This window comes from Pseudomonas sp. PDM04, from assembly GCF_014851765.1.
Lineage (GTDB): Bacteria > Pseudomonadota > Gammaproteobacteria > Pseudomonadales > Pseudomonadaceae > Aquipseudomonas.
Genome location: NZ_JACVAI010000002.1, coordinates 739,120 through 796,395 on the forward strand (window position 1 = coordinate 739,120; position 57,276 = coordinate 796,395).

The 57,276-nt window shown below is 61.4% G+C and carries 51 protein-coding genes (2 of these 51 cut by a window edge); 29 read left to right on the forward strand and 22 right to left on the reverse strand.

Annotated features, from left to right (window positions below; translation table 11 throughout):
* The 23 genes from IB249_RS10295 to IB249_RS10405 form a co-directional block, all read left to right on the forward strand.
* A protein-coding gene (locus IB249_RS10295) for a cupin domain-containing protein (RefSeq protein ID WP_192304191.1) crosses the window boundary here: on the forward strand, positions 1-36 show its 3' end. Its footprint begins 1,134 nt before the window's first position; 36 of the gene's 1,170 nt are visible here — the last part of the coding sequence; its start codon lies off the left edge, out of view; it ends in the stop codon at positions 34-36.
* Positions 29-454 (forward strand): GNAT family N-acetyltransferase, encoded by a 426-nt coding sequence (locus tag IB249_RS10300; RefSeq protein ID WP_192304193.1) that lies wholly within the window; start codon positions 29-31, stop codon positions 452-454. Before IB249_RS10295 ends, IB249_RS10300 begins: the two co-directional genes overlap by 8 nt.
* A 292-nt stretch (positions 455-746) precedes the next feature.
* A complete protein-coding gene (locus tag IB249_RS10305; protein WP_192304194.1) occupies positions 747-1,508 on the forward strand; it encodes a secretin N-terminal domain-containing protein in 762 nt (253 codons plus the stop codon).
* A 470-nt stretch (positions 1,509-1,978) separates the two neighbouring features.
* Complete coding sequence (gene aceA, locus IB249_RS10310) at positions 1,979-3,304, forward strand: isocitrate lyase (protein WP_020799541.1); 1,326 nt, start codon at positions 1,979-1,981, stop codon at positions 3,302-3,304.
* Between the two features lie 535 nt (positions 3,305-3,839).
* Entirely contained in the window at positions 3,840-4,253 is a 414-nt protein-coding gene (locus IB249_RS10315) for an NADH-quinone oxidoreductase subunit A (RefSeq protein WP_077045930.1), read from the forward strand.
* 10 nt (positions 4,254-4,263) lie between these two features.
* Positions 4,264-4,938: a NuoB/complex I 20 kDa subunit family protein gene (locus IB249_RS10320; RefSeq protein ID WP_007970441.1), complete on the forward strand. Its 675-nt coding sequence runs from the start codon at positions 4,264-4,266 to the stop codon at positions 4,936-4,938.
* Positions 4,939-5,010: 72 nt separating this feature from the next.
* The gene (gene nuoC, locus IB249_RS10325) at positions 5,011-6,795 is read left to right on the forward strand and encodes an NADH-quinone oxidoreductase subunit C/D (protein ID WP_192304196.1); all 1,785 of its coding nucleotides are present in this window, start codon (positions 5,011-5,013) and stop codon (positions 6,793-6,795) included.
* A 2-nt stretch (positions 6,796-6,797) separates the two neighbouring features.
* Positions 6,798-7,295: an NADH-quinone oxidoreductase subunit NuoE gene (gene nuoE, locus IB249_RS10330; protein ID WP_192304198.1), complete on the forward strand. Its 498-nt coding sequence runs from the start codon at positions 6,798-6,800 to the stop codon at positions 7,293-7,295.
* Positions 7,292-8,647, forward strand: coding sequence for an NADH-quinone oxidoreductase subunit NuoF (gene nuoF, locus IB249_RS10335; protein ID WP_192304200.1), 1,356 nt, complete (start codon positions 7,292-7,294; stop codon positions 8,645-8,647). Before nuoE ends, nuoF begins: the two co-directional genes overlap by 4 nt.
* A gap of 135 nt (positions 8,648-8,782) precedes the next feature.
* On the forward strand, positions 8,783-11,497 hold the full coding sequence (gene nuoG / locus IB249_RS10340; protein ID WP_192304202.1) for an NADH-quinone oxidoreductase subunit NuoG: 2,715 nt from the start codon (positions 8,783-8,785) through the stop codon (positions 11,495-11,497).
* The gene (gene nuoH / locus IB249_RS10345; RefSeq protein WP_192304205.1) at positions 11,494-12,501 is read left to right on the forward strand and encodes an NADH-quinone oxidoreductase subunit NuoH; all 1,008 of its coding nucleotides are present in this window, start codon (positions 11,494-11,496) and stop codon (positions 12,499-12,501) included. The genes nuoG and nuoH overlap by 4 nt, the downstream gene beginning before the upstream one ends.
* A gap of 12 nt (positions 12,502-12,513) precedes the next feature.
* Entirely contained in the window at positions 12,514-13,059 is a 546-nt protein-coding gene (gene nuoI, locus IB249_RS10350) for an NADH-quinone oxidoreductase subunit NuoI (protein ID WP_201190678.1), read from the forward strand.
* A 9-nt stretch (positions 13,060-13,068) separates the two neighbouring features.
* A complete protein-coding gene (nuoJ, locus tag IB249_RS10355; RefSeq protein ID WP_192304207.1) occupies positions 13,069-13,572 on the forward strand; it encodes an NADH-quinone oxidoreductase subunit J in 504 nt (167 codons plus the stop codon).
* Positions 13,573-13,574: 2 nt separating this feature from the next.
* Positions 13,575-13,883: an NADH-quinone oxidoreductase subunit NuoK gene (gene nuoK, locus IB249_RS10360; protein WP_007940879.1), complete on the forward strand. Its 309-nt coding sequence runs from the start codon at positions 13,575-13,577 to the stop codon at positions 13,881-13,883.
* A complete protein-coding gene (nuoL, locus tag IB249_RS10365) occupies positions 13,880-15,733 on the forward strand; it encodes an NADH-quinone oxidoreductase subunit L (RefSeq protein ID WP_192304209.1) in 1,854 nt (617 codons plus the stop codon). Before nuoK ends, nuoL begins: the two co-directional genes overlap by 4 nt.
* Positions 15,734-15,773: 40 nt before the next feature.
* Entirely contained in the window at positions 15,774-17,306 is a 1,533-nt protein-coding gene (gene nuoM, locus IB249_RS10370; protein WP_192304211.1) for an NADH-quinone oxidoreductase subunit M, read from the forward strand.
* Positions 17,307-17,313: 7 nt separating this feature from the next.
* Positions 17,314-18,777 (forward strand): NADH-quinone oxidoreductase subunit NuoN, encoded by a 1,464-nt coding sequence (gene nuoN / locus IB249_RS10375; RefSeq protein WP_192304213.1) that lies wholly within the window; start codon positions 17,314-17,316, stop codon positions 18,775-18,777.
* 248 nt (positions 18,778-19,025) lie between these two features.
* Positions 19,026-19,412 carry a type II toxin-antitoxin system Phd/YefM family antitoxin gene (locus IB249_RS29745; protein ID WP_412547997.1) on the forward strand — a complete coding sequence of 129 codons (387 nt, stop codon included), beginning with the start codon at positions 19,026-19,028 and terminating at the stop codon, positions 19,410-19,412.
* Entirely contained in the window at positions 19,409-19,786 is a 378-nt protein-coding gene (locus IB249_RS10385) for a type II toxin-antitoxin system VapC family toxin (RefSeq protein ID WP_192304215.1), read from the forward strand. The genes IB249_RS29745 and IB249_RS10385 overlap by 4 nt, the downstream gene beginning before the upstream one ends.
* A 396-nt stretch (positions 19,787-20,182) precedes the next feature.
* Entirely contained in the window at positions 20,183-20,413 is a 231-nt protein-coding gene (locus tag IB249_RS10390; RefSeq protein ID WP_192304892.1) for a hypothetical protein, read from the forward strand.
* 145 nt (positions 20,414-20,558) lie between these two features.
* Positions 20,559-21,794 (forward strand): YcaO-like family protein, encoded by a 1,236-nt coding sequence (locus IB249_RS10395; protein WP_192304217.1) that lies wholly within the window; start codon positions 20,559-20,561, stop codon positions 21,792-21,794.
* Complete coding sequence (locus IB249_RS10400; RefSeq protein WP_192304219.1) at positions 21,791-22,741, forward strand: class I SAM-dependent methyltransferase; 951 nt, start codon at positions 21,791-21,793, stop codon at positions 22,739-22,741. Before IB249_RS10395 ends, IB249_RS10400 begins: the two co-directional genes overlap by 4 nt.
* Positions 22,735-23,601, forward strand: coding sequence for an alpha/beta fold hydrolase (locus IB249_RS10405; RefSeq protein ID WP_192304221.1), 867 nt, complete (start codon positions 22,735-22,737; stop codon positions 23,599-23,601). The genes IB249_RS10400 and IB249_RS10405 overlap by 7 nt, the downstream gene beginning before the upstream one ends.
* A gap of 48 nt (positions 23,602-23,649) precedes the next feature.
* Here IB249_RS10405 and IB249_RS10410 read toward each other — a convergent pair whose 3' ends face one another.
* Genes IB249_RS10410 through IB249_RS10435 form a run of 6 tightly spaced genes read right to left on the reverse strand, consistent with a single transcriptional unit; the run spans position 23,650 to position 29,606 of the window.
* Positions 23,650-25,392, reverse strand: a complete 1,743-nt coding sequence (locus IB249_RS10410) for an ABC transporter substrate-binding protein (protein ID WP_192304223.1) — start codon at positions 25,390-25,392, stop codon at positions 23,650-23,652.
* A gap of 47 nt (positions 25,393-25,439) precedes the next feature.
* Complete coding sequence (locus IB249_RS10415) at positions 25,440-25,712, reverse strand: DUF2160 domain-containing protein (RefSeq protein ID WP_192304225.1); 273 nt, start codon at positions 25,710-25,712, stop codon at positions 25,440-25,442.
* Positions 25,713-25,722: 10 nt separating this feature from the next.
* The gene (locus tag IB249_RS10420) at positions 25,723-26,523 is read right to left on the reverse strand and encodes a carbohydrate ABC transporter permease (protein ID WP_192304227.1); all 801 of its coding nucleotides are present in this window, start codon (positions 26,521-26,523) and stop codon (positions 25,723-25,725) included.
* Between the two features lie 10 nt (positions 26,524-26,533).
* The gene (locus tag IB249_RS10425) at positions 26,534-27,400 is read right to left on the reverse strand and encodes a carbohydrate ABC transporter permease (RefSeq protein ID WP_192304229.1); all 867 of its coding nucleotides are present in this window, start codon (positions 27,398-27,400) and stop codon (positions 26,534-26,536) included.
* On the reverse strand, positions 27,397-28,512 hold the full coding sequence (locus IB249_RS10430) for an ABC transporter ATP-binding protein (protein WP_192304231.1): 1,116 nt from the start codon (positions 28,510-28,512) through the stop codon (positions 27,397-27,399). Before IB249_RS10430 ends, IB249_RS10425 begins: the two co-directional genes overlap by 4 nt.
* On the reverse strand, positions 28,512-29,606 hold the full coding sequence (locus IB249_RS10435) for an ABC transporter ATP-binding protein (RefSeq protein WP_192304234.1): 1,095 nt from the start codon (positions 29,604-29,606) through the stop codon (positions 28,512-28,514). Before IB249_RS10435 ends, IB249_RS10430 begins: the two co-directional genes overlap by 1 nt.
* A gap of 312 nt (positions 29,607-29,918) precedes the next feature.
* On the opposite strand from IB249_RS10435, the gene IB249_RS10440 reads away from it, so the two are divergent.
* Positions 29,919-31,766 (forward strand): sigma-54-dependent Fis family transcriptional regulator, encoded by a 1,848-nt coding sequence (locus IB249_RS10440; protein ID WP_192304236.1) that lies wholly within the window; start codon positions 29,919-29,921, stop codon positions 31,764-31,766.
* 93 nt (positions 31,767-31,859) lie between these two features.
* Here IB249_RS10440 and cysS read toward each other — a convergent pair whose 3' ends face one another.
* Positions 31,860-33,242 (reverse strand): cysteine--tRNA ligase, encoded by a 1,383-nt coding sequence (gene cysS, locus IB249_RS10445; protein WP_192304238.1) that lies wholly within the window; start codon positions 33,240-33,242, stop codon positions 31,860-31,862.
* A gap of 20 nt (positions 33,243-33,262) precedes the next feature.
* Complete coding sequence (locus IB249_RS10450) at positions 33,263-34,960, reverse strand: glutamine--tRNA ligase/YqeY domain fusion protein (protein WP_192304240.1); 1,698 nt, start codon at positions 34,958-34,960, stop codon at positions 33,263-33,265.
* 251 nt (positions 34,961-35,211) lie between these two features.
* Here IB249_RS10450 and IB249_RS10455 point away from each other — a divergent pair, with 251 nt between their 5' ends.
* Both IB249_RS10455 and lpxH read left to right on the forward strand, forming a co-directional pair.
* On the forward strand, positions 35,212-35,715 hold the full coding sequence (locus tag IB249_RS10455) for a peptidylprolyl isomerase (protein WP_192304242.1): 504 nt from the start codon (positions 35,212-35,214) through the stop codon (positions 35,713-35,715).
* Positions 35,712-36,464 carry a UDP-2,3-diacylglucosamine diphosphatase gene (lpxH, locus tag IB249_RS10460; protein ID WP_192304244.1) on the forward strand — a complete coding sequence of 251 codons (753 nt, stop codon included), beginning with the start codon at positions 35,712-35,714 and terminating at the stop codon, positions 36,462-36,464. The genes IB249_RS10455 and lpxH overlap by 4 nt, the downstream gene beginning before the upstream one ends.
* A 126-nt stretch (positions 36,465-36,590) precedes the next feature.
* Here the strand turns inward: lpxH and IB249_RS10465 are convergent, their stop codons facing one another.
* The 7 genes from IB249_RS10465 to IB249_RS10495 form a co-directional block, all read right to left on the reverse strand.
* Entirely contained in the window at positions 36,591-38,120 is a 1,530-nt protein-coding gene (locus IB249_RS10465; RefSeq protein ID WP_192304246.1) for a DHA2 family efflux MFS transporter permease subunit, read from the reverse strand.
* Positions 38,121-38,269: 149 nt separating this feature from the next.
* Positions 38,270-39,466 (reverse strand): efflux RND transporter periplasmic adaptor subunit, encoded by a 1,197-nt coding sequence (locus IB249_RS10470; RefSeq protein ID WP_192304249.1) that lies wholly within the window; start codon positions 39,464-39,466, stop codon positions 38,270-38,272.
* Positions 39,467-39,481: 15 nt separating this feature from the next.
* Positions 39,482-40,951, reverse strand: a complete 1,470-nt coding sequence (locus IB249_RS10475; protein WP_192304251.1) for an efflux transporter outer membrane subunit — start codon at positions 40,949-40,951, stop codon at positions 39,482-39,484.
* On the reverse strand, positions 40,948-41,421 hold the full coding sequence (locus IB249_RS10480; protein WP_192304253.1) for a MarR family winged helix-turn-helix transcriptional regulator: 474 nt from the start codon (positions 41,419-41,421) through the stop codon (positions 40,948-40,950). Before IB249_RS10480 ends, IB249_RS10475 begins: the two co-directional genes overlap by 4 nt.
* Before the next feature lie 193 nt (positions 41,422-41,614).
* Positions 41,615-45,283 carry a translocation/assembly module TamB domain-containing protein gene (locus tag IB249_RS10485; RefSeq protein WP_192304255.1) on the reverse strand — a complete coding sequence of 1,223 codons (3,669 nt, stop codon included), beginning with the start codon at positions 45,281-45,283 and terminating at the stop codon, positions 41,615-41,617.
* Positions 45,280-47,007: an autotransporter assembly complex protein TamA gene (locus IB249_RS10490; RefSeq protein ID WP_192304257.1), complete on the reverse strand. Its 1,728-nt coding sequence runs from the start codon at positions 47,005-47,007 to the stop codon at positions 45,280-45,282. The genes IB249_RS10485 and IB249_RS10490 overlap by 4 nt, the downstream gene beginning before the upstream one ends.
* A 66-nt stretch (positions 47,008-47,073) precedes the next feature.
* Positions 47,074-47,724 (reverse strand): GNAT family N-acetyltransferase, encoded by a 651-nt coding sequence (locus IB249_RS10495; protein ID WP_192304259.1) that lies wholly within the window; start codon positions 47,722-47,724, stop codon positions 47,074-47,076.
* A gap of 282 nt (positions 47,725-48,006) precedes the next feature.
* Between IB249_RS10495 and xthA the strand changes: the two genes are divergently transcribed.
* Positions 48,007-48,819 (forward strand): exodeoxyribonuclease III, encoded by an 813-nt coding sequence (gene xthA, locus IB249_RS10500; protein WP_192304261.1) that lies wholly within the window; start codon positions 48,007-48,009, stop codon positions 48,817-48,819.
* An 88-nt stretch (positions 48,820-48,907) separates the two neighbouring features.
* Positions 48,908-50,248 (forward strand): substrate-binding domain-containing protein, encoded by a 1,341-nt coding sequence (locus IB249_RS10505; protein ID WP_192304263.1) that lies wholly within the window; start codon positions 48,908-48,910, stop codon positions 50,246-50,248.
* A gap of 140 nt (positions 50,249-50,388) precedes the next feature.
* Here IB249_RS10505 and IB249_RS10510 read toward each other — a convergent pair whose 3' ends face one another.
* A complete protein-coding gene (locus IB249_RS10510) occupies positions 50,389-50,907 on the reverse strand; it encodes an ankyrin repeat domain-containing protein (RefSeq protein ID WP_192304265.1) in 519 nt (172 codons plus the stop codon).
* A gap of 96 nt (positions 50,908-51,003) precedes the next feature.
* Entirely contained in the window at positions 51,004-52,842 is a 1,839-nt protein-coding gene (locus IB249_RS10515; protein ID WP_192304267.1) for a long-chain-acyl-CoA synthetase, read from the reverse strand.
* 343 nt (positions 52,843-53,185) lie between these two features.
* Between IB249_RS10515 and IB249_RS10520 the strand changes: the two genes are divergently transcribed.
* Positions 53,186-53,464, forward strand: a complete 279-nt coding sequence (locus IB249_RS10520) for a DUF3509 domain-containing protein (RefSeq protein ID WP_192304269.1) — start codon at positions 53,186-53,188, stop codon at positions 53,462-53,464.
* 79 nt (positions 53,465-53,543) lie between these two features.
* Here the strand turns inward: IB249_RS10520 and mtnC are convergent, their stop codons facing one another.
* The 5 genes in view from mtnC to aroC are tightly spaced (at most 28 nt apart) and all read right to left on the reverse strand, a layout consistent with a single transcriptional unit that may run on beyond the window.
* Complete coding sequence (gene mtnC / locus IB249_RS10525) at positions 53,544-54,227, reverse strand: acireductone synthase (protein ID WP_192304271.1); 684 nt, start codon at positions 54,225-54,227, stop codon at positions 53,544-53,546.
* A 4-nt stretch (positions 54,228-54,231) separates the two neighbouring features.
* Positions 54,232-54,777, reverse strand: a complete 546-nt coding sequence (locus IB249_RS10530) for a 1,2-dihydroxy-3-keto-5-methylthiopentene dioxygenase (protein WP_192304273.1) — start codon at positions 54,775-54,777, stop codon at positions 54,232-54,234.
* Between the two features lie 20 nt (positions 54,778-54,797).
* Positions 54,798-55,421: a methylthioribulose 1-phosphate dehydratase gene (locus IB249_RS10535; protein ID WP_192304276.1), complete on the reverse strand. Its 624-nt coding sequence runs from the start codon at positions 55,419-55,421 to the stop codon at positions 54,798-54,800.
* The gene (locus IB249_RS10540) at positions 55,418-56,569 is read right to left on the reverse strand and encodes an MFS transporter (RefSeq protein WP_192304278.1); all 1,152 of its coding nucleotides are present in this window, start codon (positions 56,567-56,569) and stop codon (positions 55,418-55,420) included. Before IB249_RS10540 ends, IB249_RS10535 begins: the two co-directional genes overlap by 4 nt.
* A 28-nt stretch (positions 56,570-56,597) precedes the next feature.
* Positions 56,598-57,276 carry the 3' portion of a chorismate synthase gene (aroC, locus tag IB249_RS10545; RefSeq protein ID WP_192304280.1) on the reverse strand. The gene runs 413 nt beyond the window's last position, so the window shows 679 of its 1,092 coding nt (coding positions 414-1,092); the start codon falls outside the window, past its right edge — the gene reads right to left on this strand; it ends in the stop codon at positions 56,598-56,600.

Below are 57,276 nucleotides of genomic sequence, written 5' to 3' on the forward strand. Positions count from 1 at the left end.
ATCAAGCAAGGAAGCCTGGGATTTGCCGATGAATAAAATTCACGTTCGTGTCGCAGACTGGCAAAAGGACAACGCCGAGATCCGGCGCATTCGTGAGACGGTGTTCATCGCCGAGCAATCCGTTCCGCCTGAACTGGAATGGGATGCCGACGATGCGACAGCGGTGCATTTCCTGGCCTTCGAAGGCGACTTCCCGATTGGCACCGCCCGCCTGCTGCCCGATGGGCACATCGGTCGGGTGTCGGTCCTCAAGGACTGGCGCGGCCTGAAAGTCGGCGATGCGCTGATGCAGGCGCTGATTGGTGAAGCCGAGAAGCGCGGGCTGAAGCAGCAGATGCTCAGCGCGCAAGTGCAGGCCACCGCGTTCTATGAGCGCCTGGGCTTCTGCATGGTCAGCGAGGAATTCCTCGAGGCCGGGATTCCGCACGTCGATATGGTTCGTCATTCGAGCTGATATCGCACCGCAATTGTGATGAACGCCACAAAACGCCCCGCCATCCATCGATGCCGGGGCGTTTTGCTATGCAGGATTCAACTTGCACCACGGCGAGCCGACAAACTGGCAATATCAACACAATGCTCATTACCCAATCACGTATCGACCCGCTCAACTACTGTAGGAGAGAGCACGCTCGCGAAGAACCCACAGGCACCTCGGACACCCAGGCAGCCAACGTCTTCGTCGACAACCATCGCGAGCAAGCTCGCTCCTGCAGTTCAGATAACAGAAGTCGGAGATAACGCAAATGTCCCTACGCACCCTGCTCACCCCGCTGCTGCTGGCGATCAGTTTTTCAGTCAGTGCCGCGACCGAGATCGTGCCGCTCAACTACCACACCAGCGCCGACATGCTGCCCATGGCACAGGACTTCATCGGCCAGGACGGCAAGGTCAGCGCCTATGGTAATCAATTGATCGTCAATGCCGATCAGCGCAAGATCGACGAACTTAAAGCACTAATCGCCCAGCTGGACACGCAACCCAAGCGTTTGCTGATCACCGTCGACACCAACGAAAACAACCTCCAGGGCGATCAGGGTTTTTCGGTGAACGGCGCCAAGCCGAGCCAGACCCGGATCATCAACCGCAGCACTGACAGTCGTGACGGCGGCATCCAGCAAATCCAGGCCAGCGAAGGCGCCCCGGCGCTGATTCAGGTCGGCCAGAGCGTTCCGCTGACCAGCACCCAGAGCGACTCCTACGGCGACCTGCGCAGCCAGACCGAATACCGCAACGTCACCCAGGGTTTCTATGTCACCGCCAGCGTCACCGGCGATATCGTCCACCTGTCGATCAGCACCAATCGTGACCGCATGAGCCAGGAACGTCCCGATGTAGTGAACGTGCAAAGCACCGACACAACCGTCACCGGCCGCCTTGGCGAATGGATCACCCTGGCCGGCGTGAATCGCCAGACGCAGGCCGACAAACAGGGCCTGACCCGCAGCTACTCGACTCAAGGCCGGGATGACATGACCCTGCGGGTGAAAGTCGATACTTTGGACTAAAGCACCGAAAACTGACTGATTAGTCGTATTAGACCAAAGATGTAGTGCTTAAAAAAAAGCACTACAAAACGTTTGACGGGCCCAAAAAGCGAAGGCATGATGGCCTCGCTCCCGCTAATCAGGGGCCCTGGCAAGGGCCTTCGAGGCGCAGTTCGCACCTACCCCGCGAACCGCTTCGTGTCTGTACCGCCCACAAGGTGTGTTTGACGAGGTTGTCGACTGGAACGAAGTTGTCCCGAGGGACGGAAGCGTATTTAGGTAACCCGGCACCACACTGAAAGCTCGCCTGAAGGCCCACGACGCCCCAATGCGCCCGCCAGTTCGCCCTTACCTGCTCACTTCCCCTCGAGCCCATCGTTCATCCGTCTTCAACCCCGCCGAACCCGACCTGACCCAGCTTCTGGTCAGCGAGCGCATGAATATTCCACCGCAGAACAACTTTTCATAAAGACGCGACGAGGTTTATCTCCATGGCACTGACACGCGAACAGCAAATTGCAGCCCTTGAAAAAGACTGGGCTGAAAACCCGCGCTGGAAAGGCGTGACACGCACTTACTCCGCTGCTGACGTCGTCCGCCTGCGTGGCTCGGTTCAACCGGAGCACACCTTTGCAAAAATGGGCGCCGAGAAGCTGTGGAACCTGGTCACCCAGGGTGCCAAGCCAGCCTTCCGTCCCGAGAAAGATTTCGTCAACTGCATGGGCGCCCTGACCGGCGGCCAGGCCGTACAGCAAGTCAAGGCCGGCATCCAGGCGATCTACCTGTCCGGCTGGCAGGTTGCTGCGGACAACAACTCCGCCGAATCGATGTACCCGGACCAGTCGCTGTACCCGGTGGACTCGGTGCCAACCGTGGTCAAGCGCATCAACAACTCGTTCCGTCGTGCCGACCAGATTCAATGGAAAGCCGGCAAGAACCCAGGCGACGAAGGCTACATCGACTACTTCGCACCGATCGTGGCTGACGCTGAAGCCGGTTTCGGCGGCGTACTGAACGCCTACGAACTGATGAAGAGCATGATCGAGGCAGGCGCCGCCGGCGTTCACTTCGAAGATCAACTGGCTTCCGTGAAAAAATGCGGCCACATGGGCGGCAAGGTACTGGTTCCAACCCAGGAAGCCGTACAGAAGCTGACCGCTGCCCGCCTGGCCGCTGACGTTGCCGGCACGCCAACCATCATCCTGGCGCGTACCGATGCCAACGCGGCTGACCTGCTGACTTCCGACTGCGACCCGTACGACCAGCCGTTCGTCACCGGCGAACGCACCCAGGAAGGCTTCTACAAAGTACGTGCCGGCCTCGACCAGGCCATCGCTCGCGGCCTGGCCTACGCGCCTTACGCCGACCTGATCTGGTGCGAAACCGCCAAGCCGGACCTGGAAGAAGCCCGTCGCTTCGCCGAAGCGATCAAGAAGGAATACCCGGACCAACTGCTGTCGTACAACTGCTCGCCTTCCTTCAACTGGAAGAAAAACCTGGACGACGCGACCATCGCCAAGTTCCAGCGCGAACTGTCCGCCATGGGCTACAAGCACCAGTTCATCACCCTGGCCGGCATCCACAACATGTGGCACAGCATGTTCAACCTGGCGCACGACTACGCCCGCAACGACATGACCGCCTACGTGAAGCTGCAGGAGCAGGAGTTCGCCGACGCTGCCAAAGGCTACACCTTCGTGGCTCACCAGCAGGAAGTGGGCACCGGGTACTTCGACGACATGACCACCGTGATCCAGGGTGGCTCGTCTTCGGTGACCGCGCTGACCGGCTCGACTGAAGAAGAACAGTTCCACTGATCGACTTCACCTGAACAAACGGCCGTTGCGCACCAAGCCACACCCTGACCGCAACGCCGTACCGCTGACGCCCCGACTGGTTCGGGGCGTTTTTTTTTGCTCGTAATCCGGAAAAAACACCACAACCGCCAGGACCGCACATTGATCCGGATCAGTGCCGCTGGCAAAAAAACAAGGTAAAACGTGCCCGCCTGCTACTTGCAGTAACGTGCATATAAGAAAGCCTCTGAAACCCAATCCCGATAAACAGTTTGAAAATTGCCGCAAACAATATTGATTATCATTTAGCGGCAACTATGTTCGTTACATTCCGCACAAAACATAATTGATGAAAAGCTGGCTAATGCCCGCAACCACTGGGCTGCGGGGCTCTGGAGGTGCGCTATGTCCTTATTCCTATAAATAATTTCGCTATAGGAATTTTACTTGCACGGTGTTTAGCCATAAAATCAGCAGGATTGATTGCTGCGACATATCGTCACTGCTTTGTTCTTTCAAGCTCAGAGACCTTTGCTCTCTGTTAAGGATTACCAGCATGCCCGAAGCGACAGGACTCATGGCCCACAACTGGGGCTTTGCCATTTTCCTTCTAGGCGTCATCGGCCTCTGTGCCTTCATGCTGGGCGTTTCCAGCCTCCTCGGGTCAAAAGCCTGGGGCCGCAGCAAAAACGAACCGTTCGAGTCCGGCATGCTACCTACAGGTGGCGCCCGCTTGCGGCTCTCAGCCAAATTCTATCTGGTCGCGATGCTCTTCGTGATCTTCGATATCGAAGCCCTCTTTCTCTTTGCATGGTCTGTGTCCGTCCGCGAAAGCGGCTGGACCGGATTCGTCGAAGCTCTCGTTTTCATAGCAATTCTGTTGGCAGGTCTTGTCTACCTGTTCCGAGTGGGCGCCCTTGACTGGGCTCCGGAAGCTCGTCGCAAGCGGCAGGCGAAGCTGAAACAATGAGGCTTTGGCAATGCAATACAATCTCACCAGGATCGACCCCGATGCTCCTAACGAGCAGTACCCGATCGGCCAACGGGAAACCGTTTCCGATCCGTTAGAGGATCAAGTCCACAAAAACATTTTCATGGGCAAGCTCGAAGACGTGCTTAACGGCACGATCAACTGGGGGCGCAAGAACTCCCTGTGGCCGTACAACTTCGGTCTTTCGTGCTGCTACGTGGAAATGACCACCGCCTTCACGGCGCCCCACGACATTGCGCGCTTTGGCGCCGAAGTGATCCGGGCATCACCGCGCCAGGCAGATTTCATGGTTATCGCCGGCACCTGCTTCATCAAGATGGCGCCGATCATCCAGCGTCTGTACGAGCAGATGCTCGAACCGAAATGGGTGATCTCCATGGGTTCGTGCGCCAACTCGGGTGGCATGTACGACATCTACTCCGTGGTCCAGGGGGTGGACAAGTTCCTGCCCGTGGATGTCTACGTGCCTGGCTGCCCGCCCCGCCCTGAAGCTTTTCTGCAAGGCTTGATGCTCTTGCAGGAGTCGATTGGCCAGGAGCGTCGCCCCCTTTCCTGGGTCGTTGGCGATCAAGGCGTGTATCGCGCCGAGATGCCATCGGAAAAGGAAAAGCGCCGCGAACAGCGTATTCAGGTCACCAACCTGCGCAGCCCCGACGAAGTCTGATCCAGTTCTGCTGTTTCAAAGAAACGAAAAACTGGCTTCATTCTTTACGTTGACCGAAAGCGATAAATAACCATGACTACAGGCAGTGCTCTGTACATCCCGCCTTACAAGGCAGACGACCAGGATGTGGTCGTCGAACTGAACAACCGTTTTGGCCCCGAGGCGTTCACCGCCCAGCCCACCCGCACCGGCATGCCGGTGCTTTGGGTTGCCCGTGCCAAACTCGTCGAAGTCCTGACCTTCCTGCGCAACCTGCCCAAGCCGTACGTCATGCTCTATGACCTGCACGGCGTGGACGAGCGTCTGCGCACCAAGCGTCAGGGGCTGCCCGCCGGCGCCGACTTCACCGTGTTCTATCACCTGATGTCGATCGAACGTAACAGCGACGTGATGATCAAGGTCGCGTTGTCCGAAAGCGATCTCAGCATGCCGAGCGTCACCAGCATCTGGCCGAACGCCAACTGGTACGAGCGTGAAGTCTGGGACATGTACGGCATCGACTTCAAAGGCCACCCGCACCTGTCGCGCATCATGATGCCGCCGACCTGGGAAGGTCACCCGCTGCGCAAGGACTTCCCGGCCCGTGCCACCGAGTTCGATCCGTTCACCCTGAACCTGGCCAAGCAGCAGCTCGAGGAAGAGTCCGCGCGCTTCAAGCCCGAAGACTGGGGCATGAAACGTTCCGGCCCGAACGAGGACTACATGTTCCTCAACCTGGGTCCCAACCACCCTTCGGCGCACGGTGCGTTCCGCATCATCCTGCAGCTGGACGGCGAAGAGATCGTCGACTGCGTTCCGGACATCGGCTACCACCACCGGGGTGCCGAGAAGATGGCCGAGCGCCAGTCCTGGCACAGCTTCATTCCATACACCGACCGCATCGACTACCTCGGCGGCGTGATGAACAACCTGCCGTACGTGCTTTCGGTCGAGAAGCTGGCCGGCATCAAGGTGCCCGAGAAGGTCGACGTCATCCGCATCATGATGGCCGAATTCTTCCGGATCACCAGCCACCTGCTGTTCCTAGGGACCTACATCCAGGACGTCGGCGCCATGACCCCGGTGTTCTTCACCTTCACCGACCGCCAGCGCGCGTACACGGTGATCGAAGCCATCACCGGTTTCCGCCTGCACCCGGCCTGGTACCGCATCGGTGGCGTCGCCCACGACCTGCCACGCGGCTGGGAAAAACTGGTGAAAGACTTCGTCGAGTGGATGCCAAAGCGTCTGGACGAGTACCAGAAAGCCGCCCTGGACAACAGCATCCTGCGCGGCCGCACCATCGGCGTCGCCGACTACAACACCAAGCAAGCCCTGGAATGGGGCGTCACCGGCGCCGGTCTGCGTTCCACCGGTTGCGACTTCGACCTGCGCAAGGCACGTCCGTACTCGGGCTACGAGAACTTCGAATTCGAAGTGCCGCTGGCCGCCAATGGCGATGCCTATGACCGTTGCATCGTGCGCGTCGAAGAAATGCGCCAGAGCATCCGGATCATCGACCAGTGCCTGCGCAACATGCCGGAAGGCCCGTACAAGGCGGATCACCCGCTGACCACGCCGCCGCCCAAGGAGCGCACGCTGCAGCACATCGAAACCTTGATCACGCACTTCCTGCAAGTTTCGTGGGGCCCGGTGATGCCGGCCAACGAATCCTTCCAGATGATCGAAGCGACCAAGGGCATCAACAGTTATTACCTGACGAGCGATGGCGGCACCATGAGCTACCGCACCCGGATTCGCACCCCAAGCTTCCCTCACCTGCAGCAGATCCCTTCGGTGATCAAAGGCAGCATGGTCGCGGACTTGATCGCGTACCTGGGTAGTATCGATTTCGTTATGGCCGACGTGGACCGCTAAGCATGAACAGCACGCTTATCCAGACAGACCGTTTCACCTTGAGTGAAACCGAGCGCTCGGCCATCGAGCACGAGCTGCATCACTACGAAGACCCGCGCGCGGCGTCGATCGAAGCCCTGAAGATCGTCCAGAAGGAACGTGGCTGGGTGCCGGACGGCGCCTTGTACGCCATCGGCGAAATCCTCGGCATCCCGGCCAGCGACGTTGAAGGCGTGGCAACGTTCTATAGTCAGATCTTCCGTCAACCGGTCGGCCGCCACATCATCCGTGTCTGCGACAGCATGGTCTGCTACATCGGCGGCCACGAGTCCGTGGTCAGCCAGATCCAGAGCGAGCTGGGCATCGGCCTGGGCCAGACCACCACCGACGGTCGCTTCACCCTGCTGCCCGTCTGCTGCCTCGGCAACTGCGACAAGGCGCCGGCGCTGATGATCGACGACGATACGTTCGGTGATGTGCAACCTGCCGGCGTTGCCAAATTGCTCGAGGGCTACGTATGACCCTGACATCCTTCGGTCCCGCCAACCGCATCAAGCGTTCGGCCGAGACACACCCGCTCACCTGGCGTCTGCGTGACGACGGTGAAGCGGTCTGGCTTGACGAGTACCAGGCCAAGAACGGTTACGCCGCTGCGCGCAAGGCTTTCGCCGACATGGCCCAGGACGACATCGTCCAGACCGTGAAGGACGCCGGTCTCAAGGGTCGTGGCGGTGCAGGCTTCCCCACTGGCGTGAAGTGGGGCCTGATGCCCAAGGACGAATCCATCGACATCCGCTACCTGCTGTGCAACGCGGATGAAATGGAGCCCAACACCTGGAAAGACCGCATGCTGATGGAGCAACTGCCCCATCTTCTGATCGAAGGCATGCTGATCAGTGCCCGCGCACTGAAAACCTACCGGGGCTACATCTTCCTGCGCGGCGAGTACACCACCGCTGCCAGGCACCTGAACCGTGCGGTGGAAGAAGCCAAGGCTGCGGGCCTGCTGGGCAAGAACATTCTGGGCAGCGGCTTCGATTTCGAGCTGTTCGTCCACACCGGCGCCGGGCGTTACATCTGCGGTGAAGAAACCGCACTGATCAACTCCCTCGAAGGTCGCCGCGCCAACCCGCGCTCCAAGCCGCCCTTCCCTGCCGCCGTTGGCGTCTGGGGCAAGCCGACCTGCGTGAACAACGTCGAAACCCTGTGCAACGTGCCGGCAATCATTGCCGACGGCGTGGACTGGTACAAATCGTTGGCCCGGGTCGGCAGTGAGGATATGGGCACCAAGCTCATGGGCTTCTCCGGCAAGGTCAAGAACCCGGGCCTGTGGGAGCTGCCATTCGGCGTCACCGGTCGCGAGCTGTTCGAAGACTACGCCGGCGGCATGCGCGACGGTTACAAGCTCAAGGCCTGGCAACCCGGCGGTGCCGGTACCGGTTTCCTGTTGCCGGAACACCTGGATGCACAAATGTATGCCGGCGGCATCGCCAAAGTGGGCACCCGGATGGGTACCGGCCTGGCCATGGCGGTGGACGACAGCGTCAACATGGTGTCCCTGCTGCGCAACATGGAGCAGTTCTTCGCTCGCGAATCCTGCGGTTTCTGCACCCCGTGCCGCGATGGCTTGCCATGGAGCGTCAAGCTGCTGATGGCGATCGAGAACGGTCAAGGGCAAGCCGGTGACATCGAGACCCTGCTGGGTCTGGTGAACTTCCTCGGCCCAGGCAAGACCTTCTGTGCTCACGCACCGGGTGCCGTGGAACCGTTGGGCAGCGCTATCAAATACTTCCGCCACGAGTTCGAGGCCGGTATCGCGCCTTCCAGCGCCGCCGTCCCGCCTCTGGCAAAGCCGATCGTAGTCGGCGCGTAAACGCTTAAAGAGCGAAGGGTCCGTGCCCTTCGCTTTTCGTGCGATGACGCCTTTAAAGGCTGTGTTGATTCGCGCGCAAAACAAGATTCCATTAGCCACGCCCGCTGACACCGGGCCAACGAAGAACTTTGAACCATGGCCACTATCCACGTAGACGGCAAAGCGCTCGAAGTCGACGGGGCAGACAACCTGTTACAGGCATGTCTGTCGCTAGGCCTCGATATTCCTTATTTCTGCTGGCACCCTGCCCTGGGCAGCGTTGGCGCTTGCCGCCAGTGCGCGGTCAAGCAGTACACCGACGAAAACGACACCCGCGGTCGTATCGTCATGTCCTGCATGACCCCTGCCACCGACAACACCTGGATCTCCATCGACGATGAGGAGTCCAAGGCCTTCCGCGCCAGTGTCGTTGAATGGCTGATGACCAACCACCCTCACGACTGCCCGGTCTGTGAGGAAGGCGGTCACTGCCACCTGCAAGACATGACCGTGATGACCGGCCACAACGAGCGCCGCTATCGCTTCAAGAAGCGCACCCACCAGAACCAGCAACTGGGCCCGTTCATCTCCCACGAGATGAACCGCTGCATCGCCTGCTACCGCTGCGTGCGTTTCTACAAGGACTACGCCGGCGGCACCGACCTGGGTGTATTCGGCGCCCACGACAACGTGTACTTCGGTCGCGTTGAAGACGGCACCCTGGAAAGCGAGTTTTCCGGCAACCTCACCGAGGTCTGCCCGACCGGTGTGTTCACCGACAAGACTCACTCCGAGCGCTACAACCGTAAATGGGACATGCAGTTCGCCCCGAGCATCTGCCATGGCTGCTCCAGCGGTTGCAACATCTCCCCGGGCGAGCGTTACGGTGAACTGCGTCGCATCGAAAACCGCTTCAACGGTTCGGTCAACCAGTACTTCCTGTGCGACCGTGGCCGCTTCGGCTACGGCTACGTCAACCGCACCGACCGTCCACGTCAACCGCTGCTGGCCAACGGCGCCAAGCTGGGCCTGGACGAAGCACTGGATAAAGCCGCCGACCTGCTGCGCGGTCGCAACATCGTCGGCATCGGTTCGCCGCGTGCCAGCCTGGAAAGCAACTACGCGTTGCGCGAGCTGGTCGGCGCCGAGCACTTCTATTCGGGTATCGAAGCCGGGGAACTGGAACGCATCCGCCTGGTGCTGCAGGTCCTCAAGGACAGCCCGCTGCCTGTGCCGAACATGCGCGACATCGAAGACCACGATGCCGTGTTCGTCCTCGGTGAAGACCTGACCCAGACCGCCGCCCGCATGGCCCTGGCCCTGCGCCAGTCGGTCAAGGGCAAGGCCGAAGACATGGCCGACGCCATGCGCGTCCAGCCGTGGCTCGACGCCGCCGTGAAGAACATCGGTCAGCACGAGCTGAACCCGCTGTTCATCGCCAGCCTGGCTGAAACCAAGCTCGACGACATCGCCGAAGAGTGCGTTCACGCTGCTCCCGACGACCTGGCACGCATCGGTTTCGCCGTGGCCCACGCCCTCGACGCCAGCGCTCCAGCAGTCGAAGGCCTGGACAGCGAAGCCCTCGACCTGGTCAAGCGCATCGCCGACGCCCTGCTGGCGGCCAAGCGTCCATTGATCATCGCCGGCACCTCGCTGGGTTCCAGGGCACTGATCGAAGCGGCGGCCAACATCGCCAAGGCGCTCAAGCTGCGCGAGAAGAACGGTTCCATCAGCCTGATCGTGCCGGAGGCCAACAGCCTCGGCCTGGCCATGCTCGGTGGCGAATCGGTGGATGCCGCCCTGCAAGCGGTGATCGACGGCCAGGCCGACGCCATCGTCGTGCTGGAAAACGATCTGTACACCCGTACCGACAAGGCCAAGGTCGATGCCGCCCTGACCGCGGCAAAAGTCGTGATCGTCGCCGACCACCAGAAAACCGCCACCGGCGATCGCGCGCACCTGGTCCTGCCAGCCGCCAGCTTCGCCGAAGGCGACGGTACGTTGGTCAGCCAGGAAGGTCGCGCCCAGCGCTTCTTCCAGGTTTTCGATCCGCAATACATGGACGCGAGCATCCTGGTTCACGAAGGCTGGCGCTGGCTGCATGCCCTGCGCGCAACCCTGTTGAACCAGCCGATCGACTGGACCCAACTGGACCACGTCACCGCTGCCGTCGCTGACAGCACGCCGCAACTGGCGCGAATCGTCGACGCCGCACCGTCCGCCGCGTTCCGCATCAAGGGTTTGAAACTGGCGCGTGAACCACTGCGTTATTCCGGTCGCACCGCCATGCGCGCCGATATCAGCGTGCACGAACCGCGTACCCCGCAAGACAACGACACCGCGTTCTCCTTCTCGATGGAAGGTTACTCGGGTTCGGCCGAACCGCGTCAGCAAGTGCCGTTCGCCTGGTCGCCGGGCTGGAACTCGCCGCAAGCCTGGAACAAGTTCCAGGACGAAGTCGGTGGTCACCTCCGCGCTGGCGACCCGGGCACCCGCCTGATCGAAACCAGCGGTGACTCGCTGAACTGGTTCTCAAGCGTGCCGCGCGCCTTCAACCCGGCCCAGGGCACCTGGCAGGCCGTGCCGTTCTTCCACCTGTTCGGCAGCGAAGAGAACTCTTCGAAAGCCGCGCCGGTGCAGGAACGCATTCCAAGCGCCTACGTCGCACTGGCCAAGTCCGAAGCCGATCGCCTGGGTGTCAACGACGGTGCCCTGCTGAGCTTGAACGTGGCCGGCCAGACCCTGCGTCTGCCGCTGCGCATCAACGAAGAGCTGGGTGCTGGCCTGGTGGCACTGCCGGTCGGTATCGCGGGCATTCCGCCAGCGATTTTCGGCCTTTCCGTTGACGGTCTGCAGGAGGCAGCTCAATGACCTGGTTCACGCCTGAAGTGATTGACGTGATCATCGCGGTCCTCAAGGCCATCGTGATTCTGCTCGCCGTGGTGATTTGCGGCGCGCTGCTCAGCTGGGTCGAGCGTCGTCTGCTCGCCCTCTGGCAGGACCGTTACGGTCCGAACCGCGTCGGCCCGTTCGGCGCGTTCCAGATCGCGGCCGACATGATCAAGATGTTCTTCAAGGAAGACTGGACGCCACCGTTCGCCGACAAGATGATCTTCACCCTGGCACCGGTCGTGGCCATGAGCGCCCTGCTGATTGCCTTCGCGATCATTCCGGTCACCCCGACCTGGGGTGTGGCGGACCTGAACATCGGCATCCTGTTCTTCTTCGCGATGGCGGGCCTGTCGGTGTACGCGGTGTTGTTCGCCGGCTGGTCGAGCAACAACAAGTTCGCCCTGCTGGGCAGCTTGCGGGCCTCGGCGCAGACCGTGTCGTACGAAGTGTTCATGGGCCTGTCGCTGATGGGCATCGTGATCCAGGTCGGCTCGTTCAACATGCGCGACATCGTTGACTATCAAGCGCAGAACCTGTGGTTCATCATCCCGCAGATCTTCGGTTTCCTGACCTTCTTCATCGCTGGCGTCGCCGTGACTCACCGTCACCCGTTCGACCAGCCGGAAGCGGAGCAGGAACTGGCCGACGGTTACCACATTGAATACGCCGGCATGAAATGGGGCATGTTCTTCGTCGGCGAGTACATCGGCATCGTGCTGATCTCGGCGCTGCTGGTGACCCTGTTCTTCGGTGGCTGGCACGGTCCGTTCAACATTCTGCCGCAGATCCCGTTCATCTGGTTCGCACTGAAAACCGCGTTTTTCATCATGATCTTCATCCTGTTGCGCGCTTCGATTCCGCGCCCACGGTATGACCAAGTGATGGATTTCAGCTGGAAGTTCTGCCTGCCGCTGACCCTCGTCAACATGCTGGTGACCGCTGCGATCGTGTTGCTCAACACGCCCGCCGTCGCGGCTCAGTGAGGATAGAGAATCATGAAGTACATTTTTGACATCGTGCATGGCCTCTACACCCAGCTTCGCAGCCTGGTGATGATTTTCGGCCACGCCTTCCGCAAGCGCGACACGTTGCAGTACCCGGAAGAACCGGTCTACCTGCCGCCGCGCTACCGTGGCCGTATCGTCCTGACCCGTGACCCCGATGGCGAGGAGCGTTGCGTAGCCTGCAACCTGTGCGCCGTGGCCTGTCCGGTCGGGTGCATCTCGCTGCAGAAAGCTGAAACCGAAGACGGTCGCTGGTACCCGGACTTCTTCCGCATCAACTTCTCGCGCTGCATTTTCTGCGGCCTCTGCGAGGAAGCCTGCCCGACCACCGCGATCCAGCTGACACCGGATTTCGAGATGGCCGAGTTCAAACGTCAGGACCTGGTTTACGAGAAAGAAGATCTGCTGATCTCCGGCCCCGGCAAAAACCCTGATTACAACTTCTATCGTGTTGCAGGTATGGCCATTGCCGGCAAGCCAAAAGGCGCCGCGCAGAATGAAGCCGAACCGATCAACGTGAAGAGCTTGCTGCCTTAAGGAAGAAAGATGGAATTCGCTTTCTATTTCGCATCGGGTATCGCTGTGGTGTCCACGCTTCGCGTGATCACCCACACCAACCCCGTGCACGCCCTGCTCTACCTGATCATTTCGCTGATCGCCGTGGCCATGACGTTCTTCGCCCTCGGCGCACCGTTTGCCGGTGTTCTGGAAGTGATCGCCTACGCTGGCGCCATCATGGTGCTGTTCGTGTTCGTGGTGATGATGCTGAACCTCGGCCCGGCCTCGGTGCAGCAAGAGCGCGTCTGGCTCAAGCCCGGTATCTGGGGCGGGCCGGTCGTGCTCGCCACGCTGCTGCTGGTGGAACTGCTGTACGTGCTGTTCTCCCACCAGAGTGGCCAGGCCATCGGCCACACCACCGTAGACGCCAAGGCCGTGGGCATCAGCCTGTTCGGCCCTTACCTGCTGGTGGTCGAACTCGCCTCGATGCTGCTGCTCGCTGCAGCCGTCACGGCGTTCCACCTGGGCCGCAACGAAGCCAAGGAGCAATGACGATGCCTGCTATCCCTTTGGAGCATGGTCTGGCGGTCGCCGGCATCCTGTTCTGCCTCGGTCTGGTCGGCCTGATGGTCCGCCGCAACATTCTTTTCGTGCTGATGAGCCTGGAGGTCATGATGAATGCCTCCGCCCTGGCGTTCATCGTTGCCGGTAGCCGCTGGGCTCAGCCGGATGGACAGATCATGTTCATCCTGGTGATCAGCCTGGCAGCCGCCGAGGCCAGTATCGGCCTGGCGATCCTGTTGCAGCTGTATCGCCGCTTCCACACGCTCGATATCGACGCTGCCAGTGAGATGCGCGGATGAACCTACTCTTTCTGACTTTCGTATTCCCTCTCATTGGTTTCCTGCTGCTGTCGTTCTCCCGTGGACGCCTCTCGGAAAACCTGGCCGCCCTGATCGGCGTCGGCTCGGTCGGCCTGTCGGCCATTGTCGCCGCCTACGTGATCTGGCAATTCAACGTCGCCCCGCCTGAAGGCGGCCACTACACCCAGGTGTTGTGGCAGTGGATGGCGGTGGAAGGCTTCACGCCCAACTTCGCCCTGTACCTGGATGGCCTGTCCGTGACCATGCTCGGTGTGGTCGTGGGCGTCGGCTTCCTGATCCACCTGTTCGCGTCCTGGTACATGCGCGGTGAAGACGGTTACTCGCGTTTCTTCGCCTACACCAACCTGTTCATCGCCAGCATGCTGTTCCTGATCCTCGGCGATAACCTGTTGTTCCTGTACTTCGGCTGGGAAGGCGTGGGCCTGTGCTCGTACCTGTTGATCGGTTTCTACTACAGCAACCGCAACAACGGTAACGCGGCACTCAAGGCCTTCATCGTCACCCGCATCGGCGACGTGTTCATGGCCATCGGCCTGTTCATCCTGTTCGTGCAACTGGGTACGCTCAACGTCCAGGAGCTGCTGGTCCTGGCACCGCAGAAATTCCAGGCCGGCGACTTCTGGATGGTCCTGGCGACCCTGATGCTGCTGGGTGGCGCTGTCGGTAAATCCGCACAACTGCCGCTGCAGACCTGGCTGGCGGATGCGATGGCCGGTCCTACCCCGGTTTCGGCACTGATCCACGCCGCGACCATGGTGACCGCGGGCGTCTACCTGATCGCCCGTACTCACGGCCTGTTCAGCCTCGCACCGGACATCCTGCACCTGGTGGGCATCGTCGGTGGCGTGACCCTGGTCCTGGCCGGCTTTGCCGCGCTGGTGCAGACCGACATCAAGCGGATCCTCGCCTACTCGACCATGAGCCAGATCGGCTACATGTTCCTGGCGTTGGGCGTCGGTGCATGGGATGGCGCGATTTTCCACCTGATGACCCACGCCTTCTTCAAGGCCCTGCTGTTCCTTGCGTCCGGTGCGGTGATCGTTGCCTGCCACCACGAGCAGAACATCTTCAAGATGGGCGGCCTGTGGAAGAAACTGCCACTGGCCTACGCCAGCTTCATCGTCGGCGGCGCGGCCCTCGCGGCCCTGCCACTGGTCACCGCAGGCTTCTACTCCAAGGACGAAATCCTTTGGGAAGCGTTCGCCAGCGGCAACCAGGGTCTGCTCTATGCAGGTCTGGTCGGCGCATTCATGACCTCGCTGTACACCTTCCGCCTGATCTTCATCGCGTTCCACGGTGAAGCCAAGACCGAAGCCCATGCCGGCCACGGCATTGCCCACTGGTTGCCGCTGTCGGTGCTGATCGTGCTGTCGACCTTCGTCGGCGCCATGATCGTTCCGCCGCTGCACGGTGTGCTGCCGCAAAGCGTCGGCCATGCCGGCGGCGAAGCCAAGCACAGCCTGGAAATCGCCTCGGGCGCCATCGCCCTGGCCGGTATCCTGCTGGCTGCGCTGCTGTTCCTCGGCAAGCGTCGCTTTGTCACGGCCATCGCCAACAGCGGCATCGGCCGTTTCCTGTCGGCCTGGTGGTTCGCTGCCTGGGGCTTCGACTGGATCTACGACAAACTGTTCGTCAAGCCATACCTGGCGATCAGCCACATCCTGCGCAAAGACCCGCTCGACCAGACCATCGGTCTGATCCCGCGCATGGCCAAAGGCGGCCACACCGCCCTGAGCCGTACCGAAACCGGTCAACTGCGTTGGTACGCGGCCTCGATGGCAGCCGGCTCCGTGCTGGTCATCGGCGCCATTGTGCTGGTAGCGGTCTGAATATGAACCTTGCGAACTTGCGAAAGGAATTGAGCCCGTCATGATTCTGCCTTGGCTAATCCTGATCCCCTTCATCGGCGGCCTGCTGTGCTGGATGGGTGAACGCTTCGGCGCCACCCTCCCCCGCTGGATTGCGCTGTTGACCATGACCCTGGAACTCGCCCTCGGCCTCTGGCTGTGGGCCCACGGTGATTATTCATTTGCACCGGCACCGGGTGCCGATCCGACCTGGGTGATTGAGTTCAAACACGTCTGGATCCAGCGCTTCGGCATCAACGTGCATCTGGCCCTCGACGGCCTGTCGCTGTTGATGATCCTGCTGACCGGCCTGCTGGGTATCCTCTCGGTACTCTGCTCGTGGAAAGAGATCCAGCGTCACGTCGGTTTCTTCCACCTGAACCTGATGTGGATCCTGGGCGGTGTCGTCGGCGTGTTCCTCGCCCTCGACCTGTTCATGTTCTTCTTCTTCTGGGAAATGATGCTGGTGCCGATGTACTTCCTCATCGCGCTCTGGGGTCACAGTTCTTCGGACGGCAAGAAAACCCGGATCTACGCCGCGACCAAGTTCTTCATCTTCACCCAGGCTTCCGGCCTGATCATGCTGGTGGCGATCCTCGGTCTGGTGCTGGTCAACTTCAACGACACCGGCGTGATTACCTTCAACTACGCCGACCTGTTGAAGACCAAGATGTCGACGACCACCGAGTACATCCTGATGCTCGGTTTCTTCATCGCCTTCGCGGTGAAGCTGCCGGTCGTGCCGTTCCACTCCTGGCTGCCTGACGCTCACGCCCAGGCGCCGACTGCAGGTTCCGTCGATCTCGCCGGTATCCTGCTGAAAACCGCGGCCTACGGTCTGCTGCGCTTCGCCCTGCCACTGTTCCCGAATGCCTCGGCCGAATTCGCGCCGATTGCCATGACCCTCGGTCTGATCGGGATTTTCTACGGCGCGTTCCTGGCATTCGCACAAACCGACATCAAGCGCCTGATCGCCTTCTCGTCCGTTTCCCACATGGGCTTCGTACTGATCGGCATCTACTCCGGCAGCCAACTGGCGCTGCAGGGCGCCGTGATCCAGATGCTGGCGCACGGCGTATCCGCCGCGGCACTGTTTATCCTCAGTGGTCAGCTGTACGAACGCACCCATACCCGCGACATGCGTGAAATGGGTGGCCTGTGGTCGAAGATCGCCTACCTGCCGGCCATCAGCCTGTTCTTCGCCGCCGCATCCCTGGGCTTGCCGGGCACCGGTAACTTCGTCGGTGAGTTCCTGATCCTGATCGGCACCTTCGCCGCCTCGCCGTGGATCACCGCGATCGCGACGTCCGGCCTGGTGTTCGGCTCGGTGTACTCGCTGATCATGATCCACCGTGCCTACTTCGGCCCGTCGAAATCGGACGCGGTGATGCACGGCATGGATGCTCGCGAACTTATCATGGTGGTCGGTCTGGCGGTCCTGCTGATCTACATCGGCGTCTACCCGCAACCGTTCCTCGACACCTCTGCTGCGACGATGCATGGCGTGCAGCAATGGCTCGGCACCGCCTTCACTCAACTCGCTTCGGCCCGGTAAGAGCGCTATGGAATTCACGATTCAACACTTTATTGCGCTAGCGCCACTGTTGATCACCAGCCTCACCATTATCGTGGTGATGCTGGCGATCGCCTGGCGTCGCAACCACTCGCAGACCTTCCTGATTTCCGTGGCGGGTCTGAACCTGGCGTTGCTGTCGATCCTGCCGGCACTGAAAGTCGCGCCCCTGGCCGTGACCCCCTTGCTGCAGATCGACACCTTTGCCTGCCTGTACATGGCGTTGATCCTGGTCGCCACCCTTGCCTGCGTCACCCTCGCCCACGCCTACCTCGGCGATGGCGGTTCGGGTTACCCGGGCAACCGCGAAGAACTGTACCTGCTGATCCTGATGGCCGCCGCCGGTGGCCTGGTCCTGGTCAGCGCGCAGCACCTGGCCGGGTTGTTCATTGGCCTGGAACTGCTGTCGGTGCCGGTCTACGGTCTGGTGGCCTATGCCTTCTTCAACAAGCGTTCTCTGGAAGCCGGCATCAAGTACATGGTGCTGTCGGCTGCCGGTTCCGCGTTCCTGTTGTTCGGTATGGCCCTGCTCTACGCTGACGCCGGCTCCCTGAGCTTCGTCGGTATCGGCCAGGCCCTGGCGGCCACCGGGCTGCCGAGTGCACTGGCGCAACTGGGCCTGGGCATGATGCTGATCGGCCTGGCGTTCAAGCTGTCGCTGGTACCGTTCCACCTGTGGACACCGGACGTGTACGAAGGTGCTCCGGCACCGGTCGCCGCGTTCCTGGCAACCGCCTCGAAAGTCGCCGTGTTCGCGGTGATGGTGCGTCTGTTCCAGCTCTCGCCTGCTGCCAGCAGCGGTGTCCTGAGCGACGTGCTGACCGTCATCGCCATTGCCTCGATCCTGTTCGGTAACCTGCTGGCCCTGACCCAGAGCAACCTCAAGCGTCTGCTCGGTTACTCGTCCATCGCCCACTTCGGTTACCTGCTGATCGCTCTGGTGGCGAGCAAGGGTCTGGCGGTGGAAGCCATCGGCGTGTACCTGGTCACCTACGTGATCACCAGCCTGGGCGCTTTCGGTGTGATTACCCTGATGTCGTCACCGTACAACGGCCGCGATGCGGATGCCCTGTACGAATACCGCGGCCTGTTCTGGCGCCGTCCGTACCTGACCGCCGTACTCACCGTGATGATGCTGTCCCTGGCCGGCATTCCGCTGACCGCTGGCTTCATCGGCAAGTTCTACATCATCGCCACCGGTGTCGAGTCGCACCAATGGTGGCTGGTCGGTTCCCTGGTGATGGGCAGCGCCATCGGCGTGTTCTACTACCTGCGCGTGATGGTCACCCTGTACCTGATCGAACCGAACCTGCGTCGCCACGACGCCCAACTGCACTGGGAACAGAAGGCAGGTGGCGTCATGCTGCTGGCTATCGCCGTCCTGGCCTTCTTCCTCGGCTTGTACCCACAGCCATTGCTGACACTGGTTCAGCAGGCGGTACTGGCGGGTTGATCGCCTGACGACACCCGGTAGCAAACGCAAACGGCACCTTCGGGTGCCGTTTGCGTTTGTGGGATTTGTTACTGATGCGGTCCCCTTCCGCTCTGCCTCCGAAAAATCATGCGCAATTATCCGGTGCGTCCGACGGGTAAAATTCAATCGCGGGATTTAGCTTGATTGCTCACTTGATGCAGCAGTCGAGGCGAAAGAAAACGATGAAACGCGACACCTTGCATAAATTGATGGGCGGCCTTGATGCCATGGCCACTGTGCGTCGGAAGCCGACAGCGCCACAACGCTACAACGATGAAAACAACCGCTTGTCATTCCAGTGTGCCGAGAACGTCTGCAGCTTTGCAGCCCCAAAAAATTCTGGCTATATTTGTCCAGAATCTGGGAGACATCACATGATCATCGTTCCGCTGGCTGAAGCCAAAAACAATTTATCCAAACTCGTCGACGACGCAGCGGCCGGGCAGGTCATCACGATCGCTAAACACGGTCGACCACTCGCTCGCCTGGTTCCCGTCGAGCGACCACGCGGACGACGAATCGGAGCGATGAAAGGTAAGCTCATCCTGAGCGAAGATCTCGATGCGCCTCTACCTGACGACCTGCTGGATGCGTTCGAAGGACGGCAACCGTGAGGGTGCTGCTCGACACTCATGTTCTTTTGTGGGCACTCGCCGATGATCCGAAGCTATCTGGCAAAGCCCGGACACTCATCGACAACGCCGCAGAAATTTATGTCAGTGCCGCGACGTTCTGGGAAATGGCGATAAAGGTCGGTCTGGGAAAGCTCAGCGTTGATCTGGAGGAAATCCGACAGTACTGCATCGAAAGCGGGTTCATTGAGTTACCCGTTTCAGCGGAACATGCCATCGCCGTGAAAGACCTTGAACCTCATCATCGCGATCCTTTTGATCGAATCATCGTCGCAACCGCCATGTCCGAACCGATGAAGCTCATGACTGCAGATCCGATCATGGCGAGGTACACATCCTTGGCCATTTTGATTTAGCACCTGTGACAAAGGTTATGCAGCGCATTTGTTCAGGCATTGCGCAACAGGAAAACGGCACCTTCGGGTGCCGTTTTGCATGTGTGGCAGCGTACAGGCAGCCACTGCCTTTTTTCGTAGTGTCCGAATGGCAATCCGTGTAGTGCTTAAATCCGGCGCGCATGCATGAGGGGCCTTCAAATATCGAAGGAAAAATCTCAACACTTACCCAGCGAAAAATCGCAAACAGCCCAGTCATTGCTAATGGGCCACGCCATTGGCTGAAACCTCCCACACTCAACTCTACGAAATCGCGGCCTCCATCGGACATCAACTCGTCAAATGCCCTGATTCACGAATCGCCCTCGTCAATCACCGATTGGTGTGTACGTTTTTCCGCCTATCCAAACCCGCACAATGAAACTTCCTGCAACTTTTGACCGGCCAATGCCCAGCTCATACAGTCATTCCGTGCTCGTTGCAGCACACCCCACCTCAAACAAAAAAGGGATTTTAAACATGGGTTACATCGGGAAACTGAATGCCAACAAAGTTGTTGAACTTGAACAACAGGACGCGCCTACGGAAGAACAAATCGAAGAGCTGCAATTGACCGAAACTGAACAGGCCGAACTGGACGCCGAATAAATACAACCTGCCATTACAGCAGGAGCGGGCCGGCTCGCGATGGACGGCAACGACAACGCTGGATAGCTGATACCCAGCGGCGTATTGCCAGCAAGCTCGCTCCTGAAGAAGGCGGAGCAAGTCGCTGTTTTCGAGGGAATGAACAATGGACAGCTTCATCTGTGCGGAGCGAGAACTCACCCTGGGCCAGGCTGAACAGCGAATCAACGCCGAACTGCATGACCTGGAACTGCATGCCGAATCTCGCCAACTGGGCCAGCGCGTGGTCGCAGTACAGGTGTCGTTCAATTGCGCCAGTCAATGCGGCATCGCACGGGGGGCGGGCAAAGGTTACTTGCCGCAGGCTCGTGTGGGGGCGCTCTACGAGGCCCTGGAACATCATCTGAGCGATCACATCAGCACGGACGATATTCGCTGCATTCCTTCACGTTATTTTTCCAACCTGCCACTCTTTAACGACGACACCGTGCTGACGCCCCTGATCGAACAACCCGAAGCCCTGATTGCCTGCCGTACTTATACGGATCTACTGAAAAAAATCTCGTTTTATTATCCGGTCGCCTTGTGTTCGCCTGACTACGCGAACAAAACATTGCAACACGACACCACCGACTACGGCACATTAAGGCGTTACGCGTCCAACAGTGGAACGGCGATTGGTGCCAGTTACAACGAAGCGGTATTGCACGCGGCCAATGAATGCATCGAGCGCGATGCCGTCTCGTTGTTTCTGCTGAAGCATTTCTACTACGAACAGCGCCCTGCCCTGCGCCGGGTCGCCCGAATGGCGGCAGACGATGAACTGGGCCGGTTATGGCGGGACGCCGAAGCGGAGATCGGCGAGCAAATCGTCCTGATCGACATCAGCAGCGAATTTTTGCCCAGAACCTTCCTGGCCTTCTCGACGGGACCCACCGATCATCCGCGCGTGTTCGGCAGCGGCTGCTCGCTCAGCCCGCGCCATGCCGCCTGGCGGGCATTGACCGAACTGGTCCAGATGCATCACACGGCCTCGGAGCCGGAATTGCGCCATGACCTGAACAACGCACAACGCCACTTGAAGCCGTTCCCGCGCCTGCTCCGCTGCCTGCAATTGGATCTGCAGCCGCTGCTGGACCTGTGCGGGCAGATCACGGTCGAGCTGCCCGATGCTTGCCCCGAGCGCCCTCTGTCCGAACAAATCAATCTGCTGGTCATGGACCTGCACCGCCATGGGCGCACGCTGGGGGTCACCCGACTGCATCAGAGCCGGCTGGGCACCACGCTGGTCAACGTGGTCATTCCAGGGCTGGAACGGTTTTTCGTGGTATCGAGCGGCAATGTGGTCATTCCCCAGGCACGGGGTCGGCGCCTGCAACCCTGTGACGAGGTGCCGGCATGAACCCTGCCCTGCATCGCGAACACCAACTCGCTCGATCCTTCATTCAATGCCAGGCCGCATCGGCCGAGTTCGACTGCTACATCGAACCCCGGGGTCCGGGCCTGCATCATCTGTTCGTCCTGCGGGTGAACGGCAACGCCTGGGTAGGTCGCAAGATCCTGCAGCACAGCGATCCCCGGGGCTGGTATGTCAGCAGCGTACTCAAGCCCTGGATGCTGCTCGGCCCGCTGGTGCAATGGCAGTGGGGCAATCAAGGCGCCGTGATCAGTTTTCGCACGGTGTCCGCACAGGAAAAGGAAGCCGCGTTTGCCAACGCCCTGACGCAATCGAACAGCGCACTCAGTTTCCCGTTTCCCGCCCTGGACGACGGAGGCCGGGAATTTGTCTGCCCCCCGGATTTCTGGCAGTACAACCCCGCACTCGCAGCCTTGCTGGATACCGACGAGGCGCATTTCCGTCAGTACTGCAGCGCCCTGCTCAAGACCCTGTCGGCTCCAGGCTCGGTGATACTCGACCCGGCCTGTTCCACCGGGGAGTTGATCACGCACCTGGCCGCACAATTGCCGGATCGCCAGTGCCTGGGATCCGATCGCTCGGCCTCGATGATCGAACATGCGCTGGAACGGCACGGCACCTCGGCCGTGCGCTTTTTCCTGGCCGATGCCCGCCACATAGCGAAGTCCGATGTTCGATGCGATGTCCTGATCCTGCGGTTCCTCAATGCCGAGGTCATGACACGCAAAGATGCGCAGCGCGCGTTCCAGGACATGCTGGGCTGCGTCAATCCCGGCGGCACGATCTTGCTGTTCGGCCATACGCCTGTCCTGCTCGCAGTGCCGCACATGGCCCATTCCCTGGGGCTCGAACTGGTCTCCAGCGTTGCGGCCCGACCTGGCCACGCGGAACTGTTCGAGTTCTACAGACTGAGGGTGCCCGTGCCATGCTGACTCACGGCTACTACCCGACCGAGGACGGCCATCAGCTCTATTGGGAACGGTGCGGCACACCGGGCGGCGAACCGATTTTTTTCCTGCACGGCGGACCGGCGGGCTACTGCCATCGCCAGCACCTTGAGTTCTTCGATGAGCGCCGTTTCGACATCATTCTGCTCGACCAGCGCGGCTGCGGTCGCTCGCTTCCTCACGGCGAGCGCGAGCACAACGACACCGGGCATTGTGTCGAAGACATCGATGGCCTGCGCCGGCACCTGGGCTTCGAAAAAATCAGCCTGCTGGGCGTTTCATGGGGAAGCTGGCTGGCCATTCAGTACCAGCAACGCTACCCGCAAGCCGTGCTGAAGACCACGCTGGCCTCGGTCTTCGTACCCTTCGCGCAAAATGTCAGTGCCTACGATGAAAGCCTGAATCACGGCTTGGGAGCCATCCATCAGGGCACGTGCGCCGCCAATACCGGAGCGATCTACCAGATCCTCACCAATGGCTGCACCGTGCAACAGCGCCACGCGGCCTTGCACTGGATACGCGCTTGCCTGTACATGAGCGGAGAATCGATGCCCCCCAGTGCGCTGTCCAGTTTCGTCGACGAGCAAGCCGTACGCGCCATCCGCCTGGAGTTGCATTACCACGTCAACCGCTACTTTTTCACGCGCGCGGATGAATTGTTGTCTCTGGATGCCAACACGCAAGTGATCCAGGGCACCAAGGATCTGCTCGGGATGTCCAGCATTCGCTGGCTTCGGCGACGCCAGCCATTGCAGTTCCAGCTGTTTCACGCCGGCCACAACGCGTTCGAGCCCTCCATCCTGAAGGCTGTGCGCCACGCGTTGAAACGTCAAACCCTGAGTTGAAAAAAAAACGGCACCCGAAGGTGCCGTCGAACAGCGTTGGCCCGGTGATTACTTACGCGCATCCGCCCACGATTTCAGCAGTTCGCTGTAGCTCACGGTTTCGCCCTGGGGCTTTTCGTTCGCCAGTTTCGGTTTCGGTGCACCCGGTTGGTCGAACCAGTACTGCGCATCACGCTCGGGGTTCATCTTCGGCGCGCAGGTGGCTTGTGCCTTCGAGCGCTCCAGACGGGTCATGATCGCGTCCTGATCCTTGGCCAGGCCATCCAGCGCCTGCTGCGGGGTTTTCTCGCCGCTGGCCGCTTCGGCGATGTGGCTCCACCACAGTTGCGCCAGACGCGGATAGTCCGGCACGTTGGTCCCGGTCGGCGACCATTGCACGCGGGCCGGGCTGCGGTAGAACTCAACCAGACCACCGAGTTTCGGCGCCAGGTCGGTCATCGCCTGCGAGTTGATGTCCGACTCGCGGATCGGGGTCAGGCCGACGATGGTTTTCTTCAGTGACACGGTTTTCGAGGTCACGAACTGTGCATACAGCCAGGCCGCCAGTTTCTGCTTCTCAGGCGTGGACTTCAGGAAAGTCCAGGAACCCACATCCTGATACCCCAGCTTCATGCCCTCTTCCCAGTAAGGCCCCTTGGGCGAAGGTGCCATGCGCCACTTCGGTGTGCCATCGGCGTTCATCACCGCCAGGCCCGGTTTGGTCATGTCGGCGGTGAACGCGGTGTACCAGAAGATCTGCTGGGCGATGTTGCCCTGGGAAGGCACAGGGCCGGATTCGGAGAAGGTCATGCCCGCCGCTTCCGGCGGCGCATATTTCTTCAACCAGTCCACATATTTGGTGGTGGCGAACACCGCCGCCGGACCGTTGGTATCGCCCCCCCGCGTTACGCTGGAACCCACCGGGTGGCAGTCCTCGACGCGGATGCCCCACTCGTCCACCGGCAGACCGTTGGGAAGGCCCTTGTCGCCACCACCGGCCATGGAGAACCAGGCATCGGTGAAGCGCCAGCCCAGGGACGGGTCTTTCTTGCCGTAGTCCATGTGCCCGTAGACCCGCTTGCCGTCGATTTCCTTGACGTCCTCGCTGAAGAACTTGGCGATGTCTTCATAGGCCGACCAGTTCACCGGTACACCCAGTTCATAGCCGTACTTTTCCTTGAACTTGGCCTTGAGGTCCGCACGCTCGAACCAGTCGGCGCGGAACCAGTACAGGTTGGCGAACTGCTGGTCGGGCAGTTGATAGATCTTGCCGTCGGGCGCGGTGGTGAACGAAATGCCGATGAAGTCCTTGAGGTCCAGGGTCGGCGAGGTGAAGTTCTTGCCCTCGTTGGCCATCAGGTCGGTGATCGACTCGGTCTTGCCGTAGCGAAAGTGCGTACCGATCAGGTCCGAGTCGTTGACCCAGCCGTCATAGATGCTCTTGTCCGACTGCATCACGGTCTGCAGCTTCTCCACCACGTCGCCTTCCTGCAACAGGTCGTGGGTCAGCTTGATCCCGGTGATCTCGCTGAAGGCCTTGGCCAGCACCTTGGACTCGTATTCGTGGGTGGCGATGGTTTCCGAGACCACCTTGATGTTCATCCCGCGAAACGGCTCGGCCGCCTTGATGAACCACTTCAGCTCCTCCAACTGCTGCTCGGCCGTCAGGGTGGACGGCTTGAATTCGCTTCCAATCCATTTCTTCGCCGCATCCTCGTAGGCATCGGCCCACGCCGAAGCGCTCAAACCGCTGAGTGCCAGCATGGCTGCCAATGAAATGCTATGTCGCAGCTTATTGTTTTTGTCGAACATAGAGACCTCCTGTTTAGATTTCGGAGCAACATTGCCGAGCGATTCGACTAGCCCCAACGCATCACAGCCAACAGCCACACCAGGGACAACGCGAACGCCACCCAGATGCTCCAGTCGGTTACGCCGATGACCAGCAAATGCAGGTAGGCGCTGCCGAGAAGACCGATAAACAAACGATCGCCACGGGTGGTGGCAATCGGCAAAAAACCACGGCGAAGGACGCTTGGCGAACGCAACTCCCAGGTCGTCATGACCACCAGGATCACCGCGATCACACTGAAGAATGCCGCCGTCGGGACGGTCCAGCTCATCCATTCCATCATCAGCTCCTCATACCCGGCCCAGGGCAAAGCCCTTGGCCACATGGTTACGGACAAACCAGATCACCAGCATGCCGGGCAGGATGGTCAACACCCCCGCCGCCGCCAGCACCCCCCAATCGATGCCGGACGCAGACACCGTGCGGGTCATGACCGCTGCGATCGGCTTGGCATTCACCGACGTCAGGGTGCGTGCCAGCAACAATTCGACCCAGGAGAACATGAAGCAGAAAAACGCCGTCACGCCGATGCCGGAACCGATCAGGGGGATGAAAATCTTCACGAAGAACTTGGGAAAGCTATAGCCATCGATGTAGGCGGTTTCGTCGATTTCCTTCGGCACACCGGACATGAAGCCCTCGAGAATCCACACCGCCAGGGGCACGTTGAATAGGCAGTGCGCCAATGCCACGGCGATGTGGGTGTCGAACAGGCCAATCGAGGAATACAGCTGGAAGAACGGCAACAGGAACACCGCCGGTGGTGCCATGCGATTGGTCAACAGCCAGAAGAACAGGTGCTTGTCACCCAGGAAGCGGTAGCGCGAGAACGCATAGGCCGCCGGCAACGCCACGGTCAGGGAAATGATCGTGTTCAGGGTCACGTAATAGGCCGAGTTGAGGTAGCCGGTGTACCAGCTCGGATCGGTGAAGATCACCTTGTAGTTGGCCAGGGTGAAATCCTGTGGGAACAGCGTCAGGCCACCGAGGATTTCAGTGTTGCTCTTGAACGACATGTTCAACAGCCAGTAGATCGGCACCAGCACGAACAGGATGTACAGCAGCAGCGGAATCAGCTTTCTTTTGCTCATGGCGCGGGCCTCAACGGTTGGCGTCAGAGTGAGTCATGGCGGTGTAGAACAGCCAGGACACCAACAGGATGATCAGGAAGTACACCAGCGAGAAGGCCGCCGCCGGCCCCAGGTCAAATTGCCCGACCGCCATTTGCGTCAGGGTCTGGCTGAGGAAGGTCGTGGCATTGCCCGGCCCGCCGCCCGTGAGCACGAAGGGTTCGGTGTAGATCATGAAGCTGTCCATGAAGCGCAGCATCACCGCGATCAGCAACACGCTCTTGAGCTTGGGCAACTGGATGTGCCGGAACACTGCCCAGGCCGAGGCCCGGTCAATCCGCGCCGCCTGGTAATAGACGTCCGGAATGGCTCGCAAACCGGAGAAACACAACAGCGCCACCAGCGATGTCCAGTGCCACACGTCCATCACCAGCACCGTGACCCAGGCATCCATGGTGTTTGCCGCATAGTTGTAGCTGATGCCCATCGCGTTCAGGGTCGAGCCCAACAGGCCGATGTCCGCCCGGCCAAAGATCTGCCAGATCGTGCCGACCACGTTCCACGGGATCAGCAGCGGGATGGCGAGGACGATCAACACCACCGACGACCAGCGCCCCTTGGTCGGCATGGTCAGGGCGATCCCGATCCCCAGAGGGATTTCGATCAGCAGCACGCAGGCCGAGTAGATGAACTGGCGCAGCAATGAATCATGCAGGCGCGGGTCGAGGAGCACCTGCCTGTACCAGTCCGCGCCGACAAAATAGCGGCTGGACTGGTCGAAGATGTCCTGCACCGAGTAGTTGACCACGGTCATCATCGGGATCACCGCACTGAACGCCACCAGCAGGAACACCGGCAGCACCAGCCACCAGGCCTTGTTGTTCTGCACCTTGTTCATGGCTGAACCTCCCCGATCGCGTGTGGCTCCAGCAGGAATTCGTCGGCGTAGACCATCAGCCATTGCGCCGGGAAACTGATGCAGGCCGTGCCCTCAGGCACCGGTTTGTCTTCGGCCAGGCGCACTTTCAGCGGCGCGCCGTCGAGGTTCAGGGTCATGATCTTGTAGGTGCCGAGGTCTTCGACATGCACGACGGTTGCCTGCAAGGCGTCATCGAACGGTTCATCCCAGACGTGGACGAACTCCGGTCGAATGCCGATCTTGAGGGTTTGCCAAGTGGACTCGTCGATGCGTTTCTGCATGGCATCGGACAGTGGCAGATGGGTCGAGGCGAACCCGACGCCCCCCGGTTGCCTCTGCACTTCGATCAGGTTCATCCCGGGACTGCCAATGAAATAGCCGACAAACGTGTGGCTCGGGCGCTCGAACAATTCCCGGGGCGTGCCGAACTGCACGATCTGCCCGCCATACATCACCGCAATCTTGTCGGCGAAGGTCGAGGCCTCCAGCTGATCGTGGGTGACATAGACCATGGTGATGTTGAACTGCTCATGGATCTGTTTGAGCTTGCGCCGCAGCTTCCACTTCAGGTGCGGGTCGATCACCGTCAGCGGCTCGTCGAAGAGGATCGCCGACACATCATCGCGCACCAGCCCGCGGCCCATGGAAACCTTCTGTTTTTCGTCGGCGGTCAGATTGCGCGCCTTTTTGCCGAGCAGGTTCTGCAGGTCGAGGACTTCGGCGATTTCCTGCACCTTGCTGTGGATTTTCGCCTCGGCCATGCCTTGGTTGCGCAGGGGAAACGCCAGGTTGTCGAACACCGTCATGGTGTCGTAGACCACCGGAAACTGGAAAACCTGGGCGATGTTGCGTTTCTCCGGCGTCAGGTCGTTGACCGCCTTGCCATCGAACAACACATGGCCCTGGGACGGGCTGAGCAACCCGGAAATGATGTTGAGCAAGGTGGATTTGCCACAGCCCGACGGCCCGAGCAAGGCGAAGGCACCGCCCTGCTCCCAGATGTGGTTCATCTCGCGGATCGCGTAATCCTCGGGACCGCCCGGCGTGCGGGTGTAGCTGTGAGCGAGGTTCTGCAAACGGATTTCGGCCATCAGGCAACCCTCGCGATACGGCGACCGGGCGCCTGGACCAGCCGTCCCTGCGCATCGAACACAAACAGTTTATGGGTCGGGATGTAGATGCGGATCGGTGCATCGACGTCGTATTCGTGAACGCCCGGCAGGTGCAGCACCAGGAGAAAATGTTCGTTGCGCACGTGCAGGAAGGTTTCCGAACCGCTGATCTCGGCCACCTCGACGGTCACCGCCAGTTCGAGGTCGTCGTCGTTGCTAGGCACCAGCGAGATATGACTGGGGCGCACGCCGAAACGGAACTCGCCCTCGCCCACCGGACGCAGGTCCACGTTCAACGGGAAGTGCACGAAATTGGCGAAGCTGACTTCGTTGCCGGCGATTCGCCCTGGCATCAGGTTGATCGGCGGCTCGGAGAACAGTTCGGCGGCGAGCACGGTTTGCGGCTGGTGATACACCTCGGACGCCTTGCCGCTCTGGATGATCCGCCCCTCGTGAAGAATGGTGGTGGTGCCGCCCAGGGCCAGCGCTTCATTGGGCTCGGTGGTGGCGTAGACCGCAATGGTGTGCCGCGCCTTGAACAACTCGCGCATTTCCTGGCGCAGCTCTTCGCGCAATTTGTAATCGAGGTTGACCAGCGGTTCATCGAACAGGATCAGCTCGGCGTCCTTGACCAGTGCCCGGGCCATCGCCGTGCGCTGTTGCTGGCCACCGGAGAGTTCCAGCGGATAGCGCTGCAGGAACTTCTCGATGCGCAGCATCTTCGCGGTTTCCAGTACCTTGCTCTGGATCTGTTCGCTGCCCACGCCGGCCTGGCGCAAGGGCGAGGCAATGTTCTCGAACACGGTCATGGTCGGGTAGTTGATGAACTGCTGGTAAACCATAGACACGTTGCGCAAGCGCACCGGACGCTGGGTGACGTCGACGCCGTTCATCAGGATGCGCCCACTGTCCGGCTTGTCCAGACCGGCCATCAGGCGCATGAGGCTGGTTTTGCCGGACAGCGTGCGACCGAGCAAAACATTGAAGGATCCAGGTTCGAAACTCAGGCACGCATCATCGATCCAGGTCTGGCCCTCGACGGTGCGGCTGACGTGCTCCAGGGTGAGTGACATGGCTCGGCCTTTTTATTATTGGAGTCAAGCGACCGGAGCGATGGAGCGACTTTCGTGCCAAAAAACACAAGTGATTGATCTGCCTTGAAAATCAGTGAAATACCGAAAACGCCGCTTTCGTTGCTGAACAGAAATGAACAACTTGGGTTGAACAATTGAACACTCCGGTCGTTGACAATGAACAATACTGAACAACACTCTACGGACTGCTCACATCCGCTGCAGGAGCGAGCAAGCTCGCTCCTGCAGGGTGTCGTGGGTGAAAGAAGTCCCCAATAAAAACAATAATTGCTTGCCCAGAGATCGACTGCCATGGCCGTACCCGCCTCGCCGCTCTCCCACGACGCCCTCATCCAGGACTCATGGTCACGTTGCCGCGCCTTCGGCCTCGATCACCAAAGTCCGCCCGCGTTTGACCAGTTGCCGGCAGAAGGCATTGCCCAGTTGCTGGAGAGCCAGCACTCACTGGTGCAAACCACCCACCAGGAAGTCCTGCCCTACTACGAGAACATCCTCAGCAACTCCAACTGCCTGATCATGCTCGCCGACAACCAGGGCCAGGTGCTGACGTCGTGGGGCACCCAGCGCTTCATCGAGCCCGGCCTGAGCCGCGGGTTCAGCGCCGGCGCCAGCTGGATGGAACGCTGCAGCGGCACCAACGCCATCGGCACCGCGCTGGCCTGCGAGCAGGCGGTGCACATCGAGCACGATGAACATTTTCTGAAGGCCAACCGGTTCATGACCGGTTCCGCCGCGCCGATCTTCGATGCCGAGCGCAAGGTGATCGCAGTACTGGATGTGTCCAGCGACAGCTACCTGCCACCGTCGCACACCCTCGGCATGGTCAAGATGATGAGCCAGACCGTGGAAAACCGGCTGATCCTCAATCTGTTCCATGGCCAGCATTTTCAACTGACGTTCAACACCGGTTTGAACAACCTGGACAGCCAGTGGGCCGGGCTGTTGATCTTCGATGAAACGGGCCAGGTGCTCTCGGCCAATCGCCGGGCCGACAATCTGTTGGGCATCAGCCTGTCGCGGGTCAGTGTGGAAAGCCTGTTCAAGGTGTCATTGCTGGAACTGCTGAATCAGCCCGAGGGCCTGCCCTTCGCCCTGCAAACCTGCGGGCGCAACCGCTTTCAGTGCGTGTTGCGGCGGCCGAAACAGGCACCGATTCAGCCACGGCTGTTTGCCGAGCCCAAGCGTGCCGAACCCGCTGACGCCTCTGCCACCGCAATCAGCCTCACCACCCTGCACTTCGGCGACAGCCGCGTGGAAAAGGCCGTGCGCCAGGCCGAACGCCTGCTGGAGAAGGACATTCCGTTGCTGATCCACGGCGAAACCGGCGTCGGCAAGGAAGTCTTCGTCAAGGCCCTGCATCAGGCCAGCTCGCGCAACCGACAATCGTTCATTGCCGTCAACTGTGCGGCGATCCCCGCCGAACTGGTGGAATCCGAGCTGTTCGGCTATGAAAAAGGCGCGTTCACCGGGGCCAACCAGAAAGGCAGCATCGGGCTGATTCGCAAGGCCGACAAAGGCACGCTGTTCCTCGATGAGATCGGCGACATGCCGCTGCCGACCCAGGCGCGGCTGCTGCGGGTGTTGCAGGAGCGCTGCGTCCAACCGGTGGGCAGCAGCGAGCTGTTCCCGGTGGACATCCGAATCATCTCGGCGACCAACCGCTCGCTGCGCGAACAGGTGCAACTGGGCCGTTTTCGCGAGGACCTGTATTACCGCATCGGCGGCCTGACACTGGAACTGCCCCCGCTGCGCGAACGCAGCGACAAGCAGGCGCTGTTCAAACGTCTGTGGGAACAGCATCGCGAACCGACTCAATGGGCCGGTTTGAGCCGTGAGGTGATGGAGTTGTTCAGCCGTCATCCGTGGCCGGGCAATCTGCGCCAGGTCAGCAGTGTGATGCAGGTGGCGCTGGCCATGGCCGAGGAACAACCGGTGCGACCGGAACACTTGCCGGATGATTTCTTTGTCGACCTGGAGATGGAACCGGCGGCTACAGCGGACACCCTTGCGGTGGATTTGAATGATGCCGAGGATTTGAACCGGCAGCTGCAGGCGGCGGGAGGCAACATCTCCCATCTGGCCCGCCGGCTCGGCGTCAGTCGCAATACCCTTTACAAGCGGTTGCGCCAGGCGGAATAACGGCGAGGCGCCAGCCGGGACACTCTCGGACTCAGGTTGCGCACGCAAACAAAAACCCGCACAAGGCGGGTTTGTTTGTAGCAATGGCAGCGATCAGTCAGCCAGGCGCCAGGTCGTGCCGCCCTTGCCGTCTTCCAGCACCACGCCCATGGCGGTGAGCTGGTCGCGGATGCGGTCGGACTCGGCCCAGTCCTTGGCGGCACGTGCGGCCAGGCGCGCTGCGATCAGCGCATCGACCTGTGCGGCGTCCACGCGCCCTTCGGCACCGGCCTGCAGGAAATCCTCGGCTTCGAGCTGCAACACTCCCAGCACGCCGGCCAGTTCCTTCAGGCGCGCCGCCAGACCGGCCGCCGCCGCGAGATCGCTCTCGCGCAGGCGGTTGATCTCACGCACCATCTCGAACAGCACCGCACAGGCTTCCGGCGTACCGAAGTCGTCGTTCATCACCTGGGTGAAGCGCTCGACGAACGCCTCGCCACCGGCCGGGGCCACGCTCGGCAAGCCCTTCAAGGCATGGTAGAAACGCTCGAGTGCGCCCTTGGCGTCCTTGAGGTTGTCTTCCGAGTAGTTGATCGCGCTGCGATAGTGGCTCGACACCAGCAGGTAACGCACGACTTCCGGGTGGTACTTTTCCAGCACGTCGCGAATGGTGAAGAAGTTGTTCAAGGACTTGGACATCTTCTCGCCATTGATGCGAATCATGCCGCAATGCATCCATGCGTTGGCGTAGGTCTTGCCGGTGGCCGCTTCGCTCTGGGCGATTTCGTTCTCGTGGTGCGGGAACTCCAGGTCGCTGCCGCCGCCGTGAATGTCGAAGGTCTCGCCCAGGCAGCAGGTCGACATCACCGAGCATTCGATGTGCCAGCCCGGACGCCCGTCGCCCCAGGGCGATGGCCAGCTCGGTTCGCCCGGCTTGGCGCCTTTCCACAACACGAAGTCCAGCGGATCCTGCTTGGACTCGTCGACTTCGATGCGGGCGCCGATGCGCAGGTCTTCGATCTTCTTGCGCGACAGCTTGCCGTAACCCATGAACTTGGCGACGCGGTAGTAGACGTCACCGTTGCCCGGGGCGTAGGCGTAACCCTTGTCGATCAGGGTCTGGATCATCGCGTGCATGCCGGGAATGTGCCCGGTGGCGCGCGGTTCCATGTCCGGTTTCTGGATGTTCAGGCGCGCTTCGTCTTCGTGCATCGCCGCGATCATGCGCTCGGTCAGGGCTTCGAACGACTCGCCGTTCTCGTTGGCCCGATTGATGATCTTGTCGTCAATGTCGGTGATGTTGCGCACATACGTCAGGTCGTAGCCGCTGAACCGCAACCAGCGGGTCACCAGGTCGAACGCGACCATGCTGCGGCCATGGCCCAGGTGGCAGTAGTCGTACACGGTCATCCCGCAGACATACATGCGCACCTTGTTGCCATCCAGCGGCTTGAAGACTTCTTTGCTCTTGGTGAGCGTGTTGTAGATCGTAAGCACGATGTTTCCTTAAGACTTGATCACTGGCCCCACGAATCACGCAGGGTCACGGTACGGTTGAATACCGGCGCGCCCGGTTTCGAGTCCTTGATATCCGCGACGAAGTAACCTTCGCGCTCGAACTGGAAACGGTCTTCCGGCTGTGCCTGGCCCAGCGAGGGTTCAGCACGACAACCGGTCAGCACTTGCAGCGAATCAGGGTTGATGTTGTCCAGGAAACTTGCGCTGTCTTCGGCCTTCTCCGGGTTCGGGGAGCGGAACAGGCGATCGTACAGGCGCACTTCGCACTCGACGCTGGCCGCGGCCGGCACCCAGTGAATCACGCCCTTGACCTTGCGGCCTTCGGGGTTCTTGCCCAGGGTGTCCGGATCGTAGGAGCAACGCAGTTCGACGATGTTGCCATCGGCGTCCTTGATCGCTTCGTCGGCACGGATCACGTAGCTGCCGCGCAGGCGCACTTCGCCCGCAGGCTCCAGGCGCTTGTAGCCCTTTGGAGGTTCTTCCATGAAATCTTCACGGTCGATGTAGATCTCACGGGCGAACGGCAGGACGCGCACGCCCATGTCTTCTTTCGGGTGGCACGGCAGTTCGAGGTTCTCGACCTGGCCTTCCGGGTAGTTGGTGATCACGACTTTCAGCGGACGCAGCACGCACATGGCACGCGGGGCGCTGTGATCGAGATCGTCGCGGATGCTGAACTCGAGCATGCCGAAGTCGACCACGCCGTCGGAGCGGTTGGTGCCGACCATTTCGCAGAAGTTGCGGATCGATTTCGGCGTGTAGCCACGGCGACGGAAGCCCGACAGCGTGGACATGCGCGGATCGTCCCAACCATTGACGTGCTTCTCGTCCACCAGCTGCTTGAGCTTGCGCTTGCTGGTGATGGTGTAGTTCAGGTTCAGGCGGCTGAACTCGTACTGGCGCGGGTTCGCCGGCACCGACAGGTTCTCGAGGAACCACTCGTACAGCGGACGGTGGCTTTCGAATTCCAGGGTGCAGATCGAGTGGGTGATGCCTTCGATGGCGTCCGACTGACCGTGGGTGAAGTCATAGTTGGGGTAGATGCACCACTTGTCACCGGTCTGGTGGTGATGGGCGTGACGGATGCGGTACATGATCGGGTCGCGCAGGTTCATGTTCGGCGAAGCCATGTCGATCTTCGCGCGCAGCACCCGTGCGCCGTCGGGGAACTCGCCGGCGCGCATGCGGGCGAACCAGTCTAGGTTCTCTTCCACGGAGCGATCGCGGAACGGGCTGTTGCGACCCGGCTCGGTCAGGCTGCCACGGTATTCCTTGGCCTGCTCAGGGGTCAGGTCGTCGACATAGGCCTTGCCGGCCTTGATCAGCTCGACAGCCCAGTCATGCAACTGGTCGAAATACTGCGAGGCATAGCGCACTTCGCCGGACCATTCGAAGCCCAGCCATTTGACGTCGCTCTCGATCGCGTCGATGTATTCCTGGTCTTCCTTGGCCGGGTTGGTGTCGTCGAAACGCAGGTGTGTGACACCGCCGAACTCCTGGGCCAGGCCGAAGTTCACGCAGATCGACTTGGCGTGACCGATGTGCAGGTAGCCGTTGGGCTCAGGCGGGAAACGGGTGACGATCTGCGTGTGCTTACCCGAGTCCAGGTCCGCCTGGATGATCGGGCGCAGGAAATTGACCGGCACGGCAGGGCCGGTCTTGGAATTCGAGGTAGGGTCGACAGTGGGCTTGCTCATAGGATCCTTGAACAGACAAGTGCGCGGCCGGAAGACAGCCAGACAAAACAAAGCCGCTATCATAGCCGATGCTGTCAAGCACCTGACAGAGCGTGCCCTGCAAACGGTCGCATTTAATCGGGCAGAAAAGAAAAAACAGCCTCGAAATTCGCGCCTGTCACGCTAAACTGCGCACCTTGGCCGATCAGGCTGAACCGGTAGCGGAGCGAAATGTTCCAATACCCAAGCATTCCCCAGAAAGAGTACCGATCATGACCCAAGTCAAACTGACTACCAACTTTGGCGACATCGTTCTGAAACTGAACGCCGAAAAAGCCCCGATCACCGTGGCCAACTTCGTTGAATACGTCAAAGCCGGTCACTACGAAAACACCATTTTCCACCGTGTCATCGGTAACTTCATGATCCAGGGCGGCGGCTTCGAGCCAGGCATGAAAGAAAAGAAAGACAAGCGTCCAAGCATCCAGAACGAAGCGGACAACGGTCTTTCCAACAACAAGTACACCATCGCCATGGCCCGTACCATGGAGCCGCATTCGGCTTCGGCACAGTTCTTCATCAACGTGACCGACAACAGCTTCCTCAACCACAGCGCCAAGAACACCCAGGGCTGGGGCTACGCAGTGTTCGGTGAAGTGACCGAAGGCCAGGACGTCGTCGACAAGATCAAAGGCGTGTCCACCACCATGAAGAGCGGCCACCAGGACGTGCCAGCAGACGACGTGATCATCGAGAAAGCCGAGATCATTGAGTGATACTGCTGATTTCAGACTTGCATCTGGAAGAGGAGCGCCCGGACATCACCCGGGCGTTTCTGGATTTGCTCGGCGGACGCGCCCGCACCGCGAGTGCGCTGTACATCCTCGGTGACTTTTTTGAAGCGTGGATCGGCGACGATGCCATGACACCCTTCCAGCGCTCCATCTGCCAGGCCCTGCGCAATCTCAGCGACAGCGGCACGGCCATTTTCCTGATGCACGGCAATCGCGACTTCATGCTCGGTCAGGCCTTCTGCAAAGAGGCCGGCTGCACCCTGCTGAAGGACCCGAGTGTCGTGCAGTTCTACGGTGAACCGGTGCTGTTGATGCACGGCGACAGCCTGTGCACCCGCGACGAAGCCTACATGAAGCTGCGTCGTTACCTGCGCCACCCGCTCACGCTGTTCATCCTGCGCCACCTGCCGTTGCGCACCCGACACAAACTGGCGCGCAAGCTGCGCAGCGAAAGCCGTGCGCAAACGCGGATGAAGGCCAACGACATCGTCGATGTCACCCCCGCAGAGATTCCGCGGATCATGCAGCAATACGGCGTGAAGACCTTGATCCACGGCCACACCCACCGCCCCGCCATCCACAAGTTGCAATTGGGCGAACACGCTGCCCGGCGCATCGTGCTGGGGGATTGGGATCGCCAGGGCTGGGCATTGCAGGTGGATGAAAACGGTTTTGCCCTGGCGCCCTTCGACTTTGCCCCGCCGCCAGCCCTGCCCGCCCCCGCAATCTGAAGCCAGACCCGAAAATCGATGTGGGAGCGAGCCTGCTCGCGAAAGCGGTGTATCCGACACTTCAGTGCTCACTGACGTAGCGCATTCGCGAGCAGGCTCGATCCCACATTTTTGACCGTGTCGAAGTTAGTGGCCGGACGCCGCAGGCCCTGCCTTCGCCGCGAACGGCGGTTTGGCCAGCCAGACGATCACGATCAGGGCCATGAACGCCCAGCCCAGCAGGGTGAAGTAATCCACGGTGGAAAGCATGTAGGCCTGGCTGTTGAGCACCTGATCGAGTTGCGCATACGCCGGGGTGCCGGCCCCACCCAGATGCTGCAGGGCATCACGGGTGGCCGGGTCGTAGGGCGTGATGCTTTCGCTCAGGTACGCATGGTGCTGGTCGGCCCGACGAATCCAGATCCAGGTGGTCAACGACGCTGCGAAGCTGCCGCCCAAGGTCCGCAGGAACGTCGCGAGGCCCGCGCCGTCGGCGATCTGGCTCGGTGGCAGGTCCGACATCAGGATGCTCAGGGTCGGCATGAAGAACAGCGCCACGCCAATGCCCATGAACAGCTGCACCAGGGCGATGTGCTGGAAGTCCACTTCGTTGGTGAAGCCGGCGCGCATGAAGCAACTCAGGCCAATCGCCAGGAACGCCAGGCCCGCCAACAGGCGCAGATCGAACTTGTGCGCGTACTTGCCGACAAACGGCGACATCAACACCGGCAGGATCCCGATCGGCGCCACCGCCAACCCGGCCCAGGTCGCCGTGTACCCCATCTGGGTTTGCAGCCACTGCGGCAGGATCAGGTTGATCCCGAAGAAGCCGGCATAACCCAGCACCAGCACCAGGGTGCCGATGCGGAAGTTGCGGTAGGCGAACAGCCGCAGGTTGACCACCGGGTGCTCGTCGGTCATTTCCCAGATTACGAACACTGCCAGGGCAATCACCGAAATGGCGGCGCCGATCAGGATGAAGTTCGACTCGAACCAGTCCAGGTCGTTGCCCTTGTCGAGGATCACCTGCAACGCCCCGACGCCGATGATCAGCGAGATCAGCCCGATGTAATCCATCGGCTGGCGACTGGTTTCCACCGGACGCGCCTTGAGCTGCTGGCGCACCACCATCACCGCGAAAATCCCGATGGGCACGTTGATGAAGAAGATCCACGGCCAGCTGTAGCTGTCGGTGATCCAGCCGCCCAGAATCGGCCCGGCAATCGGCGCCACCACCGTGACCATCGCCAGCAACGCCAGGGCCATGCCGCGTCGCGCCGGCGGATAGACCGCGATCAGCAGCGTCTGGGTCATCGGGTACAACGGCCCGGCCACCAGCCCCTGCAGGACCCGGAAGCCGATCAGTTCCGGCATCGAGGTGGAAATGCCGCAGAGAAACGAGGCCAGCACAAACAGGATCGTCGCCCACAGGAACAGTTTCACTTCGCCGAAGCGCCGGCTGAGCCAGCCGGTCAGCGGCAGCGCGATCGCATTGCTCACGGCGAAAGAAGTGATCACCCAGGTGCCCTGCTCCGAACTCACACCGAGGTTGCCGGAGATGGTCGGCAACGCCACGTTGGCGATGGTGGTGTCGAGCACTTGCATGAAGGTCGCCAACGACAGCCCGATGGTACTGAGCAGCAGGCTGGGGGGCGTGAAAGACGCGTTATTGCTCATGGTGAATCCTTTGGAACCTGATGGGCGCTGCGCCGCTGTCGACGTGGTGGGAGCGAGCCCGCTCGCGAGGGTGGCAGGTCAAGGGGTCAAGCAACTGACTGACTTACGCCATCGCGAGCAGGCTCGCGCCTACAATGGTCCAGGTGATATCAGCGCTGCGCGGTCTTGCTGACGGCAGCGCTGTTGTCGTGGATCAACTGCGTGATCATCGCATCGGCTTCGGCCAACTGACGGTCGTAGACGCTGGTGCTGAACGAAGCCTTTTGCGGCGGCTGCTGCGCCAGTACCGGACCGCTCTGGTCGCGCAGGTTCACCTCGACCTGGGTCGACAGGCCCACGCGCAGCGGGTGCCGGGCCAGCTCTTGGGCGTTGATGTGGATACGGACCGGAACCCGCTGCACAATCTTGATCCAGTTACCGGTGGCGTTCTGCGCCGGCAACAGAGCAAATGCGCTGCCGGTGCCGGCGCCGAGGCTGTCGACGGTGCCGCTGAATTTCACATCGCTGCCGTAGAGGTCGGCCTCGATATCCACCGGCTGGCCGATGCGCATGTCCCGCAGTTGGGTTTCCTTGAAGTTGGCGTCGATCCACAGCTGGTCCAGGGGAATCACCGCCATCAGCGCGGTTCCCGGCTGAACCCGTTGACCGAGCTGCACGGAGCGCTTGGCCACATAGCCGGTGACCGGCGCGATCAGGGTGCTGCGCGCCTTGTTCAGGTAAGCCTGGCGCACTTGCGCGGCCGCCGCCATGACGTCCGGGTGTGACGACACCACGGTGTCATCGACCAGCGCGCTGGTGGTTTTCAATTGCTGCCGGGCGTTGGCCAGGGCGTTTTGCGCCGAGGTCAGGTCGTCACGAGCGTGGGACAACTCTTCCTGGGAAATCGCCCCGCCGGCGGCCAGGTTCTTGCGCCGGGTGAAGTTGTCCTGGGCCTTCTGCACTTCGGCCTGCTGGGCGTTGACCTGGGCTTTCATGCCGTCGACGTTGCTATACAGGCCGCGCACCTGACGCACAGTGCGGGCCAGATTGGCCTGGGCACTTTGCAGACCGACCTCGGCGTCGTTCGGGTCGAAGTTGACCAGCACTTGGCCTTCGTGGACCAGGTCGCCATCATCGGCGCCAATGCTGACCACGGTGCCGGTGACCAACGGCGTGATTTCCACCACGTTGCCATTCACATAGGCGTCGTCAGTGCTTTCGTTCCAGCGACCGTAGAATTCGTGATAACCCCAGACGCCGACACCGGCGAGGATCACCACGACCGCCAGCACGAACAACATGAGCTTGCGTTTGCGCGGGTTGCCGTTGTCTGGAGCGTCAGGGGTTTGAGTGTGGGCAGTGGCCATGACAATTACCTTGAATTAGTGGGTCTGCGTGGCTGGGGTTGCGTTGGCTGCGGCCAGGGTGTCGCCCTGAAAACCGCCGCCCAGCGCCTGCATCAACTGAATCGACAGGTCGATCCGCTCGGCATTCAGGTTGGCCAGCTGGCGCTGGGCCTGGAGCAGTTGCTGCTCGATGCTGAGCACGTCCAGGTAGTTCCCGATACCGGAACCGTAGCGTTGGACCACGGTGTCGTAGGACTCCTGAGCGATGTCGGTCGCATGCTGCTGGGCGCCGATCTGCCGACCGATATCGCGTAACTGGTTGAGGGTGTCGCTGACATCCCCCAGTGCTTTCACCAGGCTCTTGTTGTACTGCGCCACCGCGAGGTCGTAATCGGCATCGCGGGCATCGAGGTCGGCACGCAGGCGACCGCCGTCGAAAATCGGCACCGAGACCGTGGGGGCGATGTTGAAGAAACGACTGGCAGAACCGAACATCGCGTCGCCCAACAGGGATTCGGCACCGGCAGCGGCGCTGAGGTTCAAGTTCGGGTAGAAGCGGGTCTTGCTGGCGTCGATGTCCTTGCTCGCCGCCTCCACCCGCCAGCGCGCGGCCACCAGGTCCGGACGGCGGCCAAGCAGTTCAGCCGGCAACATCGATGGCAAGGCGACGGCACTGGGCTGGAGAACCTTCGGCCGGGCGACTTCATTGCCACGATCCGGGCCCTTGCCAAGCAGGACCGCCAGGGCGATCTTTGCGCTTTGCAGGCGTTTTTCGGCGTCGATCAGACTGGCCTGGGACGAGGCCTCCAGGCTTTCGGTCTGCTGGAACTGGTACTGACTGTCAATGCCGGCGCTCAGGCGACGCTGGCTCAGGTCGAGCATTTGCCGGGTGCGCTTGAGGTCTTCGCTGGCCAGGTCATGAATGATGTGCGCCTGGCCCAGATCGCTGTAGGCGCGGGCGACATCGGCTGCCAGGGTCAGTTGCGCGGCCTGTCGATCGACTTCGGCGGCACGGGCCTGACCCAGCGCCGCTTCCCAGGCGGCGCGCTGGCCGCCCCAGAGGTCGAAGTCGTAGTTGAAACTGACGCCGACGTTACGCACGGTGGAGTACGCATCTCCCTCGCCCCGAGGGTCCTGATCACGAGCCATGCGCGATCGGCTGACGCCGGCGCTGGCATCGAGGGTCGGCATGCGCGCGGCATCGGCAGCAGACGCTGCAGCGCTGGCCTGATGGGCACGGGCATCGGCAATCTGCAGATCGGGGCTGTCTTGCAGCGCTTCGCGTATCAGGCCATCGAGCTGTGGGTCGCCGAGGCTTTTCCACCAATCGTTCTTGGGCCAGGCCGCCGGCGACAGGGTCACGCCGCTCAAGGATTGTCCGGCCTGCAGGTTTTTCGCATCGAGGCTTTTGCCTTCGGTGGCCAGGCCACTGTAACTGGCGCAACCGGCCAGCATCATGGCGGCCAGCAACCCGCTCAGGCCGGTACGAAAAGTCTTGCCGTTCATTTGTCACCTACCCGCAGCAAGGTGATCGAGTCACCGGCGGCCACCAGGATTTTCTTCAGGATCTGTTCCAGAGTGATCAACTCTTGCGGGGTGATCGCACCGGCCAACTCATTCATCGCCTCGGCGCCGATGTGCGGCAGGCGATCGGCGAGCGTCTGCCCTTCCGTCGTCAGCACCAGTTGCACCTGACGGCGATCGGCTTCGCTGCGTTGGCGGGCGAGGAAACCCTTCTGCTCCAGGCGATCGAGCATGCGTGTCATCGAGCCACTGTCGAGCGACAGGTGCCGGCACAACTCGGCGGGGGTGTCGACGCCGTACTGGGCCATGATGATCAGCACCTTGAACTGCGCGGCGGTGATGCCATGGGGTTCCATGTGTGTGTCGATGATCCGGTCCTTGAGCAACGCTGCGCGCCCAAGCAACAGGCCGAGATGGCAGTTGTGGAAATTGTCCGGGGTGAAATGATTCATCTGATCACCAATTAGCTGCCTAGGCAGTGAATGTATGACGAGATGTTACTGCCTAGGCAGCAAATGTCCAAGCATTAGTTAGTTAGCTTTTTATTTAATTGACAGGTGGTGGTCCCCCATCGCGTGCAACCCCTGTGGGAGCGAGCCTGCTCGCGATACGGGTCAACGGGCCACGTGGGCCGTCCGGCGGGGCCTAGAAGTCCCGTTTGTAGAAGATGTCCAGCGAGCTGGCCACGCCGCCCGCCGCCTCCAGGTACACCTTCTTGCTCAGCTTGTAACGCAGGGCGATGGTGTTGGCCGGCTCGAACACGCCGACGCCGTAACGCAGGCTGAGTTTTTCCGAGAGGTTGCCGCTGGCGACCACGCTGGTGGTGTTGCCGCTGCCTTCGGTGTCGAGCTGGAAATCCTCGATCCCCAAACCGCTGGCCAGCTTGCCGGTGACCCCGGCACTGCCCATCAGGCCCAGGCCCAGCGCGGCTTGCGCCAGCATGTTGTTGTCTTCGCCGCTGGTGCTCAGCGGACGCCCCAGCACCAGGTAGGACAAGGCCTGCTCCTGGCTCATCGCCGGCTCGGAAAAGATCTGCGTGGTCGGCTGCTCGGCACTGCCGCTGAGGCGAATACCGGCGATCACGTCGTCGGTCTGGCGAATGGCTTCGATGTCCAGGTAAGGCTGATCGATCGGCCCGGCAAACAACAGGCGCGCCCGGCGCACCGTCAACCGCTGGCCGTAGGCGCGGTAACGTCCGTCGTTGAGCCACAGCTCGCCACGGGTATCCAGGTTGTCGCCGATGTGCACGTGCCCTTGCAGGTTGGCGGTCAGGCCAAACCCGGCAAAGCTCAGTTTGTCCTCGCCGACCTGCACGTCGATGTCCATCTTCATGGCCACCGGCGGTTTGCCCTCTTCGGTCTGCTGGCCAATGATCACCGCATCGTCCGAGAGCTTGACCGTCGACGGCGGCAGCTCGCGCACGGTGATCGCGCCCCGGGGCACCCGCACCTTGCCGGCCACCGCCAGCTCATCGCCCTTCATCGAAATGCGCAGGTCCGGCTCGACTTCCAGCTTGGCGTAAGGCTCGACCGTCACCGGCAACTGCGTGCCCTTGAGCGCCAGGTCCACCACCAGCGCCTGGCCCCAGGCGATGTCGCCGCTCAGGCTGCCCTGCCCGTTCTGGCCGCTTTTCCAGCCGCCCTTCAATTGCACGGTTTCACCGGCGATGAGCGCTTGCACTTGCAAGGCCTGCAGCTCCATCGGCAGTTCCGGCCCGGAGACTTCGCCTTCACTGAGCAACAGGTTGCCGTTGATCAGCGGCGCCATCAGCGTGCCCGCGATCGTGCCGCTGCCGTTCAGGCGTCCGCCGAGTTTCTCGACCATCGGCACGAAGGGGCGCGCCACCGACAGGTCGAGGCCATTGAGGCGAAACGCGCCGGTCAACGGTTTGTTTTTCGCCAGCGGATTGATCTGCGCCTGCACGTTCAATTCGCCGAGCTTGTTGCCGACGAACACCAGTTCGCTGTCGATGCGCCTGGGCGTGAGTTTGCTGGTGAGTTTCAAGGTCTGGTAGGGGAAGTCCAGCCACTGGTCCTTTTCCTTCACACGCAAGGTGCCGCCACCGGCATCGAGGCTGACCAGACCGTTCGGGCCGCTGGCCGGCAGGTCCAGTTGCACATCGGCATTGAGCACGCCGTTCCAGGCGAAATCCTTCGGCAACCACTGCGCCAGGCTGTCGATCGGGAACTGCTTGAGGTGGTAACGCAGCTTCGGCTCCGGCATCAGGCGCTGGTCCTCGCCGCACAGGCTGGCCGCACCGGACATCCAGCAATGGGCGCCGAAGTTGATTTTGCCGTCCGCCAGCCGCTCGAGTCTGGCCGGGCCTTGCAGCTTCCAGTCCTGGCCGCCCGTCCGGAGATCGCCGCTGGCCAGACGACCGCGCCAGTTGCCCTTGTCCAGCATGCCATCGAAGCCAAGGGCCAGCTTCAACTGCGGGCCTTGCAGATCGAGCGCCAACTGCTGCTTTTTGATATCGCCCTGGCCGCTGGCCGTCAACGTGCCCAGGGCAGTGTCGCCGACCTGGATGCCGCTGCCCTTGAGGTCGACTTTGGCCCGTTGCGCGCTGTCGAGGGTGGCGTCGAGGTTGAGGCTTTGCAGGCGATTGTCCTGGAACGCCAGCTGCGTGCCTTGCAGCCCGAGCTTGCCCTGCGGCGCCTTGAGCGTGCCGGCGACGTTGATCCGGCCGTTGAGTTGCCCGCGCAGTTGCGGCCAGAGCTGGGCCAGGCGCGGCAGCTTGAGGTCGATCTGGCCGGCGAGCTTCTCGTGCAGGCTGCCCTTGCCGCTGATGCTGTTGTCGCCAAGGCGGATTTGCAGGGCGCTGAGGTTCCATTGCTGACCGCCGCCTTCGGCCTTGGCCTGGATCACCGCCGGTTGACCGCGCAGCTTGCCCTTGAGATCGAGATCGGCGTCGAGGCTGAGTTTTTCATTTCTCAACTCGCCCTTGCTGCGCAGCGGCCCCGCGAGGACGCCGGGCAATTCCGCGACCCAGTACGCCGGATCGAGGGCGGACAGGTCGAGTGCGGTGTCCCAGGCGAGGCCCTCGGCGAATTGCAGGTTCAGGTGCCCTTCGGCCTTGCCCTGCCCCGCTTCGAGCTGGATCTGTTGCAGGTAGAGGCTGCTCAGGTCGCCGGCGAACGGGCTGCTCAGGCTGAACGCCCCGGCCGGGCCATCCAGCGCGGCCTTGAAGTTGCCCAGGTAGTGGCCATCGGTGTAGGAGACTTCACCCTTGAAGCTGCGCAGGGCCACCTCCGGTTCATCGATCAGCGGATAGAGACGGTGCCAGGGGAAATCCAGCCAATCGATGTTGGCCGTGGCGCTCAGGCCTTTGCTCCAGTCGACCACGCCGGTGAGTTTGAGGCTCTGCCTGTCGCTGGCCGTCAGGTCCAACCCGGCGATTTGCGCACCGTTGGCGTCGACCTTGCCTTGCAGTACCAACGCGACCGGCCCCTGCTCGGCCGGCAGCGTGGCGTTGCCGCGCAGTTGATAGCCGCTTTTGAGGTCGCCCTCGCCGCTCAGTTGCAGTTGATTGAGTTGCAGGGTGTCTGGAAGATCGGCGTCGGGCTTGAAGCCATCCGCCGTGATCTGCACCCTGGCCGGCAGGTTTTCCACCAGCGGCTGCAACTCGCCGCTCAGTTGACCGTCGAGGTAACCGTGGCTGTCGGCGTGCAGTTTCAGGGTCTTGAGCAGATCACCGTTGATGTTCAGGTCCAGCGTCCAGGGGGCCGGGGTCGCCAGCTGCAGTTGGCCGGAAGCCGTCAGCGGCCAGTTGCCGGAGGGTTGCAGCAGGCCGGAAAGGTTCAGGCTCATGTCGTCGCGCTGCAAGCGCACGGCATCGATCTGCAGCCCCTGTACGGTCCAGTGCGCCGCCAATTGCAAGCCCTTGAGTTCTTCACTGCCGTTGAACAACAGGCGGCCAACCTGCACGTCGCCCAGCTCCAGGGCCAGCGGCAATTTCAGGTCCGGCAGGCTGATCGGGTGGCTATCGCCTTCGTCCGTCCCCGGCGGGAGTTGCAGGCTGACCTGATCGGCTTTCAACTGCTCGATGCACAGCGTCATGCGCGCCAGGCACCCGGGCGACCAGGCAAAAATCACCCGGTCCAGCTCAACCCGACGGGTGTCCTGTTGCCAGAGCACATGGTCGGCGCTCCACTGCCCACCCAGCCGCCCCCGGAAATTCTCGACCGACAACCCCGGCACAAACCCCAGCGCCCAGCGGCTGCCCGTCGCCGTGCCCAGCACGGCGGTGAGCGCCAGCAGCACCAGCACCAGCAATGCCGGAATTGCCAGCAGCGTTATTTTCAAACCACGCTTCACAGCTCGGGCCCCATGGAAAAGTGCAGTCGAATGCCGCCGTCGTCGTCCATCGCGTGGGCCAGGTCGAGGCGAATCGGCCCCACCGGCGACACCCAGCGCACGCCGATACCGACCCCGGTCTTGAGGTTCGGCAGTTCGAGTTTGTTGAAGGAGTTGCCCTGGTCGATGAAGGTCGCGACCCGCCACTTTTCGGCAATGGAGTATTGATACTCGGCACTGGCGGCGACCATGTAGCGGCCACCGATGCGGTCGCCCTCGGAGTTTTCCGGGGACAGGCTCTGATAGTCATAGCCGCGCACGCTTTGATCGCCACCGGCGAAAAAGCGCAGGGACGGCGGCACCGATTTATAGCCGTTGGTGGCGCTGCCGCCGACCTGGATCCGACCGAGGAAGCGGTGTTTGTCGAACACCGTGGTCAGGCCTTTCACCAGGGCGGTGCCGTACAGCAGGTTATTGTCGGAGCCCAGGCCTTCCTTGGCCACCTTGGTATCGAATTCCAGGCGATAGCCGTTGTGCGGATCGATGCGGTTGTCACTTTTGAGGTACGAATAGCTGACCCCGGGCATCAGCAGGGTACTGAGCCCGGAATCGTCACCGAGCCGATATTCTTCGCGTTGCCATTTCAGCGACACCACCCGCTGCCAGCCGCTGGGCAGCTTGCTGTGCCACTCGGGACCCAGGGTCAGCAACTTGCTCAGGCTGTCCTTGTCGGCGATTTCTTCGTTCTGGTAGCCACCGGCGAAGCGCAGTTTGTCGGTCAGTGGCGGGTCCAGGGGTATGTCGTAGAACACCCCGACGTTCTGCCGTGGCGCCGAGATTTCGGTTTCCCAACCATAACTGTGGCCCTGGGGGTTGACCCAATGCCGCGTCCAGTTGGCCTTGACCCTGGGGCCGACATCGGTGGAATAACCCAGGCCGAGCCCCAGGGTGCGCGGTTTGCGAGTTTCGAGTTTGACGTCCACCGGGATCACGTCTTCCCTGGACGCCGTCGGCGCGGCATCGACGCGCACGCCTTCGAAATAACCGCTCGATTGCAGGTTACGGTTCAGTTCGGCGATCAGTTCGGAATCGTAAGGCGTGCCGGCCTTGAACGGCACCATGCGTTGCAGCAGGTCTTCGTCGAACGGCGTGTCGCCTTCGAAACTGACCTTGCCCAGGGCATAACGCGGGCCGCTGTCGTACACCAGTTCAATATCGGCAACGCCCGCTCGCGGGTCGATGGCAAGTTTTTGTCGAGTGAAACGGCCGCTGAAGAAGCCGTAGCGCGACGCCTGGTTCTGGATCAACCGCTTGGCGTCTTCATAATGGCCATGATTGAGCACCGCACCGGTTTTCAGCGCCGTGCTTTTCGGCACCCGGAAGGATTTGAGCGAGGCCGCCGGGCCGTCAATGCGGATCGTGACGGTGCGCAGATGAATCGGCTCGCCGGGTTCGATGGTGAGCACCAGGCGCGGCGTCTTGCCGCCTTTCACATCGCTTTCGATCTGCGGCTGGTAATACCCCAGGGCCTGGGCGGCCTTGCGCGCCTGCTCCTCGGCTCCACGACTGAAGCGCAACAGGGCTTCCTCGTCACGATCACCGAGGCTGCCGATATAGCCCTCTATATTGGCTTTCAGTTCGTCGTTGGACGGTTTGATCCGCACATCCAATTCACTTTGCGCCAGCGCCGCGCAGCTGGTGAACAGCATCAGCACGCCGCTGGTAAATCTTCCTGGAAACTTCATAGGCGCGGATGCTAACACGAGCTTGGGAGCGTGATAGAACCTCGCGTGGCGCGAAAGTTCTACCGTTTATGCCGAGGCGGTTTGCAGTACCTGCGGATTGGCGTGGAAAAACACATGCTCGCGGATCGGTCCGACCGCCACTTCACCGACTTCCTCGTAACCCTGGCGCTTATAGAACTCCAGGTACCGGGGATTGCCGGTATCGAGCACCACTCCCTGGGAGTGCTCATCCTCCGCGCACCAGTTGTGTACTGCTTGCAGCAACTGCTCGCCGAAATGCTTGCCCTGGAACTGCGGGTGAATGCCCAGCAACGGCAGCAGGTGCACCGAATCCGACGGCACGCAGGCCATCACCGCATCGTGGTACTCGAGGTAGCGGCGCGTGCAGCGAAAGCCGGTGCTGAGCACCATGCGCAAACGCCAGGCCCAGCTTTCGGTGATGCCCAAACGCCGTTGCGGCGGCGCAATCAGGGCAATGCCGATCAACCGGTCGTTGACCAGCAGGCCGATGGCCGGCAGGTCTTGCAGGAAATGCTGCTTGACCAGCTCACGCACTGTGGCGCGTACCCGCTGCTCATAACCGGGACGCTCGGCTTCGAACAGGTAACCGAAGGTCGGTTCGTGGCGGTAGGCCTGGTACAGCAGAGAACGGGCTTCGCGGGAGTAGCCGCTGTCGAGCATGTGGATCGCGGCAATCGCGGTTGAGGTTTCGGGCATAGCGGTAGATCTCCCCGGGGACAGCTCAAAGGGCTGCTCTTGTTGTTACGAGCCTCCAGGCACAGGCACAGTTCCTTACTGAATGAAATCAGTGTCGGCTGTACCGGCCTTATCGCGAACAGGCGCGCTCCCACAAAGGTATAGACCACACGGGTGATTTTGTGGGAGCGAGCCCGTTCGCGATAAAACCAGGCCTACGCAGATCAGGCAGAATGCTCACCCCGCACTGGCCCCAATCCCACAGGTCAGCTAGCATCGCCCTTTTGCCAGGACCTGCCGACCATGAAGATCGTCTCCTTCAACATCAACGGGCTGCGCGCTCGCCCCCATCAGCTGGCGGCGCTGATTGAAAAACATCAACCCGACGTGATCGGCCTGCAGGAAACCAAGGTCCATGACGACCAGTTCCCGCTGGACGAGGTCCAGGCGCTGGGTTATCACGTGCATTTCCACGGGCAAAAGGGTCACTACGGCGTCGCGCTGCTTTCACGCCAGGCACCGCTGGCGCTGCACAAGGGTTTCGTCACCGATGAAGAAGACGCTCAGCGCCGCTTTATCTGGGGCACCTTCGCCGACGCCAATGGCGTGCCGGTCACCATCATGAATGGCTATTTCCCCCAGGGCGAAAGCCGCGACCATCCCACCAAGTTTCCCGCCAAACAACGTTTCTACAGCGACCTGCAGCACCTGCTGGAAAGCCAGTTCAACAACGAGCAGCCGCTGGTGGTGATGGGCGACGTGAACATTTCCCCGGAAGACTGCGACATCGGCATCGGCCCGGACAACATGAAGCGCTGGCTGAAAACCGGCAAGTGCAGCTTCCTGCCGGAAGAACGCGAGTGGATGGCGCGCCTGAAGAACTGGGGATTGGTCGACAGCTTCCGTCACCTGAACCCGGACGTGGCCGACCGCTTCAGCTGGTTCGACTATCGCAGCCGCGGGTTCGAGGACGAGCCCAAGCGTGGTCTGCGCATCGACCTGATCATGGCCTCCCACGGGCTGTTGCCGCGGGTCAAGGATGCCGGCGTGGACTACGAACTGCGGGGGATGGAAAAGCCCTCGGACCATGCGCCGATCTGGCTTGAACTCAGCTGAACCGAGTTGAACCGGAAAAAATATCTGTCATCCGATGGAAACAATACTGACTTAATCTCCCGGCACTTTCCTTTATCAAGGTGCCGGCATGTCGCTGCGCGTTTTTTTCCTGTCCATGTTGTGCGTCGCCCTGCCGATCACCACCTTGGCCGCTGACCTGCCGATGCCCGGGCAGGGCCCGGTGCTGCGCATCCAGGGCTCCAATACCATCGGCGCGGCGCTGGGCCCGGCGCTGGTCGAGGGCCTGATGCGCGAACAGGGCCTGCTCAAGGTGCACAGCGAAGCGCCCGACACCGCCAACGAGTTGCGCGTGATCGGCGAAACCGCACAAGGGCAGCGGGTCGAAGTGCAACTTGCCGCCCATGGCTCGAGCACCGGATTCACCGCACTGAAAAATGCCGCCGCCGACCTGGCCGCGTCCTCGCGCCCGATCAAGGACAGCGAGGTACTGGCCCTTGCGTCCCGTGGCGACCTGAAGAGCCCCGGTGCCGAGCAGGTCATCGCCATCGACGGCCTGGCCATCATCCTCCACCCGCACAACCCGCTGACACAACTCAACACCGAGCAACTGGCGCGCATCTTCAGCGGCGAAGCGAAAACCTGGGAAGATCTCGGCGGCCACGGCGGGACGATCCACCTGTACGCACGCGATGACCAATCGGGCACCTACGACACCTTCAAGGAACTGGTCCTCGGCCGTCGCGGCAAAACCCTGAGCAACGCGGCGAAACGCTTCGAGTCCAGCGAGCAATTGTCCGACGCGGTCAGCCTCGATCCACAAGGCATTGGCTTCATCGGCTTGCCGTACGTGCGCCAGGCCAAGGCCGTGGCCATCGTCGACGGCCAGTCCCAGGCCATGTTGCCGCTCAACAGCCTGATTGCCACCGAAGACTATCCGTTGTCGCGCCGGCTGTTCCTTTACCTGCCGCCCAACGGCAAAAAACCCTGGGCCGAAGCTCTGGTCGCCTTCGCCCAAAGCACCAAGGGCCAGGCCATCGTCGCCGCCAACGGCTTCATTGCCCAGACCGTGCAAGCCATGACCGTCGCGCCCAACGCCTTGATGCCCGAGGGCTACCAGGCGCTGAGCCGTCATGCCCAGCGCCTGAGTGTGAATTTCCGTTTCGAGGAAGGCAGCGCGAGCCTGGATAACAAGGCTCGGCAGGACCTGACCCGGGTGCTCGACTACCTGCGCCAGACCGGCAAGACCGACCGGCAGGTGACGCTGGTGGGGTTCGGCGATGCCAAGAGCGACCCGGCACGCGCCGACCTGTTGTCGAAACTGCGAGCCATGGCGGTACGCCGGGAACTGGTGAAAAGCGGCGTGGTGTTTCGCGAGATCCGCGGCTTTGGCGCCGAAATGCCGGTGGCGGCCAACAGCGCGGATGAGGGGCGGATCAAGAACCGGCGGGTCGAGGTGTGGGTTTACTAGGGCTTGCACTGAGACATCAGTGAACCCGGAATTGGTTGTGGGAGCGAGCCTGCTCGCGATTGAAGCCGCAACACCACGGGGTGTCAGGCAGACAGGGTCATCGTTGACGACCCTCGCTCCCACAGGTTTGTGCGTTGATATCAGCCGAGCAGCTTCTGCAACTGCGCCGTGGTATCGGTCGCGCCCATGGTCTTCGCTGCATCCAGTGCCGAGACGCCGTTGGCGTCCTTGGCCTGTGGATCGGCGCCTTTGCTGATCAGGTAGTCGACGATTTCAACGCGGTTGAACATCGCCGCCATCATCAGTGCCGTGCGGCCGTCGAACGACGAACCTTCCACTTGCGCGCCGCCGTCCACCAGGGCCTGGACCACCGCCAGGTCGCCCTTGAACGCTGCGCCGGCAATCGGGCTCTGGCCATTGTCGTTGCGGATTTCCGGGTCAGCCTTGTGTTCGAGCAACACCTTCACGGTATCGACATGGCCATGGTAGGCGGCCAGCATCAGCAGGGTGTCGCCCTTGTGATTGCGCAGGTTGGGCGGCAGGCCCTTGCTCAGCAACGCAGCCATCATCGCCGCATCGCCCTCACGCGCCTTGTTGAAGACCTGCTCGGCAAATTCGGCAGCTTCCTCGGGGGTCATCTGGCGGCCTTGGTCGGACATTGGAAACTCCACTCACAGTTATTCGCAAAGCCGACAGTTTCCCGAGCGGCTCCGAACCTGTCACTTGTTTTTTCTCATGCAGCCCCATAGCCACATTCAATAGCGGAACTGCCCGCCATGAATCTGCGCCAGCAACTGTTCGGTGACCTGCACATAGGTGTCGGTTCCCGGCAGCCAGGCATAGATCGGATCGTCGCCGGTCCGGCCAGGGTCGAAGGCTTCATCCTTGAGTCGGGTCTTCTGGTATTTGAAGGTGCCGGTGGTTTCCATTTTCACCTTCACCCGCAGGAACAGTGGCACCGCATACGCCGGCATGCGCTCGCGGACAAAGGTCAGCAGCTCGCTGAAATCGAGGGTCGCCAGCGACTCGGCAGGCGTGATCGCCGCCATGCCCGCGCGCCCGTTGGTGTTGCGCACCTCCACCCCGTACGCCACGGCTTCGGAAATATTCGGGTGCTGCAAAAGGATGTTTTCGACCTCGGTGGTCGACACGTTTTCGCCTTTCCAGCGGTAAGTGTCGCCCAGGCGATCGACGAACTGCGCGTGACCAAAACCGATGTTGCGCAACAGATCGCCGGTATTGAAGTACCGGTCGCCCTTCTCGAACACGTCGTGCAACACGACGTTCTCGGTCTTCTGCGGATCGGTGTAACCGTCCAGTGGCGCCTTGTCGTCGATCTTCGCCAGCAACAGCCCCTGTTCGCCCCTGGCCACCTTGCGCATGAAACCCGTGGCGTCGCGTACCGGCGCGCCGCTGTCATGATCGTAGGCCGCCAGCTCCCAGGACATCAGCGAAAATCCCACGGTGTTATCGAAGTTGAGCGCGTTGGTGAAACCGATGTTGCCGTCGCTGGCCGCGTACAGCTCACAGATGTGCTGAACCGCGAAGCGCGTTTTGAACGCGTGCCACGCACCGGGGCGCAGGCCGTTGCCGATCATCTTGGTCACGCCATGCCGGTTGTCGTCGGGACTCGGCGACTGATCGACCAGGTAGCGACACAACTCGCCGACATAACCAATGGTGGTCGCACGGTAGGCACGCACATCGTTCCAGAACTGACTGGCACTGAACTTGCGGCGGATGGCGAACCCGGACGCCCCACTGACCGCCGAGCCCCAGCACACACACAGCCCGGTGGCGTGATACAGCGGCAAGGTGCAATAGACGACGTCTTCAGGTCGCATATCCAGAGCAATCAGGCCGAAACTCGCGGAACTGCGCATCCAGCGGCCGTGCTTGAACACGCCGGCCTTGGGCAGACCGGTGGTGCCTGAGGTGTAGATGTAAAAGCAGGGGTCGTCGAAGAAAACCTGCTGGCTGCTGGCCGGATTGTCGTCCGGCCCGTCGACGGCCGCCGTCATCAGGTTGATGAAGCCGTCGGGGGCGATGCCTGGCTGGTTATAGGTGTTCTGATCGGCGACAAACCAGCTGCGCCGGGCGTCTATCGAGACCCGCTCGCGCACCGCTGAAAACGCCGGCACCAGCTCTTCGCCGAGAATGATCGCCACGGGGGCCACCAGGTTCAGGCTGTGGACCAGGGTGTCGCGGGTTTGCGCGGTATTGAGCAAGGCGCTGACCGCGCCAACCTTGGCCACCGCCAGGATGCTCACCAGCAGTTCCGGGCGGTTCTCGATGAACACGGCCACCACGTCGCCCTTGCGGATGCCTTGGGCAATCAGGTAGTGGGCGATGCGATTGGCCCACTGATTGACCTGCCTGTAACTGAACACCGCGTCGCCCTGCAGCAAGGCCGGCCCATCAGGGTTGCGCACGGTCGCCTGCTCGAAACTCCAGCCCAGGCCACACGCCTGGGTCGGGTCCGTGACATTCGCAACCTTCATGCCCTTCACCACCCGCGGGATGGCCCTGGCAATCGACGGCAGCTTGCGCAGCATCATGCTCCAGGTGATCGTGTCGTTCGTGATGCGGCGCATGCAGGCTCCCGTTCGATCTTTTTATTGTCGGGCAACGGTGATTGAACCCGAAAATACGTCAACGGTTCTTGAGCTGTACACGCGGTTTTTGAAATGTTTTGTATCCGCCAAAGCCAGGGCCAACGACGCGAACACCCGCGAGGCGATTGGTTCCGTGCCAGTGACGTCCATCTCGCAAAATGCAGGATGCACGATGGCCGTTCATGCAGATTGCACGACGATGAAAATTCGACTTTCTTTTAAGTTATTGTTTTTTAAGTGATTTTCAAGATCCCAAATACTGGCACAAACGCTGCAACTCTCTGGACATGCTTGCCATTCAAAGCCAACGGAGCTGATAGACATGAGCCTGATCCAGGAAAAATTTTCGTCCCTGTTCTCCAACTTCGAAGTCACCACCCAGCCACGCCCGGACGGCGGCATCCTGCTGACACTGCGCAGCAGCGAGGGCCGGGTATTCAAACGCTCGATTTCCTACCAGCAGTTGCATGCCGGTGATCAACTGTCCTGGGTGATCAGCGCGATCCGTCGTGACCTGGCCGAGCAGGCCAGCGAACTGCCACAGATTTCCATGCTGCAGAGTCAGCAACGGTTTGCGTTGCCGACTTACCATTCCGCCTGATAGATCCTGGGTGGGCGCGAGTCTCTCGCGATGATCGACCAGAAGACGCGGGCCTGACAGCCCGCGTTTTCGTTGGCATTCAGAACGTGGAAGGATCGATCCGCGCAAAGCTGTCGAGCGTCACATGCCCTGCCAGCGCCCCGCCCTGCCGCGCCAGCCCGCACGTCGCCATACCCGCTTCGCGCGCCGCGTCCAACTCTTCGACGATGTCCGACAAAAACAGGATCTGTGACGCCTCCAGGCCGATGGCCTGGGTAATGCGCCGGTAGGACTGCGCCTCACGCTTGGGTCCGGACGTGGTGTCGAAATACCCCGTGAACAACGGCGACAGGTCCCCCGCCTCCGAGCAGCCGAAGATCAACTTCTGCGCCTGGATCGAGCCCGAAGAATAGACAAACAGCTGGAAACCCTGCCGATGCCAGCGCTGCAGCGCTTCTACGGCATCCGGGTACACGTGGCCCTTCAACTGCCCGGCCTGGTAGCCCTGCTCCCAGACCATGCCTTGCAACGCCTTGAGCGGTGTGGCCTTGCGGTCTTCGGCAATCCACCCCAGGAGGATCTCGATCACCCGCTCGACCTCCGCGCCCGGCTCATCGCTGTCCCGGCGCACGGCGTCCAGTTGTTCGGCGACATCGGCGCGGGTGGCGTGCCGGCGCACGAAGTCCGGCAAATGCCGGGCAGCGTAGGGAAACAGCACATCGAAGACGAAACTCACCGCGCTGGTGGTGCCTTCGATGTCGGTGAGAATCGCTTTGATCGGCATCGGCTCAGTCCTCCAGACGCGGGAAGCGGCTGGCGATGTCATCGCCGGTGAAATTGGCCACCCAGCCTTCGGGGTTGTTGAACAGGCGGATTGCCACGAAATGCGGATGCTCGCCCATGTCGAACCAGTGCGGGGTGCCGGCCGGCACGGAGATCAGGTCGTTCTTTTCGCACAACACGGCGTACACGTAATCGCCCAGGTGCAGGGTGAACAGACCGCGCCCGGCCACGAAAAAGCGCACTTCGTCTTCGCCATGGCGGTGTTCGTCGAGGAACTTGGCGCGCAGTTCGGCTTTTTGCGGGTGATCGCTGTTGAGGCTGATCACATCGACCGTGATGTAGCCGCGCTCGGTCATCAATTGGTCAATCTGCGCCTGATAGGCCGCGATCACCTCTTCCTGGCTGGCGCCCGGCTGGATCTTCGCCGCCGCTTGCCAGCGATCGAAGCGCACCCCCTGCTCCGCCAGGGTGGCGGCGATGTCTTCGAAATGGGTCAGCACCTTGTTCGGAATGTCAGGGCTTGAGACGTGGTAGACGGACAGGCTGCTCATCAGGGCAACTCCTTAACGGTTCATGCTTGGCGAATCAAAGAGCGGGTTTTCAACTCGCACTCGAACAAAAATTCAAAGGCCTCGATCTGCCGCAACGCATCGCTCATGCGTGCGCCCCAGGTGTAGAGGCCATGGCCGCGGATCAGATAACCCACGCAATCGGGATGGGCCTGGAGCCAAGGCTGCACCTTGGCCGCCAGGCGCGCAATATCCTGATCGTTGTCGAAAATCGGCACGCACACCCGGGATTCGTGGGTCGTGACGCCACTGAAGGCCTTTTGCAGCTCGTAGTCCTCGAACTCGATGAAATCCCCCGGCGTCAGGCGCGACAGCACCGTGGCGTTGACCGAATGGGTGTGCAGCACCGCGCCGATCTCCGGGCGCCAACGGTAGAGCTGGGTGTGCAGCAAGGTTTCGGCGGACGGTTTCTTGCCCGGTTCCAGGCTGTTGCCCGAGAGATCCGTGGCCAGCACATCGTCAGGCCCCAACTGGCCCTTGTGCTTGCCGGAAACGGTCAACAAGGCTTCGGTGGGCGACAGACGCGTCGAATAATTGCTGCTGGTGGCCGGCGACCAGCCGCGTCCATAGAGAAAACGCCCGGCGTCGATGATTTCCTGGGCGAGGTGTTCACGGGTAAGGCTCATGGCCTGTCCTCTTGCATACGTGTGGCAATGATAATGGCAGCGGCGAAGGCTGCGAGACTGGCAATACTAAAGGTCCATGCGGGGCCGAGGGTATTCCAGCTGTAGCCGGAATACAGCGCGCCCAAGGCGCCGCCCGTGCCGGCCAGCGCGGCGTACAACGCCTGGCCCTGCCCTTGCTGGCGCGCGCCGAAACTACGTTGCACGAACTGGATGGCAGCGGCGTGAAAGCTGCCGAACGTCGCCGCGTGCAGCACCTGGGCAAACAACAGCACCCCGACAAATTCGGCGAACGACCCCAGCAACAACCAGCGCAGCGCCGCCAGCAGGAAACTCGCCAGCAACACCCGACGGACCGAGAACCGGGTCAGGATCTTGCTCATGGCCAGGAACATCAGGACCTCGGCCACCACGCCCAGTGCCCAGAGCATGCCGATCAGGCCACGGCTGTAACCCAGGCGCTCCAGGTGCAAGGTCAGAAAGGTGTAATAGGGACCGTGGCTCATCTGCATCAGCGCCACGCACCCGTAGAACGCCAGCACGCCGGGGCTGCGCAACTGCTTGAGAAAGCCATCCCCGGCCAGGCGTTCGCCCTGGACCGGGTGGGCGTTGGGCACCCACAGGCTGCTGACCACGATGCCGGCCATGATCAGCACCAGCGCCGCCGGGTAAATGTCCAGGCTCAGCCATTCGAACAACCGTCCCAGCGCCACCACGGTGATGATGAACCCGATGGACCCCCACAAGCGGATCTGGCTGTAACGCTGGGTCTGGCCATTCAAGTGCGCCAGGGTGATGACTTCGAACTGCGGCAGCACCGCGTGCCAGAAAAACGCATGCAACGCCATGACCATCGCCAGCCAGGCGTAGGTCTTGCTGACGAAGATCAGCGAGAAGGTCAGCAGCGTGCACACCGCGCCAAAGCGCACAATGGCCAGGCGCCGCCCGGTGTAGTCACCGAGCCAGCCCCAAATGTTCGGGGCCACGCAACGCATCAGCATCGGGATCGCCACCAGTTCGCCAATGCGCGCGGCGCTGAACCCCAGGTGGTCGAAGTACAGCGCCAGAAACGGCGCTGTCGAACCGAGCAAGGCGAAATAGAACAGATAGAAACTGGAAAGCCGCCAGTACGGGAGCGCCGCCACGGTCATCAGACCGCAGCGACCGACAGATCAGCCATTAAAGCTGCCCCAGCACCGGCGTGCTCACGCGCACATCGGCGTTCTGCCCGCGGTGTCGCAACAGGTGATCCATCAACACGATGGCCATCATCGCTTCGGCGATGGGCGTGGCGCGAATACCGACACAAGGGTCGTGACGGCCCTTGGTGATCACATCCACCGGGTTGCCATGGATGTCGATCGAACGCCCCGGCGTGGTGATGCTTGACGTCGGCTTCAACGCCAGGTGCGCAACGATCGGCTGGCCGGACGAGATGCCGCCCAGGATGCCGCCGGCGTTATTGCTGAGGAAGCCCTGCGGCGTCAGCTCGTCGCGGTGCTCGGTGCCACGCTGGGCGACGCTGGCGAAACCGGCGCCGATTTCCACGCCCTTGACCGCGTTGATGCTCATCAGCGCGTGAGCCAGTTCGGCATCGAGACGGTCGAAGATCGGCTCGCCGAGGCCGGGCATCACGCCTTCGGCGACGACGGTGATTTTCGCGCCGACCGAGTCCTGATCGCGACGCAGCTGGTCCATGTAGGCTTCCAGCTCCGGCACCTTGTCCGGATCGGGGCTGAAAAACGCGTTCTGCTCCACCGAGTCCCAGGTCTTGAACGGGATCTCGATCGGGCCGAGCTGGCTCATGTAGCCACGAATGACGATGCCCTGGGAGGCCAGGTACTTCTTGGCAATCGCG

What these genes read in the sequence shown, in the direction of transcription:
- IB249_RS10300 (WP_192304193.1), top strand. Translation starts at nt 29, where the DNA reads ATGAATAAAATTCACGTTCGTGTCGCAGACTGGCAAAAGGACAACGCC.
- IB249_RS10305 (WP_192304194.1), top strand. Translation starts at nt 747, where the DNA reads ATGTCCCTACGCACCCTGCTCACCCCGCTGCTGCTGGCGATCAGTTTT.
- aceA (WP_020799541.1), top strand. Translation starts at nt 1,979, where the DNA reads ATGGCACTGACACGCGAACAGCAAATTGCAGCCCTTGAAAAAGACTGG.
- IB249_RS10315 (WP_077045930.1), top strand. Translation starts at nt 3,840, where the DNA reads ATGCCCGAAGCGACAGGACTCATGGCCCACAACTGGGGCTTTGCCATT.
- IB249_RS10320 (WP_007970441.1), top strand. Translation starts at nt 4,264, where the DNA reads ATGCAATACAATCTCACCAGGATCGACCCCGATGCTCCTAACGAGCAG.
- nuoC (WP_192304196.1), top strand. Translation starts at nt 5,011, where the DNA reads ATGACTACAGGCAGTGCTCTGTACATCCCGCCTTACAAGGCAGACGAC.
- nuoE (WP_192304198.1), top strand. Translation starts at nt 6,798, where the DNA reads ATGAACAGCACGCTTATCCAGACAGACCGTTTCACCTTGAGTGAAACC.
- nuoF (WP_192304200.1), top strand. Translation starts at nt 7,292, where the DNA reads ATGACCCTGACATCCTTCGGTCCCGCCAACCGCATCAAGCGTTCGGCC.
- nuoG (WP_192304202.1), top strand. Translation starts at nt 8,783, where the DNA reads ATGGCCACTATCCACGTAGACGGCAAAGCGCTCGAAGTCGACGGGGCA.
- nuoH (WP_192304205.1), top strand. Translation starts at nt 11,494, where the DNA reads ATGACCTGGTTCACGCCTGAAGTGATTGACGTGATCATCGCGGTCCTC.
- nuoI (WP_201190678.1), top strand. Translation starts at nt 12,514, where the DNA reads ATGAAGTACATTTTTGACATCGTGCATGGCCTCTACACCCAGCTTCGC.
- nuoJ (WP_192304207.1), top strand. Translation starts at nt 13,069, where the DNA reads ATGGAATTCGCTTTCTATTTCGCATCGGGTATCGCTGTGGTGTCCACG.
- nuoK (WP_007940879.1), top strand. Translation starts at nt 13,575, where the DNA reads ATGCCTGCTATCCCTTTGGAGCATGGTCTGGCGGTCGCCGGCATCCTG.
- nuoL (WP_192304209.1), top strand. Translation starts at nt 13,880, where the DNA reads ATGAACCTACTCTTTCTGACTTTCGTATTCCCTCTCATTGGTTTCCTG.
- nuoM (WP_192304211.1), top strand. Translation starts at nt 15,774, where the DNA reads ATGATTCTGCCTTGGCTAATCCTGATCCCCTTCATCGGCGGCCTGCTG.
- nuoN (WP_192304213.1), top strand. Translation starts at nt 17,314, where the DNA reads ATGGAATTCACGATTCAACACTTTATTGCGCTAGCGCCACTGTTGATC.
- IB249_RS29745 (WP_412547997.1), top strand. Translation starts at nt 19,026, where the DNA reads ATGGCCACTGTGCGTCGGAAGCCGACAGCGCCACAACGCTACAACGAT.
- IB249_RS10390 (WP_192304892.1), top strand. Translation starts at nt 20,183, where the DNA reads ATGAAACTTCCTGCAACTTTTGACCGGCCAATGCCCAGCTCATACAGT.
- IB249_RS10395 (WP_192304217.1), top strand. Translation starts at nt 20,559, where the DNA reads ATGGACAGCTTCATCTGTGCGGAGCGAGAACTCACCCTGGGCCAGGCT.
- IB249_RS10400 (WP_192304219.1), top strand. Translation starts at nt 21,791, where the DNA reads ATGAACCCTGCCCTGCATCGCGAACACCAACTCGCTCGATCCTTCATT.
- IB249_RS10405 (WP_192304221.1), top strand. Translation starts at nt 22,735, where the DNA reads ATGCTGACTCACGGCTACTACCCGACCGAGGACGGCCATCAGCTCTAT.
- IB249_RS10410 (WP_192304223.1), bottom strand. Translation starts at nt 25,392, where the DNA reads ATGTTCGACAAAAACAATAAGCTGCGACATAGCATTTCATTGGCAGCC.
- IB249_RS10415 (WP_192304225.1), bottom strand. Translation starts at nt 25,712, where the DNA reads ATGGAATGGATGAGCTGGACCGTCCCGACGGCGGCATTCTTCAGTGTG.
- IB249_RS10420 (WP_192304227.1), bottom strand. Translation starts at nt 26,523, where the DNA reads ATGAGCAAAAGAAAGCTGATTCCGCTGCTGCTGTACATCCTGTTCGTG.
- IB249_RS10425 (WP_192304229.1), bottom strand. Translation starts at nt 27,400, where the DNA reads ATGAACAAGGTGCAGAACAACAAGGCCTGGTGGCTGGTGCTGCCGGTG.
- IB249_RS10430 (WP_192304231.1), bottom strand. Translation starts at nt 28,512, where the DNA reads ATGGCCGAAATCCGTTTGCAGAACCTCGCTCACAGCTACACCCGCACG.
- IB249_RS10435 (WP_192304234.1), bottom strand. Translation starts at nt 29,606, where the DNA reads ATGTCACTCACCCTGGAGCACGTCAGCCGCACCGTCGAGGGCCAGACC.
- IB249_RS10440 (WP_192304236.1), top strand. Translation starts at nt 29,919, where the DNA reads ATGGCCGTACCCGCCTCGCCGCTCTCCCACGACGCCCTCATCCAGGAC.
- IB249_RS10450 (WP_192304240.1), bottom strand. Translation starts at nt 34,960, where the DNA reads ATGAGCAAGCCCACTGTCGACCCTACCTCGAATTCCAAGACCGGCCCT.
- IB249_RS10455 (WP_192304242.1), top strand. Translation starts at nt 35,212, where the DNA reads ATGACCCAAGTCAAACTGACTACCAACTTTGGCGACATCGTTCTGAAA.
- IB249_RS10465 (WP_192304246.1), bottom strand. Translation starts at nt 38,120, where the DNA reads ATGAGCAATAACGCGTCTTTCACGCCCCCCAGCCTGCTGCTCAGTACC.
- IB249_RS10470 (WP_192304249.1), bottom strand. Translation starts at nt 39,466, where the DNA reads ATGGCCACTGCCCACACTCAAACCCCTGACGCTCCAGACAACGGCAAC.
- IB249_RS10475 (WP_192304251.1), bottom strand. Translation starts at nt 40,951, where the DNA reads ATGAACGGCAAGACTTTTCGTACCGGCCTGAGCGGGTTGCTGGCCGCC.
- IB249_RS10480 (WP_192304253.1), bottom strand. Translation starts at nt 41,421, where the DNA reads ATGAATCATTTCACCCCGGACAATTTCCACAACTGCCATCTCGGCCTG.
- IB249_RS10490 (WP_192304257.1), bottom strand. Translation starts at nt 47,007, where the DNA reads ATGAAGTTTCCAGGAAGATTTACCAGCGGCGTGCTGATGCTGTTCACC.
- IB249_RS10495 (WP_192304259.1), bottom strand. Translation starts at nt 47,724, where the DNA reads ATGCCCGAAACCTCAACCGCGATTGCCGCGATCCACATGCTCGACAGC.
- xthA (WP_192304261.1), top strand. Translation starts at nt 48,007, where the DNA reads ATGAAGATCGTCTCCTTCAACATCAACGGGCTGCGCGCTCGCCCCCAT.
- IB249_RS10505 (WP_192304263.1), top strand. Translation starts at nt 48,908, where the DNA reads ATGTCGCTGCGCGTTTTTTTCCTGTCCATGTTGTGCGTCGCCCTGCCG.
- IB249_RS10510 (WP_192304265.1), bottom strand. Translation starts at nt 50,907, where the DNA reads ATGTCCGACCAAGGCCGCCAGATGACCCCCGAGGAAGCTGCCGAATTT.
- IB249_RS10515 (WP_192304267.1), bottom strand. Translation starts at nt 52,842, where the DNA reads ATGCGCCGCATCACGAACGACACGATCACCTGGAGCATGATGCTGCGC.
- IB249_RS10520 (WP_192304269.1), top strand. Translation starts at nt 53,186, where the DNA reads ATGAGCCTGATCCAGGAAAAATTTTCGTCCCTGTTCTCCAACTTCGAA.
- mtnC (WP_192304271.1), bottom strand. Translation starts at nt 54,227, where the DNA reads ATGCCGATCAAAGCGATTCTCACCGACATCGAAGGCACCACCAGCGCG.
- IB249_RS10530 (WP_192304273.1), bottom strand. Translation starts at nt 54,777, where the DNA reads ATGAGCAGCCTGTCCGTCTACCACGTCTCAAGCCCTGACATTCCGAAC.
- IB249_RS10535 (WP_192304276.1), bottom strand. Translation starts at nt 55,421, where the DNA reads ATGAGCCTTACCCGTGAACACCTCGCCCAGGAAATCATCGACGCCGGG.
- IB249_RS10540 (WP_192304278.1), bottom strand. Translation starts at nt 56,569, where the DNA reads ATGACCGTGGCGGCGCTCCCGTACTGGCGGCTTTCCAGTTTCTATCTG.